Source organism: Arthrobacter sp. UYCu511 (genome assembly GCF_040547105.1).
In the GTDB taxonomy this organism is placed as follows: Bacteria; Actinomycetota; Actinomycetes; order Actinomycetales; family Micrococcaceae; genus Specibacter; species Specibacter psychrochitiniphilus.
In genome coordinates, this window is record NZ_JBEPPB010000017.1 from 1 (window position 1) to 56,327 (window position 56,327).

Below are 56,327 nucleotides of genomic sequence, written 5' to 3' on the forward strand. Positions count from 1 at the left end.
GAATCAACGCATCCAAAGACTCAAGCCACTCGGCAGTCTCCTCCGGATCACGATCAGGTAGCTGGTTAGTCAACCCGCTAAGGATATGGGAGTTCGTATCTCCTGCAGCCACGTCCAACCTCTCTTAAAAGCAGTGTGTGACGCCCAGTGCTGTGGCTCTGGGCGTGTACAGACACTCTAGACCGCAGTGGCGCCCTGTGCGTAGCCTTGACCGTTGCATGAACACGCCGGAAGGCACTTGAATCGTGGACTCTGGGGAACCGTGCACAAAGTGAGTAAGGTAAATCACAATATCCGTCAGGGTCTTTGAGTCCGCCGGCCGCTGGTACTGCGTTAAGTGGAGGCAATGCGGGCTCACCCCCTAGACTGGGGTTATTGACCAACAAACCAGCGTGCAAGCGCTGACCGCAGGAGGAAAAACGTGAGTGAGGCCGACGCCGGCACTGTTGCCAAGGTGGCAGGCAATTTAGGGTTCAAGGATGGAGATCTCATCCAAGAACTCGGATACGACGACGACGTTGATTTTGATCTACGCGAGAGCATTGAGGCCCTCATTGGGTCCGAAATGTTTGACGAGCATGATCATGACGTAGTGGATTCAGTCATTTTTTGGTGGCGAGAAGACGATGGTGACCTCGTGGATTCCCTCGTTGATTCACTGACAACCTTGGATGAAGGTGGGGTGGTGTGGATCATGACACCCAAGCAGGGGCGCGATGGTTACGTCCCTCCGTCGGACATTCAGGAAGCTGCTCCCACGGCAGGACTGCATGTCACCACCACTGCGGGGGTTTCTGCTGACTGGGCCGCAACGCGCCTAGCGCCGCGCAAACGCCAGTAAGGCTGGCTGGCCACAGATGGATGCCGCCAGGCAACCGTGCTTGAGCATTGGGGACCTTGCCCCAGATTTCACTCTGTCTAATCAGTTTGGTGAGCCTATTGCGCTTGCTGAATTGCGTGGCACCCCGGTGGCCTTAGTGTTCTACCCCTTCGCGCACTCCGGTATTTGTACGGGGGAGTTGGGCGTGCTGCGCGATAACCTCGGTGACTTCCAGGCCGCGGGGGTGCGCATCCTGGCGGTATCCGTGGATGCGAAGTACACGCTTCGCGCCTATGCCCAGGCTCAGGGTTACGCTTTTGACCTGCTGGCCGATTTCTGGCCGCACGGCGCAGTGGCGCAACGTTACGGGGTTTTTGATCCGGTGCATGGCATGGCAGGGCGAAGTACTTTTTTGATTACGGCCGGAGGCGTTATTGCCGATCTCTTTAGTACGCCTTCCGGGCAGGCGCGGCCGCTGGCCCGTTACCGGCAGGCGTTGGAGTTGTTGTAGCAATGGACAACGTGCGCCCTGGTATTGGGCAGACGGGTTTTGTGCAGCAAAGCTCGAGGCTGGGTGCGGCCAATAATGCTGCCTCGGTGCTGAACGATACGGAGCTAGACACCTTGGACGGTGTTGCTGCGTTGCTGGGTGAGAAGAAATTCGCGCTACTCACCGGGGCTGGAATAAGTACCGATTCCGGCATCCCGGACTATCGGGGACCGCAAGCTGTCCCGCGAACCCCGCTGACCTACCAGGAATTTATGGGCGATGTCCGGCTTCGCCAGCGTTATTGGGCCAGAAATCATGTGGGCTGGTCACATCTGCGCACCGCCAAGCCAAATACTGGGCACTTTGCCACGGTTGCTCTGGAGCGCAGCGGGATTCTGACGGGGATTGTGACGCAAAACGTCGACAGGCTCCATGAAGAAGCTGGGGCCGAAAATGTGGTGGATCTACATGGCAGGTTCGATCAGGTCCTCTGCATGGACTGCGGCAATCACTACTCACGGGCTTTTCTCGCCACTATCTTGAATGAACTCAATCCAGGATTCATTGATGCCATCTCGGCAGCTGGCGGGGCACCTCAGGCGCCAGACGCGGACGCTGACGTGGTGGCTGAGAGCCTCATATCCACCTTCAATGTTGCCAAGTGTCCGCTATGTGGTGGTCTCCTGAAGCCGGATTTCGTCTTCTTCGGTGAAAATGTTCCCAAGGACAGGGTTCTCCGATCCTTCGCTATGGTTGACGCGGGAGCAGCCCTTTTGGTGGCAGGGTCTTCGTTGACTGTCCTGTCCGGTCTGCGGTTCGTCAAAAAGGCCGCCAAGGATGGCAAGCCCGTCATCATCATTAACAAGGGCCAAACCCGCGGGGATTCCTTGGCAACCATCAAGGCCGAAATAGGAGTTGGGGAAGCTATGAGCTATCTCACACACGTATTGACTCCCCGATTGGCGCAATAGGCAAAACATCGTGTACAGTAGTTTCTCGTTGGTCAGCCCAACAAGCGCAATGCTTGAAGAGCTGGTTAGCGAATGGGTCTTTAGCTCAGCTGGTAGAGCGCCACGTTTACACCGTGGATGTCATCGGTTCGATCCCGGTAGGACCCACCATAGAAGAACCCCGCCATTCCGGCGCCAAACGGCTACGGACAGGCGGGGTTCTTTGCGTTGACGCATGGTTTGACGCCCACTTGCGCTCCCATCCTCGAATGCGCGCCGCTATGAAGTTTCTGCTGTGGTTTGAACCATAGCGAGAACGTCAAAGTACAGCTCAAGCGGCTCCGGATGGGAAGATGGTCCGATGCCTGGGGCGGCCTTGGGGTATGGAACTGCACCAGATGCACGCAATAACTTGCACAGAATAAGACGGGGACGCCATGGATGGTATTTCATTTACCGCGATCGATTTTGAAACAGCCAATAACTACCGCGCCTCCGCGTGCGCAGTGGGGTTGACCAAGGTCAAATCCGGTCAGGTGGTGGAGCAGGTTTCATGGCTCATGAAGCCGCTGCCAGGCTATGCGGACTTTCTTCCCATAAACGTGGGTATCCATGGCATTACGGCCGCGCACGTGCGCAACATGCCGGACTGGCGTGGCATTCACGGCCCCATGATGGACTTCATTGGCGGCGACGCCCTAGTGGGCCACAACGTCAGCTTTGAAAAATCAGTCATATCCAAGGCCAATGAGGCCAGTGGTTTGCCCGCCACCAACTTGGACTTTCACTGCACCTTGACCCTTGCCCGCAAGCACCTACAACTGGACCACTACACGCTTTCAGATGTGGTGGGTGCCTTGGAGTTGCCCGCGTTCAACCATCATGACGCCGGCGACGACGCCCGTGCCAGCGCCCTCATTGCGATTGAACTGGCCAGGCGCAGCGGAGCGGCCACACTTTCAGCCTTATGGCCCGAAGCGAAGAACGAAGCGGCTAAGCTGCCTAGCTACTACGCGGTAGGCTACACGCGTAAGCTGGCGGACCTGCCACCGCCCAACCCCCAGGCGAACCCCTATGGGCCCCTCTTTGGCCAGACAATCGTCTTTAGCGGGGATCTTGCCGCCATGCCCAGGGTTCAGGCACAGGATGCGGCTGCGGCCAAGGGTGCAACTATTGCCAACAGCACAACTAAGAAGGTGACCATGGTAGTCAGCGCAGAGGTCCTGGGAGGCGGGCGCCCTAGCGCCAAGGTCAAACGAGCTGCGGAACTGGCCTCGGCCGGTCAGGATATCCGAATCATCAGTGAGTTACAGTTCCTGCGGTTGCTGGCCTTCAAGTAACTCTGCGGCCACCTTCAAGCGTGGGGCTGTGCCGGGCTCAAAGGTGGGCAAACTAAAAAGGTTCCCCGCCACAGCTATTGGGGGACGCTGTGGTGGGGAACCAGTAATAAAAATATATCCTGCGACGGTGCAAGATGCAAACTGACACTGAACATTTTCAGATCGCTCCCCAGCCTGGCGCGGTAGCCACGGAAAGTAGTGCCGTGGCAGCCAATTTAGAGCCGGGGAGTTGGCGGGAAAGTCCTTAAAATGGATGATCCTCCACTGTGGCTATTGGGGGACGCCACAGTGGAGGATCTGGATTTAATATACAGTCTCTGCGCCCAAAGCACAATGGCGGGACGTTCTACCTCTCAATCTGGGGTACTTGGGGTTTGCGTTTGGCAATGCGGGCGCCAAGTTGCAAGTCATTTATGACAGGCTGCGAGTGCCCAAATCTTGGAAGCTGCTGCGGAACGGGTCCCAACACGGATAAGCTTGAGGAAACCCGATATTTTCTCTGGAGGTACTATGTCTGCACAAATTGGAACAGCACAGATTGGCGTCACCGGCCTGGCCGTCATGGGCGCAAACCTGGCCCGCAACCTGGCTCGCAACGGATACACCGTGGCGCTGCACAACCGCTCGGTCGAAAAGACTGACGCGCTGCTTAACGCACACGGCAGCGAGGGCGCTTTTGTTCGTACCGAGACCCTGGCCGAGCTCGTGGAGTCCTTGGAGAAGCCGCGCCGCGTGCTCATCATGGTCAAGGCTGGCGGTCCCGTTGACTCCGTTATCGATCAGCTCGTCCCGCTGATGGAAGCTGGCGATATCATCATCGACGGCGGTAACTCCAACTTTCAGGACACCCGACGCCGTGAAGCGGATCTGGCCAAGAAGGATCTGCACTTCGTAGGCGTCGGCGTCTCCGGTGGTGAGGAAGGTGCCCTGCTGGGTCCGTCCATCATGCCCGGTGGTTCCAAGGAATCCTACGATGCCCTTGGCCCGCTGTTGGAGAAAATTTCTGCCAAGGTCGACGGCGAGCCCTGCTGTGCATGGATCGGCACCGATGGCGCTGGTCACTTTGTGAAGATGGTCCATAACGGGATCGAATACGCCGACATGCAGGTCATCGGTGAGGCTTACGATCTCCTCCGCAGCGCTGCTGGCATTGAGCCGGCAGAGCAGGCAGAGATCTTCGGTAAGTGGAACGAAGGCCAGTTGGCCTCCTTCCTGATTGAAATCACCGCTGAAGTTCTTGGCCATGTCGACGCCAAGACCGGTAAGCCGCTGGTTGACGTCATTGTTGACTCGGCAGGCCAGAAGGGTACGGGCCGCTGGACCGTTCAGTCCGGTCTGGATCTGGGTTCACCCATCTCAGCCATCGCCGAGTCCGTGTTTGCGCGCGGCCTGTCCTCACAGCGCGATCAGCGTGCCATTGGCCAGGAAGTTCTGGCTGGCCACGAGGTTGCCGTTGAACTGGGCGCCGACTTCGTTGAGGACGTTCGCCAGGCGCTCTACGCATCCAAGCTCATCAGCTACGCGCAGGGCATCGACATGCTCACCAGCGCAGCCACCGAGTACAACTGGGATCTGAAGCTGGATGAGATCGCCTCGCTGTGGCGCGGCGGCTGCATCATCCGGGCCGAACTGCTCAAGGACATCACCAAGGCCTACGCCGCAGAGGACAAGCCGGCAAACCTGCTGTTCGCCCCGGCCTTTGCAGCGGAAATCGCCGAGGTCCTCCCGGCCTGGCGCCGCGTGGTCTCCACTGCAGTCCAGCTGGGAATCCCCGTACCCGTATTCTCCTCCTCGCTGGCCTACTATGACGGCCTGCGCCGCAAGCGTCTGCCCGCAGCCCTGACCCAGGGCCTGCGCGATCTCTTCGGCGCTCACACGTACAACCGTGTTGACGAAGAAGGCACCTTCCACACCCAGTGGAGCGGCGACAAGACTGAAATCTCAGCGGTAGACACGCACTAGTCCCCACCCGCTCCCACTGCTCGCAAGCTCGCAGCGGGTCCCTCGCGGGCGTGGGCCCATCCACCCGGACCACCGCAAGCTCGCAGCAGGTCCCTCGCGGGCGTGGGCCCATCCACCCGGACCACCGCAAGCTCGCAGCGGGTCCCTCGCGGGCGTGGGCCCATCCACCCGGACCACCGCAAGCTCGCAGCGGGTCCCTCGCGGGCGTGGGCCCATCCACCCGCACGCGTGGGTATGAAGCACTACGGCGGCCGGCAACTTTCCATAAGAAAGTTGCCGGCCGCCGTCGTTTCTTAACAGTGCTTGTGCCCTTGAGTAGGGTCAGGCTGTGAGGATCTCCGGGCCATTTTTGGTGATGGCCACCGTGTGCTCGGTATGGGCTGTGCGGGCCCCGGTGGCGCTGCGCAGGGTCCAGCCGTCGGGGTCCATGACAAGTTTGGCGGTGTCCACCATGGCCCAGGGTTCGATCGCGAGCAGCAGTCCAGCCTTGAGCTTGTAGCCTTGCCCAGCCTTGCCGTTGTTGGCGATATGGGGTTCCTGGTGCATGGTGGAGCCCACCCCATGCCCGCCAAAATCGGTGTTGACGCTGTATCCGGCGGCCTTGAGAACCTTGCCAATAGCAGCAGAAATATCACCCACCCGTGCACCGGGCTTTGCCGCAGCAATACCGGCCGCCAATGCGGCCCGGGTGGCATCGATAAGGCGCTGATCCTCGGGATCGCGCGGGGTGCCAACAATGAAACTGATGGCGGCGTCAGCCACAACACCGTTGAGGGACACGGCGAAGTCGAGGGTGAGCAAATCGCCGTCGGCAATAGTGTAATCGTGGGGGAGCCCGTGCAGCACGGCGTCGTTGACGGACGTGCAAATGACATGACCAAACGGGCCGCGGCCGAAGGCAGGCGCATAATCCACGTAGCAGGAGATAGCCCCTGCCTCGGCGATCATCTCTGCCGCCCAGGCATCAATTTCCAGCAGATTTGTGCCGACAACCACGCGTTCCTGAAGACTCTTAAGTACCTGGGCAACGAACGCCCCGCTCTTCTTCGCCAGTTCAAGCCGTGCAGGGGTGAGGATTTCGATCATGGGCTTCCTTTACATATTTCCAGTAACTGTCTCGGTATAACAATATCTTCGAGCCAGCCCCCTGGCGTGCGTCAAACAGGCCTAGATCCACATAGCGGGGTCAATATATTCGGCCGGATCCACAGCAGGAGCCATTTCCCGGCGCGCATCCCGGTGCCGAGATTTGGCGGGGATACCGGTGAGGATGGACTCGGCCGGCGCATCCTTAACCACGACCGCGTTGGCCCCTACCGCTGAATCGTCACCAATGTAGATGGGGCCCAGGATCTTTGCACCAGCGCCGATGGTGACCCGGTTGCCGATGGTGGGGTGGCGTTTGGTTTTTGCCAGCGAACGGCCGCCGAGCGTGACGCCGTGGTAAATCATGACGTCATCACCGATCTCGGCGGTTTCACCAATGACAACGCCCATGCCGTGGTCAATGAAAAACCGTCTGCCAATAGTGGCGCCTGGGTGTATCTCAATACCGGTGGCAAAACGGGTCAGTTGTGAAAGTACCCGGGCCGGGAAACGCAGGGCAGGCGTAGCCCACATCTTGTGTGTCAGCCGGTGCACCCAGATGGCGTGCAGGCCGGAGTACACAAAAAGATTCTCCATGGAACCCCGTGCTGCGGGGTCATGCGAGCGTGCCGATTCGAGGTCTTCACGTATTCTGCTGAAAAATCCCACAGACTTCTTTCAGTTGATCGCCACAAACGCATTGTGGCGCAGGTTTTAGGGTGCCGGTCCCACATACCAGAAGACCCGCACCACTGACACAGCGTCAGTGATGCGGGAAATATTCCGGTCTAACAGGTCCTCACATAGGGTATGGGCTTAGCCGCGGATATCGTCATAGAGCACAGTTGAAATGTAGCGCTCACCAAAATCGCAAACAATTGCGACGATGAGCTTGCCAGCGTTTTCCGGGCGCTTGGCCAATTCAAGGGCTGCCCAAACAATGGCGCCGGAGGAAATACCACCCAAAATTCCTTCGCGCATACCCAGATCGCGCGCTACACGGACAGAGTCCTCCAGCGTGGCATCCATGACTTCGTCGTAGATGTTCTGGTCAAGAATCTCGGGAATGAAGTTTGCCCCCAGGCCCTGAATCTTATGGGGGCCGGGGGCTCCACCGTTAAGAATGGCTGAATCAATGGGCTCGACGGCCACAATTTGTACCCCTGGTTTGCGATCCTTCAGGACCTGGCCCACGCCGGTGACCGTACCGCCGGTACCAACGCCGGCAACAAAAATATCCACGGCGCCGTCGGTGTCATTCCAAATTTCTTCGGCCGTGGTGAGTCGGTGGATGGCCGGGTTAGCCTCATTGGCGAACTGCTGGGCCCAGATGGCGTTCTCGGTGTTGGCCACAATTTCCTTGGCCTTCTCCACTGCCCCACGCATGCCCTCAGAACCCGGGGTCAGAATAATTTCAGCACCATAGGCGCGCAGCATGACACGGCGTTCGGTGGACATGGTCTCCGGCATGGTCAAGATGACCTTGTAACCGCGGGCGGCACCCACCATGGCCAAGGCGATGCCTGTGTTACCGGAGGTGCCTTCAACAATGGTTCCACCAGGCTTGAGTTCACCGGAGGCTTCGGCGGCATCAACAATGGCCACGCCAATCCGGTCCTTGACGCTGTTAGCCGGGTTGTAGAACTCCAACTTCACAGCGACGGTGGCGTTCAGGCCTTCAGTCAGGTGGTTCAGGCGCACCAAAGGGGTGCCGCCAACCAGCTGTGTGACATTGTCATAGATACGTGCCATGGGTGGTCCTTCGTCGTTCTAATGGGTGTTGGCAGCGGGAGTTCACGCAAGGGAACTTCATACTGTGCTTTGTGGCCAGCGTAGTCAGTACCAAGACGTGGTTCTAGGCGGTCAGCCACTTCGCGTAATGTTTTCTAACTTTCGCAATTTTTGGGTTGATAATGACCCGGCAGTAGCCCACCTCGGGACGCTGCGCATAGAAATCCTGGTGATAATTCTCTGCCTCATAGATGGTCCCTAGCCTGGTGACTTCCGTGACTATGGGGTCTTTCCACAGCGGCTGATTGCGCACAATTGCTGCACGGAATTCCGCTTCTTCACTCTCATCACGGTAGAACATGGAAGAGCGGTACTGGGTGCCGGTGTCATAACCCTGACGGTTCAAAGTAGTGGGATCGTGCTGAACAAAAAACATGTCCAAAATGGTCTCAGAAGGGATGATGTTCTCGTCAAAAGTGACTTGAACAATTTCTGCGTGACCTGTCATGCCCGTGCAAATTTGATCATAACTGGGGTTGGGTAGAGCGCCGCCGGTATAACCGGACACTACCGATTGAACGCCCCGGGTCATCTGATACACGGCGTCGAGGCACCAAAAGCAACCACCGCCCAATACAAAAGTCTTCATGTTCATTTATAAGTCATTTCTGAGCCGGATGATTCCCAACCCTCACAAAGTGTGCTCGGCACCTGCCGCCCGCAAGTAAGGTAGGAACATGAGCGAGGAACCAACTTTCCCCCCGTCAGAGCCCGGATCTGGCGAAGTTGCCCGGATGGGCGATACCCCGGAGCTGTCCGAGGATGCTAGCGATATGGCTGAAGCCGATGTGTTGGACAGCCAACAAAACGGCATCGCGGAAGAATCACCGGAGCATGACGGGGCCGGCAACGCTGAGGACACAGCGCACGATGCCCCTGAGCCCCCCGTCCTCTCTGATGTTCTGCTCGCTGCGGAAGAACTCTGGCCAGAATCTCTCGCCGAAGAATGGGACCGTGTGGGCTTGGTAGTGGGCCGCCCCGAAGCCGAGGTGGACAGGATCATGTTTGCCGTGGACCCTACCTTGGAAGTGATTGAGGAAGCCCTAGAGTGGGGCGCCCAATTACTGATCACCCACCACCCGCTGCTGTTGAAAGGGGTCAACTCTGTGGCCGCCACAACAGGGAAAGGGAGGGCCATCCACCGGCTCATTGAGGGTGGCTGCGCTCTCCTGACGGTTCACACCAATGGCGACAGCGCCGTTGGCGGTGTCTCAGACGTCTTGGCGGACATCTTAAAACTCGGTGACGTGCAGCCACTCATGCCAGCCGTCAACGGACTCGTGGAAGAAGGCATTGGGCGCGTAGGTTTCTTGCCAGCTCCGGAAAAACTTGGTGACCTGGCCGCAAAGGTGTTCCTCACCCTGCCCGCCGTAGCCGGGGGAGTGCGGGTCTCTGGTGAACGGGATGCTCTAGTGCGCAAGGTAGCTGTATGTGGCGGAGCTGGTGACTCTCTCTTTGACGCCGTACGGGCAAGCGACGCCGATGTGTTTATCACGGCAGACCTCCGCCACCACCCAGCCTCCGAAGCCCGCGAGGCGCGACTGGACGGGCGGCCCTACCTCATTGATCTTTCACACTTTGCCAGCGAATGGCTGTGGCTACCCAACGCCATGGTGGCTCTAGGAAACGTGCTTGCCGATCAGGGATTTGCCGCAGAATTGGCATTGAGCCAGACCAACACGGACCCGTGGGACTTTATTCTGACTCCCGGGAACTAGGCTTGTTCTAAGAACTATTTTCATCACGTGATGAAGCAGGAGGAGTTACATGGCTAAGGCAGCACCGGCCGAGCAAATGCGTTTGCTGGACATTGCGGTATTGGACGGAAAATTGCGCGGACTTGATGTCCAGGCAAAGGCGTTGAAGGAAGATCCCAGGCTGCCAGATCTGCATGCCGGGGTCACCGTGGCGAAGAGCGATCTGGTTGTCCTTGACACGGCTGTCAGCGATTGCCACCGGGCCTTGACCAAGGCAGAGGACGATGTTGCCGCCGTCGTAGCGCGGATTGAACGTGATGAGGCCAAGCTCAATAGTGGCACGGGGCTCTCTAAAGATCTCATGGCACTGCAGAGTGAAATTGAATCACTGACCAAGCGCCGTAGTGACCTTGAAGATACAGAACTTGAAGCCATGGAGGCGTTCGAGGCGGCAACATCTGACCAGGCTGCCCAGCAAGGGCTCGTAGCGCAGATGCAGTCAGTGCTGGATGAGGTCCTTGATGAGGTGCGGAGCAAGTTGGTCGGGTTGAAGCTTGAGCGCGATGCCACGCTAGGCGAGCGCACCGAACTGACGGCCACCTTCGATCCGGCACTGCTGGCCATCTACGACCGTTCGCTGGCTAAATATGGGGTGGGTGCGGCACGGCTCTTCCACGGCAAGTCAGAAGGTTCGGGCATGCAGCTTAGCGCCGGTGACTTGGTAGATATTAAAAAAGCTCCGGCTGACACCATTGTCTTCTGCCCGGACTCCGGCGCCATTTTGGTCCGCTCGGAGGAGTGGGGCTAAACCGCTCCCTGATCTCATTCCTCGAATGAGCCCCTTACGTGGGCCGCATTCGAGGAATGAAAAGTAAAAAGCTGGTGATCAGTCCGTCAGAATGATGTTCAGCGCGTGCGCCTTGCGAGCCGTTCCTGGGACCAGCTCCACAACCCACCGTTCCGCAGCAACGTGTGCCAGCTGGGCGGGTGTTTCGGGGGTTTTGCCTCGGCGGGTGAGCAAGTGCCTAGCCAGTTCCCCTCGAGTATGTTTGGCGAAGTGGGAGACAACCTTGCGGGCGCCGTCGCGCTCGGTGAAAACATTCACGGCCACAGTGCGTTCCGGGTCAGGCACCCAGGCAGCCGCGTAACTACTGGAGCGGCAATCCACCAGAAGGTGGCCCTCCGCATGCTCCGCCAGCACCTGCGCCAGTTGCGGTTTCCAGAAACTGGCCAGCTTTCCCAGTCCGGGCAGGCCCACCGACATGGAGAGCCGGTACGCGGGAATGCTGTCGGCGAATCCCACTGCACCCCATAGCCCGGATATAACCACGACGGCGGCATCGGCCTTGCGCTTCTGCATTGCCGTCATGCTGTTGTAGCCAAGGGCATCGAAGAGCACGCCCGTGTAAATACTGTGGGCGGGGGCTGCCGGCTCTTGGTCCAGGCGGGTGTTGCGGTGCACTTCATGCCCCAAGGAGGCACCCACACCCAATTGATTGAGGGCATCATCCTGGCCGGAGACTAAAGCCAAAGCGGTGGACACGGCCTGCCTTGCCGTGGTGAGTGAGGGGAAACTCAAGGTGGCCAGATCAACAGGGGATCCGGAATCGGCGGGGGTCTTGCCTTCAGAAGGCGGCAACAGAATCAGCACCCTAGGAGCTTATCGCCTCAAAGCTGCGCCGCTTTCAAGCGCACCGCATTCCAAAGTGCTGCTAAGGCACGTGCTTGGAGGACAGACAGCGGAATTAACTCTACGTTCGGCAGGAGAAGTAGGGGCGAGTAGCGGCCAGCTGACCAGGTACTAGACCGGTCTAGTGAAGTGGTTCACGTAACTCGCGGGTAAACACGGAGCGCTGTCACACTGGGAGCAGGCTTAAACCAAGGGTGTTTTGGGCCAGGAAAGGTAGTTTGACGTGACGATCAACCAGGCTCCGACACACACGGATGCCGCATTACAAACCTGGATCCAACGCGAGAGCATGGCCGAGGCCATGATTCCGCTGATCGGACGCCTGTACCGTGAGAACAATGTCATTGCTAATGTTCACGGGCGCTCACTGATCAACAAGTCCCCCTATGACATCCTCAAGGCCCACCGCTTTGCCCGGCACATTGACAACTGCGAACTGCCCCTAGAGCAGACGCTGCCCCTCATTGAAATCCTGGACAAGCTCCAGCTGGGTCCGTCATCCCTGGATGTTGCCCGCCTCAACGCTGCTTTCAAGGCCTCCGGCGAGGCTGATCTGGAAACGTTCCTGCGCACTGAGTTGGCCTCTATTGTTGGCCGCCGCGGCGAAGACGGACGCACCAGCACCGATGTGGTGTTGTACGGTTTTGGCCGGATTGGGCGCCTGCTGGCCCGCATCCTCATCGAACACAACGGCGGTGGCCACGGCTTGCGTCTGCGTGCCATTGTGGTCCGCAAGGGTGGCGAGACAGACCTGGCCAAGCGGGCCAGCCTGCTGCGCCGCGACTCCGTGCATGGCCCCTTCGACGGCACCATCACCATAGACACCGAAAATAACATCATCCAGGCCAATGGCACATCCATCCAGGTGATTTACTCGGATAGCCCCTCAACCATTGACTACACCGCGTTTGGTATTACGAACGCGATCATTGTGGATAACACGGGCCGCTGGCGCGATGAAGAAGGCCTGTCCCAACACCTGTTGTCCAAGGGTGCTGCCCGCGTCCTGCTGACAGCCCCGGGCAAGGGCGCCCTGAAGAACATTGTGTACGGTATCAACCACCACATGATCGAGGCCGGGGACAAGATTGTCACCGCTGCCTCCTGCACCACTAACGCCATCACGCCCGTGCTGAAGGTCCTCAACGACAAATACGGGATTGTGCACGGACATGTGGAGACGGTGCACTCGTTCACCAATGATCAGAACCTCACGGATAACTTCCACAAGGGTGACCGCCGCGGCCGTTCCGCCGCCCTGAACATGGTCATTGCCGAGACCGGTGCTGCCAAGGCCGTGGCCAAGGCGTTGCCCGAGTTGGAAGGCAAACTGACGGGCAACTCCATCCGCGTACCAACCCCCAACGTGTCCATGGCTATTTTGAACCTGACACTGGAAAACGGGACCACCAAGGATGAGGTCAACGCGTTTTTGCGGGACATGTCACTGAACTCTGACTTCCGTAAACAGATCGATTACATTGATTCACCCGAGGTGGTCTCCTCGGACTTCGTGGGCTACCGGCGCGCAGGGATTGTTGACGGCCTGGCAACCATCAGCACCGATAAAAACCTTGTCCTCTACGTCTGGTATGACAACGAGTTTGGCTACAGCTGCCAGGTAGTGCGTGTCATGGAGGAAATGGCCGGCGTGCACCCCCTCCAATTCCCGGCGCTCGAGTCAAGCGCCGCATTGATCAGCTAGGTACCCAAGGTGCGTACCGGCGTCGTGCTTAAACGTACGACGCCGCTACGCACCTTTGTGCACCCGGCCCTGTACACTTAGTAGCTGGATAGGGCAGTTGGGCAACCGCGCGTCACGTAAGTGGCTCGAGGAACGTCCGGGCTCCGCAGAACGGGGTGGTGGGTAACGCCCACTCGGGGTAACCCGCAGGAAAGTGCCACAGAAAGTAGACCGCCGGCACGGTTCGCAAGGACTGTTGCCGGTAAGGGTGAAACGGTGGTGTAAGAGACCACCAGTTCCCCAGGTGACTGGGGAAGCTCGGTAAACCCCACCCGGAGCAAGGCCAGACAGGGCATGATTGAGGGCTGTTCGCCCGAGTGCCTGGGTAGGCTGCTAGAGGGCGTCGGCAACGGCGTCCGTAGATGGATGGTTGCCTCTTCGCCGCAGGTAACTGCGGCGGACGACAAAACCCGGCGTACAGACTGCCCTATCCACTTTTTACATTTTTATGGTGCGTTTTGCCCGTTTTTTCAGGGGGAAACGTGCCATATTTATTTGGTTTGCGGGCACCGTCGGTGCATGCTCAGAGGTCTGGCCCCAACACCGCGGGCAGACTGGGCAAATACGGAATCTGGGCGAGATAGAAAACTGCCCAACAACCAGTGCGTACCGCACTACATCTTCTTCACTCCATCCGCATCTCCTACTGAACAGATCCTCGACGCAGAAGGGAAGCGCTGGCTAAGAAGAGGTGCGGGCATGAAAAAGGCCGGCCGCTTGAGGCGACCGGCCCAACTCTCGATTACTTGTTTAGCGCGTTACGCCGTACCCAACCAACCGCAGCCGTAACCACGAACAATACAACGCCAATAATGGCCAGCCACAATAGCCCCTTGACTACAAAGCCCAGGACAGCAAGGACTAGCCAGATGATAAGAAGAACAGCAATGATTTGTACCATTCATCAAATCTACGCTACCCACTTTGCTGAGTAAAATTCGGCACCATGATCACAGCCATAGAAATCCGGGCGGCACTTCTGAGGAGAATAATTGATGTGTAGTTGTTCGGGTTGCGGCAGCCACGCACGTTTCTTTGGATCGTGGTCCTACCCAAGGGCTCCCGGTGGGCGCTCTTCCTGTGGACAACCCCGCTGTGGACAACCCCGGGCGCGCTGGCAGCCAAACTCCTAGACTTAAGGCAACTGGTCAAAGGGGTTTTTATGGCACGGCATGCACGCCTGCTGCCGCGGCGCACACAGCTCCGGGGCCGGCAGCGCCTGGACACCCTGCACCCGGAGCCCCGAGCTCCCGCGCGCACCATGGCGGTGTTTGTGATCATTGTGCTGGCGCTGCTGACTGGGTGGCTGCACAGCTCCGGGAGGTGGCCCTTTGAGCCGGATCCGGGACCGCCACCGGCCGTTGCCACCCCGCCGGCTGCCTTGGGGCAACCCGTGCTGGTGGTGGGCTCTGCCTCCGCGCTGGCAATTCTTCAAACGCTGCCGGTCAAAGGTAAGGCGGCACGCAACGATTATGACCGCAGTGCCTTTGGAGAGGCGTGGATGGACGCGGACTCCAATGGCTGCGATACCCGCAACGACATCCTGCGCAGGGATATGACGGCTGTGAAATTCACGGCCGGGTCCCGGTGTCTTGTCGCATCGGGAACGCTCGCCGAGCATTACACCGGTAAGGAGGTTGCCTTCAAACGGGGCAAAGACACCAGCGGTGCGGTGCAGATCGATCATGTGGTGGCCCTCGGTAATGCCTGGCAGACAGGGGCCCAGGTGCTGACCACTGTCCAGCGCCAAAGCCTGGCCAATGATCCGTTGAACCTCCTTGCAGCAGACGGGCCCGCCAATCAAGAGAAGTCAGATGGCGATGCGGCCGCTTGGCTCCCACCAGATAAGAAGTTCCGTTGCCACTATGTGGCCCGCCAAATTTCTGTGAAGGCCGCCTACCGGTTGTGGGTCACCCCGGCAGAGAAGGCCGCCATGAAACGGGTGTTAGGGCTGTGCCCGAAACAACAAAGCCTGCCCTCCGGCTATCTCCCCTGAAGGGAAAATACCGGAAGGGCAGACTTTGTCTGCGGGCTGGCCAGACTACTTTTGCATCGAGGTGCCGATTTCACTCAACGGCAGATCCGGATGGTTCTTTTCCACGCGGCGCATGGCCCAAATATCGTTGAACAGAGCCAGGAACTCTCCGTCACTACGCTCGAGGACCTCAGCGCCATGAACGTTGGCCAAAACGGCCGTTGCATCAGCCGTGGTCAATCTGGCCAAGGAGTAGGGGAGTCGTTCTAAACGCATGGGCGCGTTGAAGTCGTGGTGCATGCGGTCCTCAACCACCTCAAATTGCATGGGGCCCACGGCGGCGAGCACAGGTGCCTGGTCGCCGCGCAGGTCAGAGCGCAGCACCTGGATGACGCCTTCGTGCTCGAGCTGCTCAATGCCACGGCGGAACTGCTTGTACTTACTGGGGTCCTTGGAGCGTGCCACCTGGAAGTGTTCAGGCGCGAACAGCGGGATGGCCGGGTACTCCACGGATTCTTCCACGAACAAGGAGTCGCCCACGCGTAAGGATGAGGCGTTGACCAAACCCACCACGTCACCCGGGAATGCGGTGTCAATGACTTCGCGTTCGCGGCCAAACACCTGCTGGGCGTACTTGGTGGCGAAGGACTTGCCCGTGCGTGATTGAGTGACCACCATTCCGCGCTCAAACATGCCCGAGCAAACCCGCACAAAGGCCACATGATCGCGGTGGGCCTGGTTCATACCGGCCTGGACCTTGAAGACGAAGCCGGAGAAGGGAGCGTCAACGGGGCGCTCGGTGCCTTCTATATCCGCACGGGGCGTGGCAGGAGGGGCAAAGTCCACCAGGGTGTCCAAGATCTGCTTCACACCGAAGTTCAAGGCGGCAGAGGAGAACAGCAGGGGAGTGGCCTTGCCCGCGTAGAAAGCGTCCAAGTCCAACGGGTTGGCCTCATCCACCACCAGGGAGGCCTCGTCGGTGGAATCCGTCCAGGCATCGCCTTCGGAGATGGCGGCCTGTTCCGGGGTGAGGTATTCAGTCAGCGCAATCTGGGCACCGGAACTATTGCGGGCAAACTTCGCGAACTCATTGCGGCGGATGTCCCACACTCCGCGGAAGTCTCCGGCAATGCCAATGGCCCACGTCAACGGCATAGGGGTCAGGCCCGTGCGCTCGGTGATCTCATCCATGAGTTCCAACGGATCAAGACCCGGACGGTCCCATTTGTTGATGACAGTGATGATGGGAAGGTTGCGCTGGCGGCACACTTCAAAGAGTTTCATGGTCTGGGTTTCCAGGCCCTTACCGGCGTCTACCAGCATGACGGCACAGTCCACGGCGGCCAGCACCCGGTAAGTGTCTTCGGAGAAGTCGGCGTGGCCGGGGGTGTCCAGCAAGTTGATGACAGTATCTCGGTAGGAGAACTGCAGCGCCGCAGAACTGATGGAAATACCGCGGTCCTTCTCCATCTGCTGCCAGTCAGAGATGGTGTCCCTGCGGTTGGATTTGCCGTTTGTAGCACCGGCAGTACCAATCACCTTTGCGTGCAAGGCCAACGCCTCGGTCAGCGTGGATTTTCCGGCATCGGGGTGTGAGATGACGGCGAAGGTTCGCCGACGCTCCGCCTGGCCGGAAATTTCGGTGGCGAGGGCGGGGGACTGAGCCGGAGAGGACACGAGACTACTTTCTAGCGGTAAAGACTTAGTTTATGCATGGGCAGGGCGCAACTATCAAGTTTAGCGCAGGGTGCAGGTGGGCGTTTCCGTGTGCTCCATCACTCGCGGCAGGGAAGAGATAGATATCCAAAACCCAGCTGCCAAGTACCTCCGGCATCGATCCGGTTCAAGACGGTCTGTTGCAACGCCGTGGTGCGGGGCAGTGCCCCCAGATTGTCCATGCTGCGGGTGCGGAAGGTGAAGTACACGGCGTCCGTGGGTTCGTTGCGCGGCTCACCATAGGGGGTGAAGAGTCCCGCGAAGGCAGCAATGTTGGACGCCGGGTCCAGATGTGTGCTCAGGTACGGGTCCAGAAGCCATGATTCACAATTGCCGGTGCGTACGGGCTTCTCCGGAAAATACTCGGCAAAGAATGCTGCTGCCAAGGCCAGGCTTTCCTGGACGGCCGCGGTACCCAGACCGCCGCCTTCGGGGATATGGATGCCCAGAATCCATTCCTCGGCTTCCACGCCTGGGATGCTGGCCACAGGTTGGTGGATCAGGTATTGCAACCGGCCCAGCTGGTAAATGCGGCCGGAGAAAACGTGATTGAGCCACTTGTAAGTATCCATACCGAAGCGGTTGTGGACGCGGCGGTTGATGAGCATATTGCGGCCAAAGTCTGCCAAGGTGGCATTGGAGACTGCCTCGGGGATGTTCTTGGCCCTGTGCCACTGAAGGAGTTCGGGGGAGAAGCGCAGCATGGCGCTGAGCCAGTCGAACTCGGTCACGGGGGCTTCGGCGGTGCTAAGTTCCGGGACGGAATCATCGGAACTGCCCAGCCGGGACCTCAGGTGGGCCAAGACTTTTTCAACGGCGGGAGTTGCCGGCCCTTCGAGTAGCGCAATAGATTCCGCACGGTCTTCGGGAGCAATGCCCAGGACGTCCAGGGTCTGTTCAGGGTTCAAGGCGGTGCGAGAGGTCATGGAACCAGTTTAGCGAATCAGTGGCTGCTGGTGATCCGGCGGTTATGCGCCTTGCCACGGTGCTGGCGGTGCGTATGGCGAAAGTGACACAACTTGTGCAACGCCCGTGGAGTTCAGCGTGGCACCAGTGCGTCAGTGGCGCCACGTTAGCCCCTGACGGGGCGCATACGGAAAGTCTGTGCGGAGGCAGATGGAATACCAGGCGCCGCAGCGGTCAGTGACCGAAAGGGTCCGGGTCCACGCCGGGCATCCAGGTCAGCCCGGGCACGCCCCAGCCATTGTTCTTGGCCGCACGCTTGGATTTCTTGGAGTAGCGGGCGTTGAGCCGGTCCACGTAAAGTTTTCCATCAAGGTGATCGAACTCGTGCTGCATGCAGCGGGCAAACCAGCCGGTTGCCTCAAAGTCCAGGGCGTTGCCGTCCACGTCGAAGCCACGCACCCGCACCCATTCGGCCCGTTTGAGCGGGAAGTCGATGCCAGGAACTGACAGGCACCCTTCCACCTCGTCATCCACGCTGGGAGGATTGCCGGAAATTTTCCCCACAGTCAGCGTGGGGTTGATGAGCACGCCCCGGGCGGGGACGTCGTCGTCGTTCTCCAGCTGGTAGGTGAAAATACGCAGACCCACCCCAATCTGAGGTGCTGCCAAGCCAACGCCGTGGGCGGCATCCATGGTCTGGTACATATCAGCCACTAGGTCCTTGAGGTCCTGATCAAAGGCAAGAACCTCATCGGCGCGGCGGTGAAGTACTGGCTCACCCAAGATGGTCACGGGACGGATGGTCATGACTGATTCCTTTTCAGGCTCGAAACAATGCCAAGTTTTAGCGCATTCAGGCAATGAAAAACACCCCGATCAATTGACCGGGGTGTTTAGTGATTCGTAATGAACCACACATGGGGTGAGATACGGGGGTTGAACCCGCGACCTCCTGGACCACAACCAGGCGCTCTGCCAACTGAGCTAATCCCACCATGTCCGCCGCTGCGTAGCATGGCATCTTGCGATGTCCTGCGCGCTTTTGGCAACGACAAATAGTCTACCCGAAATAAAAGGGGGTCAAGACCAAAGTGGTCTCTTTTGCCCTATTTGTGATTCAAGTCGCATTATTGCGGCGGTTCAAGTGCGTCAAGTCGCGGAAGTTATCCCGTATTTATCCGGGATTTATCCGGAATATTTGGCCGAAATCTTCTTGGCGGTGGCTGTGTCGGGCCCCGGAGCGGGCACAAAAACGGCCTCCCGGTAGTACTTAAGCTCATTGATGCTGTCAATGATGTCCCCCAGTGCGCGGTGGCCCCCGGTCTTGGCCGGCGACTGGAAGTAGGCGCGCGGGAACCAGCGCCGGGAAAGCTCCTTGATGGTGGAGACATCAATGACCCGGTAGTGCAGGTGCTCCACGAGCTCGGGCATGTCACGGGAGAGGAACACCTTGTCGGTGCCAATCGAGTTCCCAGCCAGGGGGGCCTTGTTAGCCACGGGCACATGCTTGCGAATGTAGGCCAGCACCTGCTCCTGGGCGTCCTCGATGGTGGTGCCACCGGCCAGCTCATCCAACAGTTTGGACGTGGTGTGCATGTTGCGCACAAAATCACTCATCTGCGCTAAGGCCTCGTCGCTGGGCTTGATCACCACATCAACGCCCTCACCCAGAATGTTCAATTCGGAGTCGGTTACCAGCGCCGCCACCTCAATCAAGGCGTCATTGACGGCATCCAAGCCGGTCATTTCACAGTCAATCCACACAATGCGTTCATTAGTAATAGCCACCGCTCCAATGTACCGTGAACCCTGCGCTCACCGCCGCCTGAGCTAAAATTGGGTCTTCGGGACCGTGGTGCGGTCCTGGGAACCTAAATGGACGACGACGGCCGGAGACTTTCAATGACAGCGTTGGAGCCCGCTGTGCCTCAGCATGGAACGGCCGACCGGCGCCCTTGGATTGCTGTGGTGCAGGGCTTTATTGGCTCAACCATGATCCTTTTTGGCTCCTTTGGCGTGGGCTGGATAGCCAATGGCTCGCCCATGGTCCGCAATCCGATGGTTATTGTACTGCGCACCGAGGGCGCAGGTGTGCTCATTTCAACTACCCTGCTGACCCTTGGCGCAATGCTCCTGCTGCGCTCCTGGCTGAGACTGGGCCAGCATCTCCGCAACTGGGAGGCCGGCTCCTTGGGCACCGTTGTGGCGGCGGTGGCTGCCTGGGGTGCGCCGCTTTTTGTTGCTGTACCCATCTTTTCCCGCGATGTTTACGCCTACGCTGGTCAAGGCCGGCTCATGGCTGAAGGGTTGAACCCTTACACCACGGGAATCTCGGCGTTGAGCAACTGGTTCATGCTTGGCACGGACCCGTCCTGGGCTGAAAACCGTACCCCGTATGGGCCGCTATTCCTCTGGCTGAGCCGCGGTGTTGTTGCCGTGACGGGAGGTCAACCCGATATTTCGGTGCTGTTTTTCCGGGGCCTTGCGTGCGTTGGTGTGGTGCTTTGCGTGATCTATGTACCCAAGCTGGCAGCCCTGCACGGCGTTGACGGCGCCCGGGCGCTCTGGATTTCCGTGGCAAATCCGCTGTTCCTCATCTCCTTCATTGCTAGCGCCCACAATGATGCGCTCATGCTGGGACTGGCCGTGGCGGGTACGTATTTTGCTGCGACCCGGCGGGGGTTGCTGGGTGTTGTACTGGTCACCGCATCCATCGCCGTCAAACCCATCACCATAGTGCTGCTGCCCTTTATTGGGCTTTTGTGGGCCGGCACGTCAGCTGGCTGGGGCCGGCGGTTCCTGTTCTGGGCTGGCACGGGATCCTTGAGCCTGCTGTTGTTGTGGCTCATGGGCATTGCGCACCAGCTGGGCCTTGGCTGGACGTGGGCGCTTACCGATACCACCCCGGGCTACACCGGCTATTCGCCTTCTGGGTTCGGTGGCCAGATGGTGGAGTTGGCGGCCAACGCCGTGGGCCTGGACGGTCTGGCGGTCAGCGAGGGATTCAGGACCGTGTTGACGGCAGTCAGCATACTGATAGCGGCCTGGTTGGTACTCTTCGGTGACCGCAGCAAGGTGGTGCGCCGGATGGGGTTGGCGTTTGCCGCCGTGGTGCTTCTGGCCCCCATCATCCAGCCCTGGTACATCCTGTGGTTCTTGCCCTTTTTGGCCGTGACGGGAATGCGCAACAACTGGCAGATTAAGGCCTGCTACGTAGCGGTTGCCTTCTTTGTGGTGTTCGGCGCCCAAGACCAGCTCTTTGTCTGGAACTTTGTGCAACTACCGGTTCAAACCCGGGTGCTGTCAACGGCCGTGGCGTTGGCCGGGGTGGTGTATTTGCTGGTGTTGGATGTGCACACCCGCAAGCTATTGAACAGCCGCGAGAGTGACTTTGCGCCTGTTACGTTGAGGTAGCGGCTCCGCACCGAGGCGGTGCCTACTTCGCAGAGCTAGCGGGGATGGCAGAGCGGCCCAGTTCAACTGTTCGGCGCACAGCCCACACCAGCAGTGTCACAAGGAGCACGTTCCGGGCGGTCAGCACGGCCGCCATGATCGGGTTCGCGTGAATCAGTGGCGTGTAGAACAGCGGATAGATGATGAAGGTCATGAAGGCGATCCCCATGAGCAAAGTTGCCGGTACCTTCCAACGGTTCCAGTCATGAACCAACCCGGCCACCACCACTGGCAGCAGCCAGATGATGAATTGCGGGGAGCCCACCTTGTTGAACACGATGAACGCGGTGGCCATCAGCAATGAGCCTTCTAGCAGGAGTTCCTGACGCTCTGCGCCGCGGCGCAGGGCCCACACCATCAGCAGTGCCCCCGCCAATGCGGCAACAATGAGCAGCGGCTGCATCAAGAAGGCTGCCACCTCGGCGCCGGGACCATAAACTTCGGTGGAGTTAATGGCCACGTTGTCTGCAATCTTGGAACCACCTATGTTGAACACGCTGAGCCAGACCCACGGGGTGGAGAAGGTGGCCTCAAGTTGCATGCCACGGTCACCCTGGTTGATGGCAAAATCAAGCAGGTGCGAGCCAGCCCCCGTCAATACCGCAAACGCGGCAACGCCAGCGCTGACCACCACGCCCGTGAGAAACACGTGGAAACGCCGCGCGCTGGCAATGAGCAGGGGAGCAATAACAGCGGCCGGCCAGACCTTGATCCACGTAGCCAAAGAGAGCAGCAGTCCCGCCACCACAGGGCGTTCGGAAGCGTAGAGCAGAGCCACCAATACGAATGAGGTGGTGATCCCTTCCACCCGGGCAAAGCTGAGGAAACCCATGAAAATGGTGAAAAAAAGCCAGAACCATGCCGGGGCAATACCCGTCTGGGACCGTGTGCCGCGCACCAGGAACGCCATGCCCACAGCATTCAAGGCCGTGATGATCAATGTCCAGCCCAGCAAATACAGGGATGGTCCAAACATATTGGCAGCGAAAATGGGCAGCTGTGCCAGCAAGGGGTAGACCCACGGGCTGATCGCATCGCCTAGAACTGCTGGGTTGTAGCCCAGTTGCGCCCATTGCCGGTATTGCTCGGTGTCACTGAAAGTCTCGCCGTGGATGATGAAGCTCATCATCCACGCCAGGAAAAAGCCGTGGACTGCGGCGAATCCCCACCACACGCTGGCAGGGGTCCGGAACCAGGCAATAGCCGAAGGAGACAGGAGGCGGCCGCGCACTGCCACCGCCCGTTCCAGAACTGTGTCAAACAAGGGAGCTGAAATCTTAGGACTCCTCGGTCACAGCGGCCGGGCCCGTGTGTGCGGCGCTATCCGGAGCAGCGCCACTATCCACGGCCGCGGCGGTGTCCGGGCCAGCCAGTGCGGTAGCTTCGGTGGCGGCGGGGGAGGTGACGGCGTCGTGCCTGGGAATAGCCTGGGGGTTGCGGCCCATGATGACCAACTGACGTACGCTCCACACAAACAGGATCACCAAGAGGGCATTGCGGGCCGTTAGGACACCTGCCATGAGGGGGTTGTTGTGGGAGAGGGCGTCGTAGAAGAGGGGGTAGACCAGGAACGTCAGGACGGCCACGCCAATGAGCATGGTGGCGGGGACTCGCCACGCCTTCCACTGATGGGCCAAACCGACGGCAACTGCCGGGGCAAGCCAGACCATGAACTGGGGGGAGCCCACCTTGTTGAAGACCACGAAGGCGGTGACCAGGGCGAGTGAGCCAAAGAGCAGCAGCGCCGTCCTGTCGGCACCGCCATTGCGCTTGCCCGTGTGAAGCGCCCAGAAAATGAGCGCCGCTACCAACAGTGCGGCGGCGATGAGTAGGGGTTGCATCAAAAAGCTCATGAACTCCGAGCCCGGACCGTCCACCTGCATGGAGTTGATATCCCGGTTCATGTACATGCGTGCCCCGCCAATGCCCAGCACGCTCATCCACAGCCACGGGGTGGTGAAGGTGGCCTCAAGCTGCATGCCGCGATCGCCCTGTTCTAGGAGGAAGTTCAGCAGCAGCGGCAAGGCGTTCATGCTCAACGCCAGAGCCACCACGAACGCCGTCACCAGCACACCGGCCAGAACCACCTGCACCCGCTTTTTCACCACGGTGAAGAGCGCCAGCACCACGGCAGCCGGCCACACCTTGGTCCAGGTGGCCACGCTCAGGATGAACGAGGTCAGGAACGGGCTGGCCACGCCCAGAGACAGTGCGATCAAAACCACGGGTGCGGTGAGCCCGTCAACGCGGGCAAAGCCCAGCCAGGCCAGCAAAGTGGTGAAGGTGATCCACCACAGTGCCGCCGGAATAGCCTTGGTGTTGCGGCCCCAGCTGGTGAGTTTGCCCACGGCCAAGGTGTTCAACCCGGCAATCATCAAAACCCACAGGAACAAGAACGGTGCCGGGCCAAAAATGTAGGCCACAGACATGGGAACCAGCGCCAGAATCGGATACACCCAGGGGCTGGGGCCCAGCACGCGGTCGCCGTCGAAGTCCACTGAAGCCCAGATGCGGTAAATGAACGTGTCGCTAAAAGCCTCCCCACGGAGCGAGAGCACGCCCGCCAAGACAAGGAAAACAAGGTGCACGCCAGCGAAGACCAGCCACATACCGCGAGGGGTTTTTAGCCAGTTCTGGGTCTTCGCGGGCAGCAACGCATCCCGGGTTCGGCTGAGAGCGGCAAAGAATTTATCCGTGGAGATGGTCCGGTCCTTCTCGAGAGTGGGGTGGTCCGGGCCGGGCCCGGGCCAGAGCAGCTGCAGCAAGATCACACCAATTCGATGGCGTTGCTCCTGCCGACTGCCCAGATGAAGTGGGTAGAATGCCAAGAACGGGGTCCGCAGCTGCTTATATGTTAGCGCAGCGCCACCAAATTGCCCGGGCTGGTCAGAGCGAGATCATGCCAGCCGCAGCCGCCACCACCGGCGGAAACGATCAGGAGTTAGTTGTTGACCAGCACGCACAGCGCCCGGCCGGAGGTGTCAAACAAGGTGTCAAGCAAATCCTTGAGGAAGCTTCCGTTCCGCACGGGAACAGCCGATTCGGCTCTCTGGCAAGGTTTCGCAGGATCCGTGATGCTGCTACTGGGCTCCTTCGGGGTGGGGTGGCTGGCCAGCAGTTCGGTGTTGATCCGGAATCCGTTGTTCATTCTGGCCAGAACCACGCCTGTGGCTGTTATCACCGCAACCGTGCTGCTGTGTGTTGGTGCGGTATTGATGTTGCGGGCCTGGTTGCGGCTGCGTCAACATTTGGCCGGTTGGGATGCCAGCAGCCGCCCTATCCTCATCAAGGCTTTGATCCTGTGGGTTGCGCCCATGATGCTGGCGCTGCCCTTGTTCAGCCGAGATTCCTACGCCTACATTGGGCAGGGCCGGCTCATGCTGGAGGGGTTGAACCCTTACACGGACGGCATCTCCTCACTCAATAACTACTACTTGCTGGGCCCGGACACGCTCTGGACCGAAGCGCCCACACCCTATGGCCCGCTGTGGTTATGGCTGGAGCAAATTGCCGTGCTGCTGCCTTCACACAGCCCCGAAATTGCTCTCATCCCGTTCCGGCTCGCCTGCCTGGCCGGGGTTATTCTCTTGGCCATCTACGTGCCCAAGCTTGCCGCCCGCCACGGATTCAACCCACAGCGGGCCCTGTGGCTGGTGGTGCTGAACCCTGTTGTTCTGATCAATTTCATTGCCAGCGTCCACAATGATGCGCTCATGCTGGGGCTGGTGGTGGCGGGTATTTATTACGCCTCGGCGAAACGTCCGGTACTGGGCATCTTGCTGGTCACGGCCTCGATTGCGATTAAACCCATCACCTTGATTGCCCTGCCGTTTGTGGGCTTGTTGTGGGCCGGCTCGCAAGCCGGCTGGGTGCGCAAGTTTGGTCTGTGGGCGGCCACCCTTGGCATCTCCACCGCCATCATGGCCTTCATGGGTGCCATCAACGGGCTTGGTTTCGGCTGGCTCGCGGCACTGCAGACGCCCGGCACGGTCTGGATTTGGTATGCCCCCGTGGGGTTGTTCTCCAACGTGGTGGGATTTGTGGTGGGATTCTTTGGCAGTGCCGGCCCTGCTGTCACCGATGTCATTCAAAACATGGGACAGATCGCCTCGATTCTGCTCGTCATGGCGTTGGCATTCCTGCCGGTCAAGGCCGCAGCGGCACCTTTTACTGAAAAGTTCGACGCCGGCACCCCCGTCCTGGAGGAATCGCAGCGTTACAGCCAAGCAGTTCTGCGACGCATGGCGTGGGCCTTCGCCGCCGTGGTTCTCATGGCTCCCATGATTCAGCCCTGGTACATGCTCTGGTTGTTGGCGTTCTTCGCCGTGACGGGGATTGCCGAAGGGTGGCAGTTGCGCACGGCGCTGTACCTCACGGCGTTCTTCACCATGATCGCCCTGACGGACCAGCTCAGCGTCTTCCCGTGGATTCCGGTGGTGCTGATCCGTGCCGTGGCCATTGTGGTGGGCTTGGCGGGCGTGCTCTACATCATGTTCTGGGACAAGAAGACGCGGGGGCTCTTTGTGCCCAGGCGCGGACTCGTCAGGGCCGGGGAAGCTCCCCAGAATTAGCCAGTGTTCCCACCCTTAGCCAAGGTGTTTGAGGGCCTCACGGCGGGAGAGCGGGCTAAGGTTTTCATGCGCCGCCACGTAGCCGCGCACCCAGTCCGGGTCGCTCCGTGCGTACTGGCGCAGCGCCCAGCCTATGGCTTTGCGGATGAAAAAATCCTTATCCGCAGTATTGACAGCGATGACGTCGCTGAGCAATTGCGTGTCCGTGGCGTTCTTTGCCGGAAGTTGGGAAATGATGGCGGCCCGGCGGAACCACAAGTTATTGTGCTGGCTCCACTGGCGCAGGAGCGGTTCCATGAGTGTGCGGTCCTTTTGCAAAAGCTCGAAGATGCGCGGGGCCACGGCGTCCACGAAATCCCACCATTGCCCCGTTTCAATGACCAGCGTGTAGAACGGCAGCAAGGCTTGTTCACCGCGGCCCAGCCGGGAGTCGGTGAGCATGATGGCGGCGTAGCGTTCTTCCCGATGTGCGGCGTCATTCCAAAGCGTCATGCAGGTGCCTGCCAGCTCGGCGAGACTGTTGAAGGGATGTGTTTTGGCCAGTTCCCGCACGCTCTGGCGAACCATGGGGGAGGGCACCCCCTTGAAGGGCATCGATGATTTCATGTAAGCGGCCATGCCCTCAGCCTTCTCCGGGATGGCGGCTAGATCCAGCGCCGGGCGCAGGGCAGCAAGAAAGCCCTCATTGGGTGGCATTGCTGAATTTCTCATGCCCATAGCGTAGTGGCAGGACTATCATGTGGTTGGTATGGGGCAAAGCACACGGCTGAAGAGGGCGGAGATTGTTGCTGCGCTGTGCGCCGCCGGATGTGTCTACGCTGAAGAAGAAGCCGCGATCTTGGATGTGAGTGCTGCCACGGCCCAGGAACTTGCTCACATGCTTGCCCGCAGGGTGGAGGGCTATCCCTTGGAACACATTGTGGGCTGGGCCCTGTTTTGCGGGCTGCACATTGCGGTGGACCCGGGGGTATTCGTCCCTCGGCGGCGCAGCGAGTATTTGGTGGAACGAGCCTTGGCGGTACTCGGTTCGCACAGCGGGGGAGGGACTCTGCCACGCATCCTTGACCTGTGCTGCGGAAGCGGCGCAGTGGGAACCGCAATCGCCACGGCTCTGGTGTTCGACGCCGGTGCCGCTCGCGTCATGGCTTGTGAGGTGCACGCGGCGGATGTAGACCGGGCCGCCGTGGTGTGTGCCACCAAAAACCTGGCACCATTTGGTTCTCACGTTTATTGGGGGGACTTATTTGCCCCCATTCCGGCCCTGTTGCGCACAAGATTCGATCTCATTGTGGCCAACGCCCCTTACGTTCCATCGGCTGCCATTGCGTTCATGCCGCCGGAAGCCCGGATCCATGAGCCGGACGCAGCCCTGAACGGAGGCCGCGACGGGTTGGAACTGCACCGGCGCATTGCTGCAACAGCCCCGGACTGGTTGCGGCCAGGAGGATCCCTGTTCCTTGAAAGCAGTCTCAGGCAGGCGCCCGTCAGCGCAGCGATTCTGGCGGCACACGGATTCAGCACCAGCATTTTTAGCAGTGCCGAACTTGCCGGCACCGTGGTGATCGGTACTCTGCCTTGATGCTCCGGATGTTGATGCTCCGGACGCTGAGCCGCCACGTGGCGAGCCTCTTCATTTTGGCTGCGGAACTGGCTAGCCTCGGTGTATCCGTACCATCCGCGGTTTAGCAGGGAGCAGCATGAGTTTGCACAGGCACCACAGTAATCGCGATGCAACAATCCAGGACGCAGCCTTCGATGGGGGTCTTGGCTCTATTCCCCGTCACAAACTGCCGCAGCGTACCTCCGATGCCCATGCGGCCCTGGAATTTGTGCGCGATGAGCTCATGCTCGACGGCAATGCGCGGCAGAACCTGGCCACCTTTGTCACCACGTGGATGGAGCCACAGGCTGTGGAGCTGATCCAGGAGTCGCTGGAGAAGAACATCATCGACAAGGATGAATACCCGCAATCGGCCGAGATTGAGCGGCGCTGCGTGAATATTCTGGCGAACCTGTGGCACGCCCCTGAGCCCACTGGGGGAGCCGACGCCGTGGGTTGTTCCACCACGGGTTCTTCCGAGGCTGCAATGCTGGCCGGGATGGCGTTGAAGTGGCGCTGGCGTGCACGCCGGGCGGCTGCCGGGCTGGATGCCACCAAACCCAATCTGGTCATGGGCGCCAATGTGCAGGTGTGTTGGGAAAAGTTTGCACGCTACTGGGATGTTGAGGCACGGCTTATCCCGCTCGACGGGGCAACTCACCTCACCCCGGCGCAGGCCGCTGCGGCGTGTGATGAGAACACCATTGGGGTGGTGGCCGTGCTGGGCTCAACATTTGATGGTTCCTATGAACCCGTGGCGCAGATCGCGGCAGCGCTTGATGCGCTCGCGGCCAGCACCGGTCTGGATGTGCCACTGCATGTGGATGCAGCCTCTGGCGGGTTCATTGCCCCCTTCCTTGACCAAGACTTGTTATGGGACTTCCGCCTCGATCGGGTGAAGTCCATCAACTCTTCAGGCCACAAATACGGGCTCGTGTATCCGGGCGTGGGCTGGGTGCTGTGGCGCAGCGCGGAGGACCTGCCGGAGGACTTGATCTTCAGCGTGGACTATCTGGGCGGCTCCATGCCCACCTTCGCCCTGAACTTCTCCCGCCCGGCGGCCCAGGTGATTGCCCAGTACTACACCCTGGTCAGATACGGGTTTGAGGGGTACCGCAGCATCCAGCAACGCTCGCGGGACATTGCCGGAGCCATCGCCAAGGGCGTCGCCGATCTTGGCCTGTTCACTTTGCTCAGCCGGGGAGAGGAGTTGCCGGTGCTTGCCTTTAGTGTGAGCGCCCCGAATGGCTGGAGCGTCTATGACCTCTCACACGAGCTGCGCAGCTTTGGCTGGATTGTGCCCGCCTACCCCATGCCCGAGGGCATGGCTGAGATAGACGTGCTGCGTGTGGTGGTGCGTAATGGCTTCACTTTTGATCTGGCAGGGATGTTCTTGGCGGACCTTGGGAAGTCAGTGGAAAGGCTCAACGGTAAGGTGCCGGACAAGGTGGCTTTCCACCACTGAGCTGGACCGGTATAGCTGTTGTGGGCCCTCTTAATGTCTGGGAGTCAGTCCCCAGGTAAGTGTGGTGGGCGCTAGGCGACCCGGACGCTGTTGGGGAGCCTCAGGTGCGGTCCGCACAGAAAAGGACCAGACTAAGGGTTATGGAGAATATTGTGCAACGCTGGCGCAGGGAGTTGCGCGGCACTTTCAGTAACAACTCGGCCACCATCCCCCAGTGGGAACTGGACCTGGAAAAGGGTGAAGACGGCGGCTACTTTGGGCCGGACTCGGCCGCATGGGCAGTGCACGGGTCAATGACAACCCTGGTTGCCGGCATCCAGTCCCTACTGATTCAGGCCCTGCACCCGGGTGCGCTGGCTGGCGTCCACGATCACTCCAGCTACCGCAGCGATCCCTTGGGCAGACTGGCAGGGACCATCCAATGGATCTTTACCATCAGTTATGGTGACACGCAGGCTGCCCGGACGGCCTCCAACAAGGTGCTGCGCATCCATGAGTACATCACCGGCAGCTACACCGCCAACAACGGAGAGGTGCGTCCCTATACGGCGAACGACCCCGATCTGTTGCGCTGGGTACATTTGGCCTTCACCCAGGCATTTTTGGCAACCCATGAAGCGTATGGGGCCCCCATTGCGGCAGGCGCAGATGCTTATGTAGCTGACTGGGCTGTGGCAGGAACCCTCATGAGGGTGGCGAGCCCGCCCACCACCGTGGCCGAACTGCAGGCGCAGCTGGCCGCGTTCAGCCCCGAGCTGCGCTATGACGAGCGTGTTGAAGAAATTGTTGCCTTCATCAAGAACCCACCGCTGCCGCGCTCGCAGCAGGCGGGGTACAAAGTTCTTTTCGCCGCCGCGGTGGCCTCCTTGCCGCCGGCCTACCAGGAGATGCTCAAACTGCGTGCGCCGGCACTTGGCCCGCTCCCGCTACCGGTGACGGTTCCCACCAAAGCCGTGCTCGCCGTCGTGGGGTGGAGTTTGGGTTCAACCGCGCCCAGCGAAGCCTCGGCGCGGGCCCGCAGGAAGCGGCTGGGTGTGCAGGATCCTCCCAGAAATCACCGCTAGTCTGGTCATGGCATTTTGCCGACACTCTGTCACCCACGATTCCTAGGACTGTATTCAGCCCATGTCTCCACGCACTTTTTACCGCACCCTTGCCATTGCCGAGGCCATCACCTGGACGCTGCTGATTGCCGCAATGATCATGAAATACGTGTTCAAAGTGGGCGATTGGCCCGTCACGGTGGGCGGTTTTGCGCACGGGCTGGTGTTCATCGCCTATGTGACTACGGCGGTTTTGGTGGGTCTGAACCAACGCTGGCCTGTGCGGCTGATCCTTGGCGCGGCAGCCACGGCCGTGGTCCCGTACCTGACTATCCCCTTTGATAGGTGGCTGGAGAAGAAGAACAGGCTCGACGGCGAATGGCGCACGCAAGCCACGGCGCACCCGCACGACGGGCATTGGGTTCAGGTGGTGCTGCGCTGGATGCTCAACCGCCCGGTGCTGTTGAGCGTGGTGTTTGTGGTGTTTGTTGGCGGCATCATGTCCACCATGATGTTCGTTGGTCCTCCCGGCGGCCGCGCCTAAGCTGATCCGGGCGCTTGTTTAGCCGTCCCGCCGGTTGTTCGCCTGTCCTCAGGGTTCAATCGTCCTCAGGGTACACAGCGTCGCTGAGCCGGACTGAGAAGATATCCAAATCCGGGTGGGCGAAGAGATCCTTCAGGCACGGCCCACTGACGCCCAGTAAAACGCTGCGGGCGTAAATGTCCTGCCCCATGCACCAGGCTCTGTCCTGCGGCCACCAATACAGTGGGCGCCGGCCCCCGTGTGCGCCGCTGGGGTGTTCCATGCCGGAGTTGACGGGAGTGCCGGAGTTGCCCGTGTTGCCGGAGTTGCGCGTGGGCTGTGCGCCGTCGCTGAGCGGGCCGGCTAGGATTTTCATCTCCCGATGCGGGGGAAATGTCACCACGCCGTTGTTGCCCGTAACCGGCGCATAGCCGTCCCACTGGGCAAAGAAGCACTCCTCCGGTGTCCTGGTATGTTGTTCCAACACTTCAGCGAGGGCACGGGCTCTCACCTGGTCCAGATCGCCCATGGCGGGAGATGTCCACTCCCGGGGGAGGGCGCCGTCGGCAGCAAGAACAGTCTCGTGCCACTGCATCCACGGGTAGACGGGCGCACCCACGCTCGCTGCCGCCTCGCTCCACGCCAGCCGCCGTGGCTCTGAGCCGAAGCCTTCAACCCCCACAGGGTTCAGAATCCGGGCATAAAACGGGTACCCGGCAGGGACGAATCCGGCAACGGTGTGGCCCTCTGGATCCAGCGCGTCGCGGAGCCAAAATCCAGGTGTTGCATCCGGGGTGGGCGTTGCCATGAGAGTCCTCTCGCAGTGTCTGCCCCAGCCTAGCGGGAGCCGCAACAGCGTAGTGGCACCCGCAACGCCTCGCTCGGAAAAAGGAGGCAGGACGTTCATCAGATTCCGGTTGCCCAACTATTAAGCGGATTCCCCTGTGCCCGCTTCAGTGTGCCTTTGTAGACTGGAGGAACACTGTCCAATTTGTTGGGCGCGGGATGGGAGTCAACGGTGGCCACTTTTCTAGAGCTGCACCACACGGGGGTGCCACTGCTGCTGCCCAACGCGTGGGACGTTGGCTCTGCACTGGCCTTTGCGGCGGCAGGTTTCCTCGCCGTGGGAACCACCAGTTTTGGTATCGCGGCAAGCGCTGGCATGCCCGACGGCGGTCGGGCCAGCAAGGCGGCAACCGCAGCACTCGCCTCGCAGCTGTGCCGCCTGCCAGTGCACATCACGGCGGACATTGAAGACGGCTACTGCGACGATCCCCCCGAGGTTGCACAGTTTGTGGCTCTGCTGGTGGCGGAGGGAGTTGCTGGCATCAATATTGAGGACAGCCGGGACGGGCGCCTGGTAGATCCAGCCTTAGCAGCCTCTAAGATTTCTGCCATTAAGGAAAGCAGCCCGGCCGTATTTATCAATGCCCGGGTGGACAACTTCTGGTTTGGCGAGGAAGCAACCGTGGATGCTGTTCTACGCCGTGCCCGCAGTTACGCAGAGGCCGGGGCTGATGGCATTTTTGTCCCCGGGCTTGTGGTCCCGGAAGATATCCGGAGCATCACTGCCGGGATTGAACTGCCTGTGAACGTGCTGGCACATCCCTCGCTGAGCGTTGCAGAGCTGGGCGAACTGGGGGTCCGGCGGGTGAGCTCCGGCTCCCTGCCGTACCGGGCAGCCGTGGACGCGGCGGTCAACGTTCTCAACGCCCTGCGCGAGGGGAAACCAGTTCCGCCGGCCACACCCTACGGGGAAATGCAGGAGCGTCTCCAGAGATTCAACCGAGGCGATGAAGGCTGAAGCGGACTAGAACAGCACGTTTCAACAAGCGTGCCGTACTGGTCTCTGCCAACGGCAGTTCCGGTGAAACGGCCTCGGATTTCCGCTATGAAAAGAAGCGCCAGATTCCCAAAATCGGTGCAGGGAATTTATCTGATCCCCACACCGAGGACGGACCCTCCCCGTAGGGAAGTCAAAGAGAAACATAGATCTGCGCGGATTGAACGAGCTTGATATGTCCCACAGGAACCACTTTCAGTTCAGTATTCTCCGGGTATTCAGACCTGCGGCAGGCTCGCCCACTACCTCACTCACACCCACATGGTGCCGTTTAGTCTTCGTCAGCAGCGTACGGGTTCACCGCGCGGCCGTTGAAGGGGGTGAACCACGCGGACAGGTTCAGATCTGCTATTCCAAGCGATTCGTTTAGGGGGCTGGAACTGATGCCGTCCATGGCCGGATCATACAGTAGCTCGTGGTCCAGATCCTCATAGAGGGTGTCCTCCGCCATGCCGCGCCAATCCTGGGCCAGTGCCATGTTTGGCAGCATGGATTCAAGTGCCTCTACCTGATCGAGAACTAGTTTCAACGCCAATTCCTGTGCCACGCAGGACGGTGCCGCAAACTCTGTTGCCAGGGCCGAGCCTAGTTCAATGGCAACGGTCAGGAACTGCTGGGCAAAAAGCGGTCCATAGCTGGCAGCGTGCAGGGGAGGGAGGTTGGCGATTTGCTGGGTCTCGGCTGCACTTTCGGTGCTCTCGCGCAGAAGTGAGAGGTCCTCAAAGAGCTCATCGATCAAGCTCACATAGGCCCAATTGATGGCGCCGCGCAACATGGTGGCTTCGCGAAGCTGGCTGCCACGCCTGTCCGGGTTGCTCTCTTCCGGGTCATAGCCCAGGCGCACCAGATCGAGTCCGGGCAGCTTGGCTCCATCGCTGAAAATCTTCTCCAGCCACTCATCTTCGCTGTCTTCATCCTCTTCGCCGTCTTCGCTCTGGAGGGCTCCGCTCCCGTGCGCGTGGGGCGTGCTGAGTGTGAAGTCGTCCTCGTCAGCCAATGTGCTATCTGTGCCCGCTGCGTCCTCGTCCTCTTCGCTCTCGTCCTCGGTTCCTTGCACCCACATGGTTGCGCCAAGGGCCTGAACACCAGGAATACCGGCCACAACCTCAGAGGGCTCCACCAGCATCATGAGGGCCGATTCGGCACCCTCGCCAACCTGCTCCACCATCCCGGCCAGGGTCTGCGCATTCTCTCCGGCGTTATCCCGAGCCCAGGCAAGGGCGTGAGCCTGTACCGCGCCGGGATTGGTGAATTCAAGGTCAAGTTCAAGGTGCAGCCGTGCTGTGTGAGAGGTTTCCATGCACGAAATCCTATCCCGGCACGGAGCCCCGCCCGTCCGTGGTGGGAGGGCCTGAACGTTATTCGTTCCAGACGGCGTGCAAGACCCGGACGGCGTCGTCAAGGCTCACGCCGGCGTGCTTGCCGGCCTGGGCCAGTTCAATGGCTGCCTTGAGGACATCCCGGGGTGTGGCACAAGCCTGGGCGCTGACTCGGGTGCCACTGCCGATCCGGGTGAGTAGAAAGCCTTCAGCCTCGAGAGACCTATAGGCTTTTGCTACCGTTCCGGGGGCCACGCCAAGGTCACCGGCCAGTTGGCGCACCGAGGGGAGCGGCTGATCGGCTGCAAGGAGGCCTGTAGTGATGAGTCCGCGAATCTGGTCCCCGATCTGCTTGACCAGCGGAGCTCCGGACTCGGTGAGTGTGATGATCATGCCGGCACTGACGGAATCAGCTGACGCGTACGGGCCGGCAGGGTCCGTAAAAGAACGGAAAACCACAGGGCCAGGCCGAGAATGAGCGTCAGGAGGGCAGCCAAGGAGAGGGCGGGGCCCAGCGCGGCGAAGGACGTGCCCTGATCCACCCAGCCGGCCGCTCCTGCAGTGAAGCCGGAGCGCAGAGAAGACGTGCTGGCCAATGATTTCAGGATGGCGCTGAGGTGGAGCAGGAGCCCACCAGTGGTTGCAGCCAAAATGTTGCGAACACGTGCTGCTCTCAGTGCGGTATCTGCGCCACCATCAAGGGCAAGTGCCGGGCGGGATATGACAGAGAGGCCCACAAACGTCAACGCGAGGAGCAAAACTAAGAAGAGCGACGGCGGCAAAGCCCACCCATCCTTGGGATGCGAAGGTCACAAGCGAGCGTGGAGCTAGAGCTGCGGTTCCGCCTGGCCCCGGTGACGGCGCCGGCAGGATCAGGAACACTAGCGCCACAATGCTCAGCGCTAGGGGTAGGCCGTACCGGATCAGCTGAATCACCAAGAAGCTATTGCTGTCAAAGGTTGGAAACCACTAGGGGGATATAGTCCAGCTCTGGTAGGTGATCATGGTGCCAAGAGCTAGAACCATGCCAATGGCCGTGAGGCTACGCTCACGTGGGGGCAGGCTTGGCCGGAGAGTTTCCCGCGCTCGCCGTCGGAGCAGGGGTGCGGCGGCGGCCAGGAGCAGTGCAAGCAACACCGGGACGGTCAGGTGAAGCAAAAAAATCATCGTCAAGAACGCCCATAATGTGTCAATGCAGTGGTACATAGTGTGCCATGGGTATGGAACACAGTGATGCCCTGAATCCGGCTCCACACAGTTCCCTACCTTGTGATGAGAATAAGTTTCCACATATTCCGAACAGACTTGGGGACTAGTCAGCGATCATCACCGGTAGGCCGTGACTAGCCAGGGACTGGGTGCTTACACTAGGCAAAGGAGAGGGGTACTCATGTCCAAGAAGTTCGCTGTAGGGGATCACGTTTCATGGAATTCTGAGGCAGGGCGGGTAGCAGGTCACATCACCAAGGTGCATACGTCTGATTTTGACTACAAGGGGCATACTCATAGAGCCTCGGAGGAAGATCCGCAGTACACAATAAAGAGCGATAAAACCGACCACATTGCCGCGCACAAGGGTGGTGTTCTACGCCTCATCAAAGAGAAGTCCGGCAAGTGACTTAGCCCTCCTAGGAAGCATGCCGCCGTTTTGTGGGCGGGGTGCAGGTCGGCGACCTTGGTGGCATGGACGAAGCCAGCGCAGACCGGGACGTACGTACAATCCGTGCCCCATACCTGGTTCGGTGTCGGTAGCTCTAAGTTGCGGTTGAGCAGGTTAGAACCTCGACGTGTATCTTCAAGGTGCGCAGGGCCGGCATTTAGCTGTGATTAGATCAGCCAGCGGCGCAGCGGTTCGAGCCAACTCCGAGCTTCTGAGCCACCAACCGAGAAGAGCCACATACACACTGCACGGCCACAAACTCTCGGGGGAGAATTCTTGGCCCTAATCACCACCCTTTTCAAAAAAAGACAGCTGCATCAAACTGGAACGGTTCAGTGTGGGGCGAGCTTTCCGTGAGAAGCAACCCAAGCCTTTGAGGCCGTGAAACACTGCAGCGAGCGGGACGCTCAAAAGTCGGCAAATACGCCTGTTTGACACAGTAAGGGCTTGGGAAGCAAAATAATTTGCCTCCCAAGCCCTTACCTTGAACGAACCTGATCTGAGGATCAGGCCCGCCATTTTCCTATGTCAAGAAGACGTACTAAATCGCTGAGACGATCCAGATGATCAAGGCGACTGCCAGGAGTACTCCGACTATTGTCCATACAAGACTGCTTCCGCGCATGTTGGTCATTTCCGTTCTCTCGAGTGGGAATTACTTATCGCTTTTTATGCGACAAGTGAATAACTATAGCGGAACATTCCTCATGCGTTTGCCAAGGAAATGCCAATGTGACGTCCAGTCGAATGTTAGAGTTTGGCCCCAGAGTAGGCAACAGTGCGCTACATTTGATACAAAACCGGGGCACGCCCAGCATGCACGGCAGTAGAAGTGGATAACTTTACCGTTGTGGGTGTCAGGGTTCGCCTCCCACACTTTGAGGAGATAAACATAATGAGTATTGGTTCTGGAATATTTCTGGTCGTCATCGGCGCGGTCTTGAGATTTGCGCTCAACATGGAGCTCAGCTGGATTGACCTTGACCTTGTTGGCAATATCCTTATGGGCGCGGGCGTGGTGGTGTTCGTCTTGGGTTTGGTGTTCATGTTCCGTAAACGCCGTTCGGTTTCAACACGGCGCACCGTTGTAAACCCTCAAGAAGGAGTAAACGAAGTTCGCCGCACCGACAGGATTGATGACACTCAGCTCTAAGGTTGTGTGCCGCGCCGGTTGTGTGCCGAGCCGGGCAAGACCCTCTGGTTCGGGTCCACCTGACTACGCTCCAGGGGCATCCATGGGGACGGTCTCGATGAGGATCATCGGGACCGTCCCCATCGCTTTCGCTCTGGCGCCGGATAGCAAGCGAAACCCATGACCGGCCTTACAGGTTGTGGCTGCTCAGTTTTCAGAGGACAGAAGCAGCTGCGGGCTGGTGTGGCTCTGGCGCCCGCTCACTTCGGATTCACTCTTTTTCTCTGATGAGGCACTCATCTTGATGGTCAGTGCCAATGGATCAACACTTACCAAGAGGTGAGATACCAAGCCCACAGGGTCGCCGTCGATCTGGAATTCTTGCGGGCTGCTCAGGGTGATCTCTGCTCTCTTGCCCGCAAGGGACCGTACCGCGCGGCTCTTTCCTCGGCCCAAGACCCCGGCCACTACGCCTAGCCACCCAAATTTTTGCTGCGGAGAGAATGTCATGAGATCCAGAATTCCATCTGTTGGAACCGCGCCCTGGAAAATTTCTAGGCCACCCATAACTTTTCCACAATTACCCACCATGACACCTCGAACCTTGTGATGCGTCTCTGACTTTCCGTCCATGGAAATATGGGCAGTGACAGGCTCCCCCCGCAGGTTCCGGATGCCCGATTCTACATAAGCGAGCCAGCCCACGCGGTCCTTGAGGCCTTCCATGGTGTTGGACATGATGGCCGCATCGTAACCGAGTCCGGCTGCGACCAAGAACGTCAGTTCTTTCGCACCATGGTCAAGCACTGCCACGATGACGTCGATCTTGCTCTCGGCCCCTTCCAACACTCCCAGCACTGCTTTCGCCGGGTCCTCGATATCAATCCCCAGGTTGCGCGCTAGTAGGTTCCCTGTCCCCAAGGGCAGCAATCCCATGGGGGTGTCCTGACCGGCAAGAACCTCGGCCACAGCGCGAATAGTGCCGTCCCCGCCGCCGGCAATTACGACGTCGACCCCGGCCTCCAGCGCTTCTGCGGCCTGGCCACGTCCTGGATCGTCCTGGGTAGTTTCCAGCCAGAGGGGTTCATCCCATCCTGCGTTGATGCACAGTTCTGTGATGGTTGCCTGGAAATGTTCGTCGGGGGCCTTCATGGGATTGATAACCACGGCGGCTCGCTTGCCCTGCTGGGGTTTGTTCTTTGTCATCGGGGCCTCATGTTTTCGGGGAATCGAGCGGTGAACTTAATTATTAGCCTAGCTGGAGCCCGGAGGTGTCCGCTTGACGGTCAGGAACAGGCGATGTGCCGTGATGACCATGACCAGCCACACGGTACCGAGAGTCCAAGCCACGAGAACATCCGTGAACCAGTGGTGCCCCAGATAGATGCGGCTCAATCCCACTGTGAAAGCAAAGGCTCCAGCCGCGAGCACTGCAACGATTCGGCCCCGACGGCTTTCTAAACGCAGGATGATCAGGTAGGCCACAACACCGGCGATCACAGTTGCATTCAACGTGTGTCCGCTCGGGAACGATGGCGAGTATTCGTAGGGCGGGATGGCGTCAGCTAGTGGCGGGCGGGCCCTACCAAAAAGGTGCTTGCCAACAATGGTCATCAGCAGCGATCCCGCGGCTGCTGTGAGAAGGAGAATCACCGGAGTCCACGAGCGGCGTTTGAGCGCTAATACAACCATGATGGTGGCAGCCACGATGGGCATACCGATGGTTCCGGCGATGTCGGTGTAACCCGTCGCGATCGCATCCATCCAGGGCGAGCGTACGCTCTTGGCGGCCTCCAGCAACGGATGATCCAGCGCTGCAACTCCATCTGCCTCAGCGACAGCCTCGTAAACTTCTGCGGAAACGTAAGTCAAAGCTGCCGCAATTACTGCGCCGGCGGTGAGCGTGAGAATCAGCGAGGCGTGTGGGCCTAGCCGGGCGCTGAGCCACCGCACAACACCGACGAGCCAGCGTCCCAGGGGTGCCCGCCAACTGGTGAGGTCAGTCTGCCCAACAAAACGGTCCCTATCCAGTTCACCGGAACTGCCGGACTGCGGGTCCTTGGATTCGGGGTGTGGTGGTTTCAACATGTTCATAGCTTTCTAGTTTCTGGTTGCACCTAAAAGAGTGCATTATGTGCGGCATTAGAGAAAACCAAGGTCCTGCAGCTGTTGGGCGAGTCCGGCCCCGTCAGGAGCAGATACCCATGCAGCCTCGCCGCGGAGGAACTCTGATCTGGGCTCGTGGGCACGGCCTCCAGCTAATAATGCTTCCCCGGGGGAGAGCTCTCGGATGGCAACCGCTGCTGTCTGTGCGGCGTGAGAACGTGCAAAGTCAGCATAGATTTCCGGGTCATGTTGACCGTCGTCGCCCACTAGCAGCCACTGGATGTTGGGGAATTCCTTGGCCAACCGTTTCAAATTATTGTTTTTGTGTTCTTGTCCGCTGCGGAACCAGCGTTGACGGGTGGGCCCCCAATCGGTGAGCAGCAGCACGCCTTTTGGATAGAGGTTCCGCTCCAGGAATCGCACCAGCGCCGGGGCTACGTTCCACGGTCCGGTCGAGAGATACAGGACAGGGGCGCAGGGGTGTTTATCTATGAGCCTATCCAGCAGAACGGCCATGCCCGGAGTGGGGGTGCGCGCCTTTTCGCTCAGAACAAGGGTGTTCCACAATGCGAGGAAGGGCCTGGGCAGTGCCGTGACCATGACGGTGTCATCGATGTCGGAGACAACCCCGAAGGTAGTCTCCGGAGCAACAATGAGGATATGCCCCTCCGCAGGGGGTGCCTCTTTACTGCGCAGGATGATGGTGTGCCATCCAGGATCCAAGGAAGCTTCTACTACTACGTCCACAAGCCCGCCGGAATCGGCGTGCACAGTGTGGATAGCGCCGTCGATCTCCACCTCTACTTGGCTGTTGCGGACGTGCACGCTGGTGAACGCCCGCCAACCCCGGAGCTTGCCGTTGGTTGCAGGGGGCTTAGATTTTAGCACCACGCGCGCTAGAACACGCACCCACGTTGTAGTGCCGTAGCCGGGGTAGGCGACGATGGTGGGAGTGAAACCAGTGGCGCGGGCCACCCGTGTTCGTAGTCCGTGGAGAACATCCGCCGTCTGCATCACCAGCCCGAGCACCGCTGGCGCTGCGGGGGTAGTGTCCTGATCCTGCTCTTGTTCGGAGGAAGTTTGTTGCGCTGATTGGTCTGAAGCTGAGGCCATGGTTCTACTTTGCCATGTAGTGGGCCAAGAGACGTACTAGCACGAGCCTAGGAGGGCGTGAAATTTTTTGCGCAGCTTACTTCTACAGACTGCTGGGCAGGATCTGGAATGTCCTAGGGCGCACGAACCTATGAAGAACACACGAGCGTGGCCGCTAGGCTGTCCAGCGCTCCGGGAACGAGTGAGTAGTAGGCCCAGACGCCACGCTTTTCGCGATTGAGCAGGCCTGCGTCCACCAGGATCTTCAGGTGGTGCGAGACAGTGGGCTGGCCCAGCCCCAGCGGTTCGGAAAGGTCACACACGCAGGTTTCCGCATCCGGGGATGAAGAAATAATAGAGAGGATGCGCAGCCGGTTGGGATCGGCCACGGCCTTGAAGCGGGTGGCGAGGGATTCGGCGTCGGAGACGGGCAATAATTCTTTTCTGAGGGAAGGGGTGCAGCACACAGCTTGCGATTCCGCGGCAGAAGCCGGCTCCTGTACCTTGTCTAGTACCGGGAGAACTTGTACCGGGACAACAGGTGAGCTCACGTGGTGTGCCTGGCTTTCTCAGCATTGAAGCTCGGGACATCTTGGGAGATTGACAATCATCGATGTACGTCACCATACTCGAGGTATTGATGTTCATCGATGTCTGATTTTTCTGCAGACCGTGCCGTGACGCTTGCCGCCGCACCTGTACAGACGGGGCAGCTCAGCGCCAAGCGTTCTCCCGTGGACCGCTACTTTGCGGTGTGGGTTTGGCTCCGTCTTTTATGGTGATGCTGGCCTATATTGCCCTCTGGTCTCGCAAGTACTTCACCACCGTCACCCCAGAGAAGGTCAGCGCATGAATACTTCACCCAAGCCGTCCGTCCTGTTTGTCTGCATTCACAACGCCGGACGCTCGCAAATGGCGGCTGCCTTCCTGCATCACCTCTCGGGCGGGCAAATTGAGGTCCGCTCCGCGGGTTCAGCCCCGGCTGACATGGTTAACCCCGCCGCAGTGGCGGCGATGAAAGAGGTAGGCATTGACATATCCGCCGAAACTCCCAAAATCCTGACCACTGAGGCTGCCAGGGAGTCCGACGTCGTCATCACCATGGGATGCGGGGACACCTGCCCCATCTTCCCGGGTAAACGCTACGAAGACTGGGAGCTCGAGGACCCCGCGGGACAAGGCGTGGATGCTGTGCGCCCCATCCGGGATGACATCCATGCGCGCATCGAAACCCTCATTTCAGAGCTTCTGCCCGCCACCAAATAACACCCCTGCCGCCCCAGGAGGAGACGAGAATGAAGCAGATATACCCCGTAGTCATCATCGGAGCAGGTGCTGCCATCCGGGAGTGGGGGCATATCAAGCTTTTCTCTACATGGCGGTATAACATCGATGCCGCGGCACGCAGGCTGCTGGAAACTTCTGCCGGGAACTATGCAGGTGGCTGGGAAACGCCGAGGGAAACCCGTCTGCCCACCGGTGCGGAACTGGTCACTGAATACCTCCAGCCTCTGGCCGACCACCCGATACTGGCTCCCGCGATCAGCTACGGCCACCGCGTCACCCACATCACCCGTGTCAGTCAGGACGGCTTGGGCGTGGACAAAACACGCACCCAAGGCAGGGAGGATTCGTTCTTCCTGATCCGCACGGAAACCGAAGCCAAGGATGCAGGATTCATCACCTCACCGTTGCCGGATCCACTGGGCGTGGACCGAGACCTGTTCGCAGGAAAGACCATCCTGGTACTGGGGGCGGCGCATTCGGCGGCGAACACGCTGATCAACCTCGGCCGGCTGCGGAGCGGTAGCCCAGTTGCCAGCCCGCGGGCAACTGGGCACGTCTCTGCGCGTCTTTGTTGACAACGGTGACATCACCATCGTGGAAAATGCCTCCGTAGCCTCCATGGAGACGGGGGAGAGGTTGAGAGTTAACCTCACCGATGGCCGCAGCCTCAAGGTTGACCTGCTGGTTCCTGCCACGGGGTTCCGCCCCAACCTGGCCGTGCTTTCCGAGCTCCGCCTGGACCTTGATCAGATTGTGGAAGCCCCCCGCGCCCTGGGGCCTCTCATTGACCCCGAATTCCATAGTTGCGGCACGGTCACAGCGCATGGCGAACGCGTCTTGGCGCACCCGGAAACCGATTTCTACATTGTGGGTATGAAGAGCTACGGGCGGGCACCTACTTTCCTCATGGCTACCGGATACGAGCAGGTCCGCTCCGTCTCAGCAGCCTTGTCCGGGGACCGTGAAGCCGCCAGCAGCAGCGTTGAATTACAGCTGCCCGAAACCGGTGTCTGCTCCACTGATCTGGGAAACACCTGCGATGCGCCGGCACCGAGCGGCTGCACACCAGAGCCGGAGGCCGATTCCTGCGCCGGATCTAGACGCACCATATGTGATTCAATTGCCGCTACCCACCAAGGAATGGTTTCCGTAAAGACTCGGACAACGTGATGAGTAGTCAACCGACTTTGAGCAGTACTTCACAACACGCACGTGCAATTCCATCATTACTGGCCGTACTGGCCGTACGGCCGTCTTGGCAGCTGTCTGCAGTTTGCTCAATCCGCGCAATGACGCGTTTTGCGTGCTGGGTCACTCGCTCGCATTGGTTCTGGCTCTTGCCGTGCCTTTGGAGTAAGGCTTGCTGAACCGCCACGCCGGCTCCGCAGCGCGCACGGGCGTTCACAGGTTCTTAGCTATTGGTCTCAGAGTCTTTGGGTTAATCTCGGCTTTGGTTAGAGGAGTGCTCCTGCCCTTCGGATCTCCAGATGGGGCTGCCGGAGACATCGGTGGAATCTTTACCTGGCTGGCATCATCCGCTGGTCTGCTTGTTCTCTCCATTGCCTCAGCCATCAGTTGGCCCAAAAATGCCGCCCGACCGGGAGTAGGCTGTGCTCCTTGAGCAGTTGCAAGCTTGGTCACCTATCATACAAAGTCATGCCCGCTTGGTCCGAGGACCACGCGGGCATGACTTACTAGCGGAGTGCTGCTTTCACTAGGCCGAGGGGTGTACTAACGCGGTGAGAGTGTAAGCCAGTTCGATTCCAGGGGACATGAACTAGGAAATAGAGCGCTACTTTACAGTAGAAATCCACGATCGATTCGTTAAAGGTGCGTACTTGTAAGCCATTGGGCCAGGGGTTCTGGCGGTGGATATATTGAAGAGATCTTCGCTATCCTCCTGTCCCGTTGGCCCAGTATGGTGATGCTAGCGCCTCGACGATTTCTGCCAAACAGGTCTCACATGGCTTAGTCTCGATCCTGAACCCACTCTCGAACAGCCTAGGGACAGGAGCCGCGAATACACCGTTGCATTCCCTTGCGTACCTGCTCTGCACGGCGTTCTTTTGGGCGCATACTCCACGATGTTGTTCAGCTCAACTCGAAACGATGGAAACAAACTGTCCGAGCCCTTCTCCTGCGTGCTCGATCTGGATTAGCCCGCGAACTGTAAAGCGCTCTTGCTCACCAGGACCGGTTTAATGTGCTCGCTCGCAAGGGCCACATGCGCAGGGTGGGCCGAGTACCCGCGCCAAGAAGACTCGTTAGCGAACGACATCCGAAAGAAAATTGACGCATTTCCTTCAACAAGTCCAAGATCTGAGTGGACGTCAATTTCCTCAAGGCCTTCAATTACTGCCGGCAAGCCCAGCAAACCGCTGACGATCGCATTTTTCTGCTCAGTGGTCGCGTCAGTGGTGAGGGTCAGCATGACATTGTGATGGATCATTGTTCTCCTTGGATTCAGTATCTATAGGGTTCTTCAGGCGAAGTTGTTGGGTGGAGAAGTTATTGGGTAGCACTGACATTACCCAACCAGTTAAGGATCTTCTCCGGGGTGACAGGCACCTCGTTTATGCGCACACCGTAGGGAGCTAGCGCATCTTCAATGGCGGAAACCACTGCGGCTGGCGCAGCCATTCTTCCGCCCTCACCGATACCTTTGACGCCTCGGTACGTGAACGGTGAGGGTGTTTCCATATGGCCCAACCGAATAGCAGGAACGTCCAAGAAGGTGGGTAGAAAGTAGCTTCTGAAATCAGTATTCTGTGGTCGAGCCTGTTCATCAAATGCCAACTCTTCGGTCAGCGCTGTGGCGATCCCTTGGACGGTGGCACCCACCACCTGACCGCGTACCGCGTCAGGGTTCACCACTGTTCCGCAATCGTGCATCACAAAGTAGTCCAGAAACGTTACGGCACCGGTCTGTAGATCCACTTCAACCACGGGAACATGAACAGTGTGACCAACGATCGGGGCGTAATTTCCCCAGTCCGAGCCATCAGCATGCGGCATGCTGGACATTGGATGGTCGTAGGTGTAGGTGCTCTCTAGGCCGCTACGGCATCCATCTGGAAGCCTGAGCGCATGTCCGTTGGCCAGGTGGGCGATGGCGGCCAGTGTTGCAGAGCTTTCGGGGACACCGACGATCGTGAAACAGGCTCGTGAGGGATCCCATATTAGATCCTCCGGGTTTGCTTCCAATAGATGCGCGGCCAGCGGACGCATCTTTTCGATGACTTCGCGGACGGCACCTGCCACCGCTCCCGAGAGCATGACCGTCATCCTGCTGGCCGAGGGGCCCATGGCGGGTCCTGCCATCGAGGTGTCAAGCCGTGAGACAGAGACAGAGTCAGCTGGTACTCCGAGTTCCTCGGCCACCACCGTAGCTGCGATGGTCTCCGTTGGCGTTCCCAGTGACGGTGAATGTAGGGCTACGCGTACTGACCCCTGCGAGTCGATGCGCACGGAAGCTGACTCCGCGGCCGTGGTATTGCGGCCGGGTTCCTGATCGAACATCAACCACAGGGCTGTCCCGCTCTGGACGCTTCGCTCTTGGCAGGAAACCAAACCAATGCCAATGGCACGGGTTGGATCCTTGACCTCGCGCGCCCTAGCCTGACGTTCCCGCCAGAGGTCATAAGACGACTCCTTGAGGGCTCTGTGAAGAGCGGTTGGATAGTCCCCAGAATCGTAAATGTTGCCCGTGGCGGTGCGGTACGGGAACTGTTCAGGTTGCAGCAGGTTCAGTTCCCGGATTGCTACAGCAGACAGACCCAACTCAACCGCGGCCGCATCTACCAGCCGTTCCAGCATGAAGTTGTGAGCCGCTCCGCCAAACCCCCGGTAGGCGGCTTGGGGCACCTTGTTGCTCAGTACAGCGGTGAAATCAAAAGCGAAGGCCGCAATGTCATAGGGACCAGTTGCTTGTGCCAAAGGCTCAGCGTTGTTGATCGGACCCAAGATGAACGCCGAACCGTAGTCTTCTACGACTGAGAACCGAAGCCCCAGCATCTTGCCAGAACTATCCAGAGCAAGTTCGGCATCGTAGGTGCGGTCCTCACCATGGTTATCGCCTCCTACAAGGTTCTCCACGCGACCCTCTACATAGCGCACCGGTCTAGTGGTCAATCGTGAGAATAGTGCACAAATTACCATTGCTCGAGGTTGCCAGAACTTGGCGCCAAAAGCGCCTCCAATGTCGCAGGCAATGCCCTTGATGCGATGCGGGGGCAATCCAAGGGTCGGTCCCAGCGTCCATAGCAGGACGTTACTCTGGTGATTACTCCAAAATGTGAGCTCGTCAACGCCTGGCTGCCATTGTGCAACACAGCCGAACGTCTCCAACGCAGCCCCCGTTTGCCGGGGCCATTTTAGTTTGCGCCGAACAACATGATCCGCGTTTTTGAATACACTTGCGGCGTCTCCGAAGTCGTGCTGTCTATGCATAATCAGGTTGCCAGCAATATTCTCATGAACGAGCGGCGCACCGGAGGCCAAGGCTGCATCTGCACCCGCCACCGGTGGTAGGTCCTCATATTTCACCCTTATGAGCCTGACTGCATCTTCTGCAATGGCGCGGGTTCTGGCGGCAACAGCCACCACGGGCTCGCCCACATGACGGACCTTGTCAGTGGCCAAGGCATGGAGGGGGATATCCAGTGGCGGTTTGTGCATCTGGGCCATGGTGTAGATGCTCGAGGTAGATTTCTGCACGTCTGCGCCGGTGAGAATCGCGTGCACCCCAAGAAGAGATCGTGCCTGTCTCACGTCTATCTCGACAATTCTGGCGTGAGCTTTCGTGCTACGCAGCAACGCTACGTGCAGCATGCCAGGTAGTTGGAGATCGGCGACGAATTTTCCCCCGCCGCGCACATGACGCGCTGACTCGATGGTCTCCCGTGGTTGACCAAATGCGTGAGACGTGTTTGTCTCACGTGGGCTCGGGATTGTTGAGTTCATGAGAGTTCTTCCTCTCGCGCTTGATCCTGTTTTATTAGCGTCGCGGCAAGCTGCACGGACTCGATGATCTGATCGAATCCGGTGCACCGGCATAGGTTTCCATGCATCCAGTCACGAATGACGGCGGGACTGGGGTCGGGGTCATGATCGAGCAGGGATTGGGCGGTTAGTAACATACCCGAAGTGCAGAATCCGCATTGAAGGCCGTGCGCCTGGCGAAACGCCTGTTGCACCGGAGCTAACACTGTGGGTGAGGCAGCGAGACCTTCAATGGTGCCAATGGTGTCTCCCTCGGCTTGTGTTGCGAGCACAAGACAACTTCGTTCCGGGCGGTTGTTGACCAATACCGTGCAGGCCCCGCACACTCCGTGCTCACAGCCAAGGCGCGTGCCGGTCAATCCGCAGTCATCACGCAGCGCATCAGCCAGGGAAGTCCGGTCCTCGAGAAAGACTTCGTGCACAATCCCATTTACCTCAAGTTTCACTGGTCTCATGTGTTACTCCCTATCGCTTCGTCCAAGGCACGGCCTGCGAGTATCGGTGCAACCTGCCCGCGGTAGCCAGCCCGAGCACGTTCGTCATCAAACGGCAGCATGCGACTGCTCAGCTGTGAGAGAAGCTTGGCTCGATCGGCGCCCACCAGCAGGATTGGGGTTGGCGCTGCCCCGAAGACCACAAGCCGCAACTGCCCGGAGGGCTCCCGTACCGCCACCGCACCCACCACAGGCCAGGTGATGTGTGTTTTTCGGATCAGATGGAATCCCGATCCCGTCAACTCGACCTCAGGTATTCGGATACTAACAATCAGCTCTCCTCGCCTCAGGACAGTTTGGTGCTGGCCAATTTGGAGATCCGCGGCATCAAGGATGCGCTCTGTTGTTTCTACTTGGGCATTCAGAACAATTAAAGTGCTGGGTAGTTGGGACGTGGAATCGGCCCAAGCTAAGCTGCCACCCAATGTGGCGCGGCTTCGGATCCCCACCGCTCCCACTGAACCGAGCACTCTGATTAGCAGGGGTGCCGAAGTGGCCACCTCAGGTGAATCGCAGACCTCCCACATGGGTACGCCAGCCCCAATCCTCAAAAATCCATCCGCTTGAGTGATTCCTTGTAGCTCTGCCAATCTGGAGATGTCTACCAGAGAGCTTTCGGACCGTTCCCCGAAGCGCAAAGCGGGAATTATGCTCTGCCCTCCAGCGAGAACTGCAGGCATAGACTCTGAACCAAGCATTCGAGAGGCTTCGCGCAGGTCTGTTGGTCGTTGATATGACAGGGGAGGGAGTTTCATGGCTGACCTAGCCTAGTGTTCACGAAGAAGCGCACCATGTCCGGACAGCTGGTCGGTGATCCCGTTCTCCCGGAGCGCCAGCCACCAGGTTGCAGCATTGATTGAGATCACCGGCTTGCCCAAAGTCTGTTCCATCTCGTCGGCCAAGCCGACCGCCGAGAGGTTCGTTCCCACTTGGACGATGGCATCCACACTATCGTCATCAACCTCATAAATGGCTTCGCGCAGGGTTTCTTTGGGTACCCGCGCAATCGAGACAGCTGTTGGACAGCGCAGCCCCTTGATGTTGGCAACGGGATGCCCAATTTCTTCGAAGAAGCGCACCACGTTTTTGTCCCCCACCTCTTGATAAGGGGAAATAACACCGATTTTTTTGGCACCGAACAATTCCAGTGCCTTTCGGCACGCATCTGCGCCGGTGGCCACGCGCAGTCCAGAAAATGACTCGATTTCCTTGGTGAATTTTATGTTTCCCTCGACCCCACCCCAGAAAGTTTCTGCACTCATCCCCATCACAAGGTAGTCGGGTTCTGCGGTCAGCACACGGGAGCAGGCGTGGTCAATCTCGCCTCGAATCTGCTCCAGCAACGCCTCAAAGGCTGAATCGCTGGTTATTTCTTGGTCCCTGATATGGATCCGACCAACGTGCGCCGTCACGCCCGGAACTGCCATGCGGTAATAGTCGGGCTCAACGACCGTATTCGTGGAGGGAGCAAGCACTCCGAATACTCCTCGCCAGCCAAGTACATCCGTCATGGGGGTTCCTTCCGTTAGGGATCAAATTTTCGATGATTGTATACGATCTAACACATAGTGAACGAAGCTTAGCAATCTGAGGAAAGGAAAATTTGGCACGTTAGTCCATACACTCGCGCTAAAGATTGCATTTCTACTGCGAATCTATCGAACCTTCATGGCCGAGTCAATTGGATTGCATACAATAATATTTTATTTAGCGAGTTTTTCTGTGTGTGGCGAACTTCTGCAACAGCTTCACCGATTCGGGGGTAGTGACTGCTCGAGCGATCGTACGAGCTTCTTCGGCACCTACCTGCGCCCGAGTGGATTCCCAGCCGCCGCGGATGAGCCGGCGAGTTTGCCCCAGCGCGAACTGCGGCCCAGCTGCAAGGTTCCGAGCTAGATCCAGAGCGCGTTCCTTCGCGGGAGAGTCTTCTGCAACTTCAGTGATCAAACCCCAAGCGAGAGCTTCCTCTGCACTCAAGGCCCTATTCATGAGCGCCATCGCTAGGGCCCTCTGTTGTCCGATGGCTCGCGGTAGGAGATACGATGTGCCACAGTCCGGTGTCAGGCCAACCCCTGCGTAGGCCAGCGCGAATTTGGTGGATGGATCTGCAATCACCAAATCGCAACTGAGCATCAGAGCTATTCCAGCCCCTGCCACGGCACCTTGCACGGCGGCGACTACAGGCTTATCCACCTGAGCTAGCTTTCTCAGAGCACTATCTAGTGTTTGTGCGAGCTCTTGTAGATAAGGTGCTTGCTCGTCTGCAGCGAGCACCGAGTGCAAATCTCCGCCGGCACAAAAGCGTGCCCCTGCGCCAGTGATCAAGATGACGCGTGCGTCGTCATTGTCGGAGGCCTTCTCGATTGCCAGTTCCAACTCTTGAGCCGTTGCTTGATCAATCGCGTTGGACTCGTTGGGTCGGTTGAGCTCGATGTGAGCAACGGCGCCCAAGTCCTCGTATCTAATGCGAGCAATGGCAGGGGGTGGATTGGTATTGGCCATGATGGGATCCTTTTCTTGGAAAAAACTGAAATTGTATGCAGTAGTCACCATAACGCCCTTCAATTGGCTATTGACAGACCAACACAGCTTCTGGTTGCATACAACATGTGACCCAGACCATAGCCCCTACCCAGTCCGCCAACTATGTTGGGACCTCCGAACGCAAACACAACGGAGAGAAATTCCTCCGCGGTGAAATGGTGTATATCGACGACATCAGAATCCCGGGAATGCACTTTGCCGGGATCGTACGCAGCCCCCATCCGCATGCCCGGATCAAGTCGGTGGACCTGAGCAAGGCTAGTGTGGCCGAGGGGGTCATCTTTGTCCTCTCCGGAGCGGAAGCAGCAAAACATACCGACCCGATTCCTCATTTCATTGATCCTGAAGCTTTTGGCGGTAAGACCACAGATGTGCGGTGCTTAGCGGTAGACAAAGTTGTGTATGTGGGTGAGCCGGTAGCTGCGATCGTGGCGAGAACCCGCCAGGATGCCGAGGCAGCTGTTGAGTTGGTGGACGTTGAGTATGAGATTCTCCCCTTTGTCATCGATGGCGAGGAGTCACTGCAACCTGACGCGCCACGGATTTACGAACATTGGGATGACAACAAGATCATCAGCATTCCGTTCATTAGCGGAGATACGGAAGCCGTATTCGCCCAGGCAGAGCACATTCTGGAGGATGAACTCAAAATCCAGCGATACTCCACTCAACCGATTGAGCCGCGCGGGTACGTCGCTGTTTACGACTCACGAGAATCAAGCTACACCTTCTATGGTGCCTGCCAGAACCCCCATCCGCTCCGCTGGGTTCTCTCACACACGCTGCGTGTTTCGGAGAATGACGTGCGGGTGATTGCACCAACAGTGGGTGGTGCTTTCGGTTTGAAGATGCACGGGCATCCCGAAGAACCATTGACCTGCATTCTCAGCAAGCTCAGCGGTAAGCCGGTCAAATGGATCGAGGATAGAACCGAGACGATGCTGGTTGGTGCTCGCGAGCAGATGCACCAGTTCAAAGTTTCCTTCACTTCTGCCGGTAAAATAACCGCGCTCAAGGACCATTTTGTTGCCAATGTGGGTGCTTTGGGTGCCCCTCCCGGTTGGGGAATGGTTTTCCTGAGCGGATTGGCCTTCCCCACTGGCTACAAGATCGCCGCCACCGATGTACTGGCTACGGTGGTAGCCAGTAATAAGAGTCCCTGGAATGCCGCACGGGGATATGGCAAAGAAGCAACTGCCTTGGTCATGGAACGCATCATCGATCTGGTGGCTCGCGATCTTGGGATGGATCCGTTGGAAGTCCGCCGCGTCAACCTCATCGAGTCCCATGAGTTCCCGTACAAGACCGCTGGAGGTCTGAACATAGATTCCGGCGACTACCACGCGGCCTTAGACAAGGCAGTGGAGATGATTGGGTTGCCGGCTCTGCGTGCGGAACAGGAAGAGCTGCGCAAAGACAATCGCTATCTCGGCATTGGCTTTGCCTTCGAGCTGACTCCGGAGTCGGGTGACATTCCTGGAACTCTAGTGGGCGGATTCGACACTTCCACGGTGAAGATGGACCCCTCTGGAAAAGTCACCGTCCTGACGGGTGTGACCACTCCCGGTGGCGGAAACGACACCTCCATCCTCCAGATAGTCTCGGACCAAGTTGGCATTGAGATATCCGATGCGAGGATCATTCAAGGCGATACTCTGCTGACGCCCTATGGGTTCGGCAACTATAGCGGGCGAAGTATGGTGACCGGAGGGAACGCCGCCTATTTGGCAGCCAAGGATATCCGCGCGAAGCTTTTGATAATTGCGTCTCGATTGCTCGAAACCGATGAGAGTGACATCGATCTACGGGCAGGCTGGGCCAGAAGTCTCAGCAATCCGGACAAAGCAATCAAGATCTCAGAAATCGCCTACACGGTCTACACTTTGGCTTTCGCCACTGCTACCGGAGTGGAGCCACCCCTTGAGTCAACGCGTGTTTACCAGCCTGAGAACATTCAACATACTCCTGACGCAGAGGGCAAAATAAACATCTACCCGACCTATTCCAATGCCGTGCATGTTGCGGTAGTGGAGGTGGACGCGGACACCGGCCACGTAAAGGTCCGTCGGTTCGGAACCGTTCATGACGCCGGGACTATCATCAACCCGCGTTTTGTGGAAGGTCAAATGGAGGGTGCCACCGCCATGGGAATCGGTGCTGCTTTGATGGAGCACTCGATTCATGACCCAGCGACAGGTCACCTCTCCACCAATCGGTTCAAGACTTACCTCATGCCCCGAGCAAGCGACGTACCCATGTTTGAGTCGGTGCATCAGGTGACCCCCAGTCCATACACAGCGCTAGGCACCAAGGGGGCAGGGGAGGCTGGTGTTGGCGGGGCGCAAGCTGCGGTAACGAACGCAGTGCATGACGCCCTGGCGCCGCTGGGGGTCACGATCCGTCAGATGCCGCTCAATCCACAGAATGTTCTTCACGCCATCATCACTCGGGAAACGGGGAAACAAGCATGATTGCACACCGATTCAAGTATTCATGTCCTCGATCCGCGGAGGAGGCTGCCGCTGAACTCGCGCAGATGGAGGGAGAAGAAACAGCCATTATCAGCGGTGGTACGTGGGTAGTGCCTGAAATGAGTCATCATCTGCGCAGACCCAAGCTGGTCATCGATTTGAAATTAGCTGGACTCGCCGGTGTAAGCGCAGAAGCAGATGCTGTTGTGATTGGTCCCGCTACAACGTACACTCAGCTGGCGCATTCTAAACACACCCCGAATTTTCTGAAAAAGGTTGTAGCTGGAATCACTGGAGGCTCACAGATCCGCAACCGTGGAACCATTGGTGGTTCAGCTTGCTACGCGAACCCTGCCTCGGACATCCCTGGGGCGTTGGTGACAATGAAGGCCTCCTTGCATCTTCGCGCCCATAGCTCCACCAGAATTGTCGAAGCCGCGGATTTCTTTCTCGATGCAAACGTAACGCTCTTAGAACCTGATGAAATATTAGAGTCAATCAGTATCCCCTCCACCAACGACGAAAACCTTTTTTCCTACGCAAAGTTTAAAACTGCCCAAGGAAGCTGGCCAATAGTCACTATCGGTTGCATTGCATCCGAGGACGGCGTGGCGCGGCGAGTAATCGTGGGCGGTGCTGGAGCCATTCCGTTTGCGGTGGACCTAGACGGGCAGGAGAGCGAGGACGAAGTCCTCCAGCGGGTACATGCTGCAATGCGCCAGCCTTGGAGTGACGTGTTCGCCACCGCTGATACCCGGCGTCATATTGCAGGAGTCATGACACAACGTGCCGTACGAGAAATTGCCGCAGCTAAAAATGGAGAAAAATCATGACCAACCCACAGCAAAACCTTCCCGTAAATGTGGTTGTCAACGGTGTTAGGCACCAGGTTGAGGTTGACCCACGCCTGGCGTTGGTCGACTTCTTGCGTGAGGATCTGGAATTGACCGGAACTAACGTAGGCTGCCGCACTGGTGATTGCGGTGCCTGCACTGTGACTGTTGACGGAGAGGTGGTTAAATCGTGCCTTTCTCTAGCGGTCAGTGCCGACGGCAGTGAGATTCGTACCATCGAAGGCTTCGCCGGAGAAGGGGAAGAGCTCTCTCCCATCCAGAGCGCATTCTGGAACGAGTTCGGTTTCCAGTGCGGGTATTGCCTTCCTGGGATGCTTTTTTGTACCGAGGAACTGCTAGGCGAAAACGCTGACCCCAGTGAAGCCGATATTAGACACGCTATTGATGGCAACTTGTGCCGCTGCACTGGATATCACGGAATAGTTCGGTCGGTACAGACCGCTGCTGCGGCCACCCGCACCTGCAACCGTAAACGAGTGAGTGAATAGAGCAAATCATCCACCCCGGCCACGCTAGGGGAGTCATTGGTAGCCACCCCGGCAGAATGGAAGCAATGCGAACCGTTGTCATAGAAAACCCTGGTAACGCCGATGACATGGTGGTTAGGGAGTCATTGCGCCCTGTCCCCGGTGCCGGAGAAATTTTAGTGCAAGTAGAAGCCGCGGGTGTCAATTTCATTGATATTTACCGACGCTCCGGCGCCTACCCGGTGGACTATCCCCATGTTCCCGGCCTTGAAGGTGCGGGAGTTGTCATTGAGCTTGGCGACGGCGTGAGGGATTTCGAGCTCGGTACCCGCGTTGCTTGGGTGTGGGTGCCGGGTTCTTACGCCGAGATGCTCGTTGTTCCTGTGGCAGCGGCGATACTCGTGGAAAGCTCAGTCGACAGCGTGACAGCGGCAGCCGGCCTTCTCCAAGGTATGACAGCTCAGTTTCTGACCGACTCAACTTTTGCAGTTTCCAGAGACCACACCCTATTGGTGCATGCCGCAGCGGGTGGAGTTGGGTTGATGCTGACCCAGCTGGCTGCCGCACGAGGCGCGCGCGTCATTGGGACGGTATCCAGCGACCACAAGAAGTCACTGGCGCACGCGGCAGGTGCCGAGCATGTCATTCGCTACGACTTGCTTGCCGATATAACACAGCAACTACCTACGTTGGTCCGCGATTTGACCGGTGGTGTGGGTGTTGACGTGGTCTACGACGGTGTCGGAGCGACAACGTTTGACGCATCGTTGGCTTCATTGAAGCCACACGGACTCCTTGTACTGTACGGGCAGGCCTCCGGCCCTGTCCCGCCTCTGGATCTGGGCCGGCTTAACACCGCCGGGTCGCTGTATGTGACCCGGCCAAACCTAAGGCACTTCATTTCCAACCGCAGTGACTTGGAACATCTGAGCGGTAAGGTCATGGATTCTATTGCGAACAAGGTCATTGATGTCCAAATTTCTCGTTCCTTCCCCCTGGACCAAGCTCCAGCAGCGCATCGTTTTCTGGAGAGTAGACAGAGCACAGGCAAGGTTGTTCTGACCACGGTTTCGAACCGTGAGCATGCGGTAAATGTAACGAGTCTGCGTTAGTGCTTGATTTTTTACACAGTGGCCGTGAACGTTCACACCACCTTCGGTGGAGTTCTAAAGAGTTATGGGAGGTGCTTTTAGATGCGTGATGTACTGGCCGAGCTTAAAACGGAGTGGGAACTCGGGAACACCACAGGGTTGGCAACAGTGGTCAGAACGTTCCAATCCGCTCCGCGTCCCGCTGGGGCTTCCATGCTCGTTACTGGCGACGGACGAGCTGTGGGATCGGTATCCGGCGGCTGCGTGGAAGGTGCGGTGTATGAGTTGGCCAGAGAAATGGAGCACACCGGCACTGCGGTCCTGCAACGCTACGGGGTGAGCGACGACGACGCGTTCTCTGTGGGGCTTACATGTGGCGGCATCCTAGATATCTTTATTGAACCTGTAAGCCCGGCAACGTTTCCCCGGTTGGAGGAGGTCTGGGCTGACATCGGTGCAGGAAGGCCGGTCGCCGTAGCTACAGTCATTAAGCACCCGTCGGATGGCTGGGTGGGCCGACGGATGGTGGTGCGCCCTGATGATATCGACGGTTCTCTTGGTCACCCACTCGCCGATCACGCCGTCGCCGAGGACGCGCGTGGACTGTTGGCCGCGGGCCGCACTACAACTTTAGGCTATGGCCCTCAAGGACAACGACGGGGTGAGGGAATGGAAGTCTTTGTGGCCAGCTATGCCCCGCGACCGCGAATGCTCATCTTCGGCGCCATTGACTTTGCCGCGGCTGTGGCGAGCCAAGGATCGCTCCTGGGTTACCATGTGACGGTCTGTGATGCACGTAGCATCTTCGCCACGGCTGCCCGGTTTCCGGGCGCGGACGAAGTGATCGTGGACTGGCCGCACAGGTACTTGAGCCACCAGCTAGAGGCTGGCCAGCTGGACGGACGCACTGTGATCTGCGTCCTGACCCACGACCCCAAGTTTGATGTCCCCTTGTTGGAGATTGCTCTTCGTATTCCGACGCTGGCTTATGTGGGGGCCATGGGGTCAAGGCGTACCCATGAGGACCGTATGGAACGGTTAGTGCAGGCGGGCCTACACGCGGAGGAACTCGCGCGACTGAGTAGTCCAATTGGCCTTAGCCTGGGGTCCCGTACGCCACAAGAAACGGCTGTCTCGATCGTTGCAGAGATAATAGCTAAACAGTGGGGTGGTACTGGAGCGCCGCTGAGCGCAATTTCCGGATCGATTCACAGTTCCGCCGCCGGGTCATAGTCACGTACCTGCCAGTAGCCATGGGTGCGATTCTCTGCACCATGGAGTGATGGAGTGATGGAGTTGCTTCGCCTGCGGGACTCCATGATGCTGCCTGCGTGTGGAGACAGAAAAATCTAAGGGTTGGAGTTCGCGGTGACTACGGCGTTCTTGGCGGCCAGAATGTGAACTCGCATAACAGCTTCGGCCCATTCCCCGTCGCGGGCTTTTGCAGCTGCGACGAGTTCGGCATGGTGTTGCATGCTTCGCTTGAGTTCCTCAGGGGTGTAGCTCATGAAGGTGTGTGCCACCATTGTTGGCCGGAGAATTGCCCGCAGAGCAATAGAAAGGTGTCTGTTTCCACACTGTTCTACGAATATGCCATGAAATGCACCATTGAGAGCGCTCAGCTCACTGTGCCGGCCAGCCTGCACGGCGTCTTCCATTTGTTGTGCCAGCAGCCCCAGTCGCTCAACGTCCTCCTCTGTGAGACGGGGCACTGAGAGAAGGGCGGCATGGGGTTCAAACCCAGCGCGAACGTCATAAAGGTCTGCGATGTCCCCGGCAGTGAAGGAGACAACCTGTGCTCCCTTGTTGCGGCTGATTTCGACCAGGCCTTCCGCTGCCAACCTGTTAAGCGCCTCGCGAATAGGTGTCCGGCTGACTCCGATGCGCTCTGCCAGGGTTTTTTCCCGCAGCCAAGCCCCTGGCTGCAAAATACCCGAAGCAAGCATGGAGCGCAGCTGAGCGTAAGCGCTCTCGTCGGCGTTCTGCCCGAAGTCGTTATCCGGTGGAGTGGAATCGGTGTTCATGACGGTTGCACCTCAATACTTGGCGATTGGTTCTAGTCACAGAAAGGCAAGGATGCCGTCGGGGACGTTACCGGAAATTGTGGTTGTATGCAATATTAAGGTGACAACTGGGCCTCAGCG

The 56,327-nt window shown here is 58.8% G+C and carries 55 protein-coding genes, 2 tRNA genes, 1 other RNA gene and 1 pseudogene; 28 read left to right on the top strand and 31 right to left on the bottom strand.

What is annotated here, in order from left to right:
- The coding region (locus tag ABIB48_RS18070) for a pyruvate dehydrogenase E1 component-related protein (protein ID WP_502914154.1) at window positions 1–112 on the bottom strand (112 nt) is incomplete at its 3' end.
- A gap of 309 nt (window positions 113–421) precedes the next feature.
- Here ABIB48_RS18070 and ABIB48_RS17240 point away from each other — a divergent pair.
- The 6 genes from ABIB48_RS17240 to gnd all read left to right on the top strand — a co-directional run bounded on the left by ABIB48_RS17240 (window position 422) and on the right by gnd (window position 5,562).
- Window positions 422–841: a DUF3052 domain-containing protein gene (locus ABIB48_RS17240; RefSeq protein ID WP_110107618.1), complete on the top strand. Its 420-nt coding sequence runs from the start codon at window positions 422–424 to the stop codon at window positions 839–841.
- A 16-nt stretch (window positions 842–857) separates the two neighbouring features.
- Window positions 858–1,331 carry a peroxiredoxin gene (locus ABIB48_RS17245; protein ID WP_110107616.1) on the top strand — a complete coding sequence of 158 codons (474 nt, stop codon included), beginning with the start codon at window positions 858–860 and terminating at the stop codon, window positions 1,329–1,331.
- 2 nt (window positions 1,332–1,333) lie between these two features.
- Window positions 1,334–2,281: an NAD-dependent protein deacetylase gene (locus tag ABIB48_RS17250; protein WP_354213741.1), complete on the top strand. Its 948-nt coding sequence runs from the start codon at window positions 1,334–1,336 to the stop codon at window positions 2,279–2,281.
- 74 nt (window positions 2,282–2,355) lie between these two features.
- Window positions 2,356–2,431 (top strand) — tRNA-Val (locus tag ABIB48_RS17255).
- Window positions 2,432–2,697: 266 nt separating this feature from the next.
- Window positions 2,698–3,600: an exonuclease domain-containing protein gene (locus ABIB48_RS17260; RefSeq protein WP_315913403.1), complete on the top strand. Its 903-nt coding sequence runs from the start codon at window positions 2,698–2,700 to the stop codon at window positions 3,598–3,600.
- A 510-nt stretch (window positions 3,601–4,110) separates the two neighbouring features.
- The gene (gnd, locus tag ABIB48_RS17265) at window positions 4,111–5,562 is read left to right on the top strand and encodes an NADP-dependent phosphogluconate dehydrogenase (RefSeq protein ID WP_110107610.1); all 1,452 of its coding nucleotides are present in this window, start codon (window positions 4,111–4,113) and stop codon (window positions 5,560–5,562) included.
- A gap of 321 nt (window positions 5,563–5,883) precedes the next feature.
- Here the strand turns inward: gnd and map are convergent, their stop codons facing one another.
- The 4 genes from map to msrA form a co-directional block, all read right to left on the bottom strand.
- Window positions 5,884–6,648, bottom strand: a complete 765-nt coding sequence (map, locus tag ABIB48_RS17270; protein WP_110107608.1) for a type I methionyl aminopeptidase — start codon at window positions 6,646–6,648, stop codon at window positions 5,884–5,886.
- A gap of 81 nt (window positions 6,649–6,729) precedes the next feature.
- Entirely contained in the window at window positions 6,730–7,317 is a 588-nt protein-coding gene (gene epsC / locus ABIB48_RS17275; RefSeq protein ID WP_110107606.1) for a serine O-acetyltransferase EpsC, read from the bottom strand.
- A 147-nt stretch (window positions 7,318–7,464) separates the two neighbouring features.
- Window positions 7,465–8,400, bottom strand: a complete 936-nt coding sequence (gene cysK / locus ABIB48_RS17280) for a cysteine synthase A (protein ID WP_354213742.1) — start codon at window positions 8,398–8,400, stop codon at window positions 7,465–7,467.
- Window positions 8,401–8,503: 103 nt separating this feature from the next.
- Window positions 8,504–9,028: a peptide-methionine (S)-S-oxide reductase MsrA gene (gene msrA / locus ABIB48_RS17285; RefSeq protein ID WP_315913804.1), complete on the bottom strand. Its 525-nt coding sequence runs from the start codon at window positions 9,026–9,028 to the stop codon at window positions 8,504–8,506.
- Between the two features lie 88 nt (window positions 9,029–9,116).
- Between msrA and ABIB48_RS17290 the strand changes: the two genes are divergently transcribed.
- Window positions 9,117–10,157 carry a Nif3-like dinuclear metal center hexameric protein gene (locus tag ABIB48_RS17290; RefSeq protein WP_502914150.1) on the top strand — a complete coding sequence of 347 codons (1,041 nt, stop codon included), beginning with the start codon at window positions 9,117–9,119 and terminating at the stop codon, window positions 10,155–10,157.
- A 49-nt stretch (window positions 10,158–10,206) separates the two neighbouring features.
- On the top strand, window positions 10,207–10,944 hold the full coding sequence (locus tag ABIB48_RS17295) for a zinc ribbon domain-containing protein (protein ID WP_110107602.1): 738 nt from the start codon (window positions 10,207–10,209) through the stop codon (window positions 10,942–10,944).
- Window positions 10,945–11,022: 78 nt separating this feature from the next.
- On the opposite strand, the gene ABIB48_RS17300 is transcribed toward ABIB48_RS17295, so the two are convergent.
- Window positions 11,023–11,787 (bottom strand): YaaA family protein, encoded by a 765-nt coding sequence (locus ABIB48_RS17300; RefSeq protein ID WP_354213743.1) that lies wholly within the window; start codon window positions 11,785–11,787, stop codon window positions 11,023–11,025.
- A gap of 262 nt (window positions 11,788–12,049) precedes the next feature.
- On the opposite strand from ABIB48_RS17300, the gene ABIB48_RS17305 reads away from it, so the two are divergent.
- Together ABIB48_RS17305 and rnpB are read left to right on the top strand one after the other, a co-directional pair.
- Entirely contained in the window at window positions 12,050–13,531 is a 1,482-nt protein-coding gene (locus tag ABIB48_RS17305; RefSeq protein WP_354213744.1) for a glyceraldehyde-3-phosphate dehydrogenase, read from the top strand.
- An 89-nt stretch (window positions 13,532–13,620) separates the two neighbouring features.
- An RNA gene (gene rnpB / locus ABIB48_RS17310) (RNase P RNA component class A) lies at window positions 13,621–14,004 on the top strand.
- Window positions 14,005–14,312: 308 nt separating this feature from the next.
- Here the strand turns inward: rnpB and ABIB48_RS17315 are convergent.
- Complete coding sequence (locus tag ABIB48_RS17315; protein ID WP_170121021.1) at window positions 14,313–14,471, bottom strand: hypothetical protein; 159 nt, start codon at window positions 14,469–14,471, stop codon at window positions 14,313–14,315.
- 261 nt (window positions 14,472–14,732) lie between these two features.
- Here ABIB48_RS17315 and ABIB48_RS17320 point away from each other — a divergent pair, with 261 nt between their 5' ends.
- Window positions 14,733–15,566 (top strand): HNH endonuclease family protein, encoded by an 834-nt coding sequence (locus ABIB48_RS17320; RefSeq protein ID WP_354213745.1) that lies wholly within the window; start codon window positions 14,733–14,735, stop codon window positions 15,564–15,566.
- A 45-nt stretch (window positions 15,567–15,611) separates the two neighbouring features.
- On the opposite strand, the gene ABIB48_RS17325 is transcribed toward ABIB48_RS17320, so the two are convergent.
- The 5 genes from ABIB48_RS17325 to orn form a co-directional block, all read right to left on the bottom strand.
- Entirely contained in the window at window positions 15,612–17,222 is a 1,611-nt protein-coding gene (locus tag ABIB48_RS17325) for a peptide chain release factor 3 (protein ID WP_110107599.1), read from the bottom strand.
- A 98-nt stretch (window positions 17,223–17,320) separates the two neighbouring features.
- Window positions 17,321–18,187, bottom strand: a complete 867-nt coding sequence (locus ABIB48_RS17330; RefSeq protein ID WP_354213746.1) for an acyltransferase domain-containing protein — start codon at window positions 18,185–18,187, stop codon at window positions 17,321–17,323.
- Between the two features lie 214 nt (window positions 18,188–18,401).
- Window positions 18,402–18,974, bottom strand: a complete 573-nt coding sequence (gene def, locus ABIB48_RS17335) for a peptide deformylase (RefSeq protein ID WP_110107595.1) — start codon at window positions 18,972–18,974, stop codon at window positions 18,402–18,404.
- 111 nt (window positions 18,975–19,085) lie between these two features.
- Window positions 19,086–19,161, bottom strand: a tRNA-His gene (locus ABIB48_RS17340).
- Window positions 19,162–19,352: 191 nt separating this feature from the next.
- Entirely contained in the window at window positions 19,353–19,955 is a 603-nt protein-coding gene (gene orn / locus ABIB48_RS17345; RefSeq protein ID WP_354213747.1) for an oligoribonuclease, read from the bottom strand.
- Between the two features lie 87 nt (window positions 19,956–20,042).
- Here orn and mptB (ABIB48_RS17350) point away from each other — a divergent pair, with 87 nt between their 5' ends.
- Window positions 20,043–21,581: a polyprenol phosphomannose-dependent alpha 1,6 mannosyltransferase MptB gene (gene mptB, locus ABIB48_RS17350; protein WP_502914151.1), complete on the top strand. Its 1,539-nt coding sequence runs from the start codon at window positions 20,043–20,045 to the stop codon at window positions 21,579–21,581.
- A gap of 22 nt (window positions 21,582–21,603) precedes the next feature.
- On the opposite strand, the gene ABIB48_RS17355 is transcribed toward mptB (ABIB48_RS17350), so the two are convergent.
- Window positions 21,604–22,857: a glycosyltransferase 87 family protein gene (locus ABIB48_RS17355; RefSeq protein ID WP_354213768.1), complete on the bottom strand. Its 1,254-nt coding sequence runs from the start codon at window positions 22,855–22,857 to the stop codon at window positions 21,604–21,606.
- A gap of 40 nt (window positions 22,858–22,897) precedes the next feature.
- A complete protein-coding gene (locus tag ABIB48_RS17360; RefSeq protein ID WP_502914152.1) occupies window positions 22,898–24,391 on the bottom strand; it encodes a hypothetical protein in 1,494 nt (497 codons plus the stop codon).
- 219 nt (window positions 24,392–24,610) lie between these two features.
- On the opposite strand from ABIB48_RS17360, the gene mptB (ABIB48_RS17365) reads away from it, so the two are divergent.
- Complete coding sequence (mptB, locus tag ABIB48_RS17365; protein ID WP_354213749.1) at window positions 24,611–26,191, top strand: polyprenol phosphomannose-dependent alpha 1,6 mannosyltransferase MptB; 1,581 nt, start codon at window positions 24,611–24,613, stop codon at window positions 26,189–26,191.
- Between the two features lie 15 nt (window positions 26,192–26,206).
- Here mptB (ABIB48_RS17365) and ABIB48_RS17370 read toward each other — a convergent pair whose 3' ends face one another.
- A complete protein-coding gene (locus ABIB48_RS17370) occupies window positions 26,207–26,902 on the bottom strand; it encodes a DNA alkylation repair protein (RefSeq protein WP_315913426.1) in 696 nt (231 codons plus the stop codon).
- Window positions 26,903–26,939: 37 nt separating this feature from the next.
- Here ABIB48_RS17370 and ABIB48_RS17375 point away from each other — a divergent pair, with 37 nt between their 5' ends.
- From ABIB48_RS17375 to ABIB48_RS17390, 4 genes are all read left to right on the top strand, one after another.
- Window positions 26,940–27,770 (top strand): putative protein N(5)-glutamine methyltransferase, encoded by an 831-nt coding sequence (locus ABIB48_RS17375; protein ID WP_354213750.1) that lies wholly within the window; start codon window positions 26,940–26,942, stop codon window positions 27,768–27,770.
- 118 nt (window positions 27,771–27,888) lie between these two features.
- Window positions 27,889–29,256 carry a glutamate decarboxylase gene (gene gad / locus ABIB48_RS17380; protein ID WP_110107586.1) on the top strand — a complete coding sequence of 456 codons (1,368 nt, stop codon included), beginning with the start codon at window positions 27,889–27,891 and terminating at the stop codon, window positions 29,254–29,256.
- Window positions 29,257–29,396: 140 nt separating this feature from the next.
- Window positions 29,397–30,320: an oxygenase MpaB family protein gene (locus ABIB48_RS17385; protein WP_315913432.1), complete on the top strand. Its 924-nt coding sequence runs from the start codon at window positions 29,397–29,399 to the stop codon at window positions 30,318–30,320.
- Window positions 30,321–30,381: 61 nt separating this feature from the next.
- Window positions 30,382–30,843 (top strand): DUF3817 domain-containing protein, encoded by a 462-nt coding sequence (locus ABIB48_RS17390; RefSeq protein ID WP_315913434.1) that lies wholly within the window; start codon window positions 30,382–30,384, stop codon window positions 30,841–30,843.
- Window positions 30,844–30,898: 55 nt separating this feature from the next.
- Here the strand turns inward: ABIB48_RS17390 and ABIB48_RS17395 are convergent, their stop codons facing one another.
- A complete protein-coding gene (locus ABIB48_RS17395; protein WP_354213751.1) occupies window positions 30,899–31,630 on the bottom strand; it encodes a hypothetical protein in 732 nt (243 codons plus the stop codon).
- 210 nt (window positions 31,631–31,840) lie between these two features.
- Here ABIB48_RS17395 and ABIB48_RS17400 point away from each other — a divergent pair, with 210 nt between their 5' ends.
- Window positions 31,841–32,626, top strand: coding sequence for an isocitrate lyase/PEP mutase family protein (locus tag ABIB48_RS17400; RefSeq protein WP_315913438.1), 786 nt, complete (start codon window positions 31,841–31,843; stop codon window positions 32,624–32,626).
- Window positions 32,627–32,936: 310 nt separating this feature from the next.
- Here the strand turns inward: ABIB48_RS17400 and ABIB48_RS17405 are convergent, their stop codons facing one another.
- The 4 genes from ABIB48_RS17405 to ABIB48_RS17420 all read right to left on the bottom strand — a co-directional run bounded on the left by ABIB48_RS17405 (window position 32,937) and on the right by ABIB48_RS17420 (window position 35,151).
- Window positions 32,937–33,965, bottom strand: coding sequence for a hypothetical protein (locus ABIB48_RS17405; RefSeq protein WP_354213752.1), 1,029 nt, complete (start codon window positions 33,963–33,965; stop codon window positions 32,937–32,939).
- A gap of 58 nt (window positions 33,966–34,023) precedes the next feature.
- Window positions 34,024–34,377: a GntR family transcriptional regulator gene (locus ABIB48_RS17410; RefSeq protein WP_354213753.1), complete on the bottom strand. Its 354-nt coding sequence runs from the start codon at window positions 34,375–34,377 to the stop codon at window positions 34,024–34,026.
- On the bottom strand, window positions 34,374–34,766 hold the full coding sequence (locus ABIB48_RS17415; protein WP_354213754.1) for a hypothetical protein: 393 nt from the start codon (window positions 34,764–34,766) through the stop codon (window positions 34,374–34,376). Before ABIB48_RS17415 ends, ABIB48_RS17410 begins: the two co-directional genes overlap by 4 nt.
- Window positions 34,767–34,953: 187 nt before the next feature.
- Complete coding sequence (locus tag ABIB48_RS17420; RefSeq protein ID WP_146213094.1) at window positions 34,954–35,151, bottom strand: hypothetical protein; 198 nt, start codon at window positions 35,149–35,151, stop codon at window positions 34,954–34,956.
- 223 nt (window positions 35,152–35,374) lie between these two features.
- Between ABIB48_RS17420 and ABIB48_RS17425 the strand changes: the two genes are divergently transcribed.
- Window positions 35,375–35,602 (top strand): hypervirulence associated TUDOR domain-containing protein, encoded by a 228-nt coding sequence (locus ABIB48_RS17425; protein WP_110107570.1) that lies wholly within the window; start codon window positions 35,375–35,377, stop codon window positions 35,600–35,602.
- Between the two features lie 937 nt (window positions 35,603–36,539).
- The gene (locus ABIB48_RS17430) at window positions 36,540–36,797 is read left to right on the top strand and encodes a DUF6458 family protein (RefSeq protein WP_110107568.1); all 258 of its coding nucleotides are present in this window, start codon (window positions 36,540–36,542) and stop codon (window positions 36,795–36,797) included.
- Window positions 36,798–36,983: 186 nt separating this feature from the next.
- Here the strand turns inward: ABIB48_RS17430 and ABIB48_RS17435 are convergent, their stop codons facing one another.
- The 4 genes from ABIB48_RS17435 to ABIB48_RS17450 all read right to left on the bottom strand — a co-directional run bounded on the left by ABIB48_RS17435 (window position 36,984) and on the right by ABIB48_RS17450 (window position 40,525).
- Complete coding sequence (locus ABIB48_RS17435) at window positions 36,984–37,982, bottom strand: diacylglycerol/lipid kinase family protein (protein ID WP_354213755.1); 999 nt, start codon at window positions 37,980–37,982, stop codon at window positions 36,984–36,986.
- Window positions 37,983–38,030: 48 nt separating this feature from the next.
- Window positions 38,031–38,864, bottom strand: coding sequence for a phosphatase PAP2 family protein (locus ABIB48_RS17440; protein WP_354213756.1), 834 nt, complete (start codon window positions 38,862–38,864; stop codon window positions 38,031–38,033).
- Window positions 38,865–38,918: 54 nt separating this feature from the next.
- Entirely contained in the window at window positions 38,919–39,995 is a 1,077-nt protein-coding gene (locus ABIB48_RS17445; RefSeq protein ID WP_354213757.1) for an App1 family protein phosphatidate phosphatase, read from the bottom strand.
- A gap of 128 nt (window positions 39,996–40,123) precedes the next feature.
- A complete protein-coding gene (locus ABIB48_RS17450; protein WP_502914153.1) occupies window positions 40,124–40,525 on the bottom strand; it encodes an ArsR/SmtB family transcription factor in 402 nt (133 codons plus the stop codon).
- A 99-nt stretch (window positions 40,526–40,624) separates the two neighbouring features.
- Between ABIB48_RS17450 and ABIB48_RS17455 the strand changes: the two genes are divergently transcribed.
- The 3 genes and pseudogenes from ABIB48_RS17455 (at window position 40,625) to ABIB48_RS17465 (ending at window position 42,431) form a co-directional block, all read left to right on the top strand.
- A complete protein-coding gene (locus ABIB48_RS17455; RefSeq protein ID WP_354213758.1) occupies window positions 40,625–40,756 on the top strand; it encodes a hypothetical protein in 132 nt (43 codons plus the stop codon).
- Window positions 40,757–40,823: 67 nt separating this feature from the next.
- Entirely contained in the window at window positions 40,824–41,240 is a 417-nt protein-coding gene (locus tag ABIB48_RS17460; protein WP_354213759.1) for an arsenate reductase ArsC, read from the top strand.
- Window positions 41,241–41,269: 29 nt separating this feature from the next.
- Window positions 41,270–42,431 (top strand): annotated as a pseudogene (locus tag ABIB48_RS17465) (NAD(P)/FAD-dependent oxidoreductase).
- A gap of 985 nt (window positions 42,432–43,416) precedes the next feature.
- On the opposite strand, the gene ABIB48_RS17470 reads toward ABIB48_RS17465, so the two are convergent.
- From ABIB48_RS17470 to ABIB48_RS17495, 6 genes are all read right to left on the bottom strand, one after another.
- Window positions 43,417–43,710 carry a Dabb family protein gene (locus ABIB48_RS17470; RefSeq protein ID WP_354213760.1) on the bottom strand — a complete coding sequence of 98 codons (294 nt, stop codon included), beginning with the start codon at window positions 43,708–43,710 and terminating at the stop codon, window positions 43,417–43,419.
- A 59-nt stretch (window positions 43,711–43,769) separates the two neighbouring features.
- On the bottom strand, window positions 43,770–46,316 hold the full coding sequence (locus ABIB48_RS17475; protein WP_354213761.1) for a xanthine dehydrogenase family protein molybdopterin-binding subunit: 2,547 nt from the start codon (window positions 46,314–46,316) through the stop codon (window positions 43,770–43,772).
- Entirely contained in the window at window positions 46,220–46,717 is a 498-nt protein-coding gene (locus ABIB48_RS17480; protein ID WP_354213762.1) for a (2Fe-2S)-binding protein, read from the bottom strand. Before ABIB48_RS17480 ends, ABIB48_RS17475 begins: the two co-directional genes overlap by 97 nt.
- Window positions 46,714–47,511: an FAD binding domain-containing protein gene (locus ABIB48_RS17485; protein ID WP_354213763.1), complete on the bottom strand. Its 798-nt coding sequence runs from the start codon at window positions 47,509–47,511 to the stop codon at window positions 46,714–46,716. Before ABIB48_RS17485 ends, ABIB48_RS17480 begins: the two co-directional genes overlap by 4 nt.
- Window positions 47,512–47,523: 12 nt before the next feature.
- Complete coding sequence (locus ABIB48_RS17490; RefSeq protein ID WP_110107553.1) at window positions 47,524–48,267, bottom strand: maleate cis-trans isomerase family protein; 744 nt, start codon at window positions 48,265–48,267, stop codon at window positions 47,524–47,526.
- Window positions 48,268–48,463: 196 nt separating this feature from the next.
- Window positions 48,464–49,258 carry an enoyl-CoA hydratase/isomerase family protein gene (locus ABIB48_RS17495; protein ID WP_354213764.1) on the bottom strand — a complete coding sequence of 265 codons (795 nt, stop codon included), beginning with the start codon at window positions 49,256–49,258 and terminating at the stop codon, window positions 48,464–48,466.
- A gap of 107 nt (window positions 49,259–49,365) precedes the next feature.
- On the opposite strand from ABIB48_RS17495, the gene ABIB48_RS17500 reads away from it, so the two are divergent.
- From ABIB48_RS17500 to ABIB48_RS17520, 5 genes are all read left to right on the top strand, one after another.
- Window positions 49,366–51,771 (top strand): xanthine dehydrogenase family protein molybdopterin-binding subunit, encoded by a 2,406-nt coding sequence (locus ABIB48_RS17500; protein ID WP_354213765.1) that lies wholly within the window; start codon window positions 49,366–49,368, stop codon window positions 51,769–51,771.
- Window positions 51,768–52,604, top strand: coding sequence for an FAD binding domain-containing protein (locus ABIB48_RS17505; protein WP_110107549.1), 837 nt, complete (start codon window positions 51,768–51,770; stop codon window positions 52,602–52,604). The genes ABIB48_RS17500 and ABIB48_RS17505 overlap by 4 nt, the downstream gene beginning before the upstream one ends.
- On the top strand, window positions 52,601–53,113 hold the full coding sequence (locus ABIB48_RS17510) for a (2Fe-2S)-binding protein (protein WP_110107547.1): 513 nt from the start codon (window positions 52,601–52,603) through the stop codon (window positions 53,111–53,113). The genes ABIB48_RS17505 and ABIB48_RS17510 overlap by 4 nt, the downstream gene beginning before the upstream one ends.
- 65 nt (window positions 53,114–53,178) lie before the next feature.
- Window positions 53,179–54,204: a quinone oxidoreductase family protein gene (locus ABIB48_RS17515; protein WP_110107545.1), complete on the top strand. Its 1,026-nt coding sequence runs from the start codon at window positions 53,179–53,181 to the stop codon at window positions 54,202–54,204.
- A gap of 81 nt (window positions 54,205–54,285) precedes the next feature.
- Window positions 54,286–55,416 carry an XdhC family protein gene (locus ABIB48_RS17520; protein ID WP_110107543.1) on the top strand — a complete coding sequence of 377 codons (1,131 nt, stop codon included), beginning with the start codon at window positions 54,286–54,288 and terminating at the stop codon, window positions 55,414–55,416.
- Between the two features lie 116 nt (window positions 55,417–55,532).
- On the opposite strand, the gene ABIB48_RS17525 is transcribed toward ABIB48_RS17520, so the two are convergent.
- On the bottom strand, window positions 55,533–56,207 hold the full coding sequence (locus tag ABIB48_RS17525) for a GntR family transcriptional regulator (protein WP_110107541.1): 675 nt from the start codon (window positions 56,205–56,207) through the stop codon (window positions 55,533–55,535).
- Between the last annotated feature and the right edge of the window lie 120 nt (window positions 56,208–56,327).

Excerpts from the sequence above, each read along its gene's own strand:
- ABIB48_RS17245 (WP_110107616.1), top strand. The coding sequence starts at position 858 with ATGGATGCCGCCAGGCAACCGTGCTTGAGCATTGGGGACCTTGCCCCA.
- ABIB48_RS17250 (WP_354213741.1), top strand. The coding sequence starts at position 1,334 with ATGGACAACGTGCGCCCTGGTATTGGGCAGACGGGTTTTGTGCAGCAA.
- ABIB48_RS17260 (WP_315913403.1), top strand. The coding sequence starts at position 2,698 with ATGGATGGTATTTCATTTACCGCGATCGATTTTGAAACAGCCAATAAC.
- gnd (WP_110107610.1), top strand. The coding sequence starts at position 4,111 with ATGTCTGCACAAATTGGAACAGCACAGATTGGCGTCACCGGCCTGGCC.
- map (WP_110107608.1), bottom strand. The coding sequence starts at position 6,648 with ATGATCGAAATCCTCACCCCTGCACGGCTTGAACTGGCGAAGAAGAGC.
- cysK (WP_354213742.1), bottom strand. The coding sequence starts at position 8,400 with ATGGCACGTATCTATGACAATGTCACACAGCTGGTTGGCGGCACCCCT.
- msrA (WP_315913804.1), bottom strand. The coding sequence starts at position 9,028 with ATGAAGACTTTTGTATTGGGCGGTGGTTGCTTTTGGTGCCTCGACGCC.
- ABIB48_RS17290 (WP_502914150.1), top strand. The coding sequence starts at position 9,117 with ATGAGCGAGGAACCAACTTTCCCCCCGTCAGAGCCCGGATCTGGCGAA.
- ABIB48_RS17295 (WP_110107602.1), top strand. The coding sequence starts at position 10,207 with ATGGCTAAGGCAGCACCGGCCGAGCAAATGCGTTTGCTGGACATTGCG.
- ABIB48_RS17315 (WP_170121021.1), bottom strand. The coding sequence starts at position 14,471 with ATGGTACAAATCATTGCTGTTCTTCTTATCATCTGGCTAGTCCTTGCT.
- ABIB48_RS17320 (WP_354213745.1), top strand. The coding sequence starts at position 14,733 with ATGGCACGGCATGCACGCCTGCTGCCGCGGCGCACACAGCTCCGGGGC.
- ABIB48_RS17330 (WP_354213746.1), bottom strand. The coding sequence starts at position 18,187 with ATGACCTCTCGCACCGCCTTGAACCCTGAACAGACCCTGGACGTCCTG.
- def (WP_110107595.1), bottom strand. The coding sequence starts at position 18,974 with ATGACCATCCGTCCCGTGACCATCTTGGGTGAGCCAGTACTTCACCGC.
- mptB (WP_502914151.1), top strand. The coding sequence starts at position 20,043 with ATGGACGACGACGGCCGGAGACTTTCAATGACAGCGTTGGAGCCCGCT.
- ABIB48_RS17370 (WP_315913426.1), bottom strand. The coding sequence starts at position 26,902 with ATGAGAAATTCAGCAATGCCACCCAATGAGGGCTTTCTTGCTGCCCTG.
- ABIB48_RS17375 (WP_354213750.1), top strand. The coding sequence starts at position 26,940 with ATGGGGCAAAGCACACGGCTGAAGAGGGCGGAGATTGTTGCTGCGCTG.
- gad (WP_110107586.1), top strand. The coding sequence starts at position 27,889 with ATGAGTTTGCACAGGCACCACAGTAATCGCGATGCAACAATCCAGGAC.
- ABIB48_RS17385 (WP_315913432.1), top strand. The coding sequence starts at position 29,397 with ATGGAGAATATTGTGCAACGCTGGCGCAGGGAGTTGCGCGGCACTTTC.
- ABIB48_RS17390 (WP_315913434.1), top strand. The coding sequence starts at position 30,382 with ATGTCTCCACGCACTTTTTACCGCACCCTTGCCATTGCCGAGGCCATC.
- ABIB48_RS17395 (WP_354213751.1), bottom strand. The coding sequence starts at position 31,630 with ATGGCAACGCCCACCCCGGATGCAACACCTGGATTTTGGCTCCGCGAC.
- ABIB48_RS17405 (WP_354213752.1), bottom strand. The coding sequence starts at position 33,965 with ATGGAAACCTCTCACACAGCACGGCTGCACCTTGAACTTGACCTTGAA.
- ABIB48_RS17410 (WP_354213753.1), bottom strand. The coding sequence starts at position 34,377 with ATGATCATCACACTCACCGAGTCCGGAGCTCCGCTGGTCAAGCAGATC.
- ABIB48_RS17420 (WP_146213094.1), bottom strand. The coding sequence starts at position 35,151 with ATGATTTTTTTGCTTCACCTGACCGTCCCGGTGTTGCTTGCACTGCTC.
- ABIB48_RS17425 (WP_110107570.1), top strand. The coding sequence starts at position 35,375 with ATGTCCAAGAAGTTCGCTGTAGGGGATCACGTTTCATGGAATTCTGAG.
- ABIB48_RS17430 (WP_110107568.1), top strand. The coding sequence starts at position 36,540 with ATGAGTATTGGTTCTGGAATATTTCTGGTCGTCATCGGCGCGGTCTTG.
- ABIB48_RS17435 (WP_354213755.1), bottom strand. The coding sequence starts at position 37,982 with ATGACAAAGAACAAACCCCAGCAGGGCAAGCGAGCCGCCGTGGTTATC.
- ABIB48_RS17440 (WP_354213756.1), bottom strand. The coding sequence starts at position 38,864 with ATGTTGAAACCACCACACCCCGAATCCAAGGACCCGCAGTCCGGCAGT.
- ABIB48_RS17445 (WP_354213757.1), bottom strand. The coding sequence starts at position 39,995 with ATGGCCTCAGCTTCAGACCAATCAGCGCAACAAACTTCCTCCGAACAA.
- ABIB48_RS17455 (WP_354213758.1), top strand. The coding sequence starts at position 40,625 with ATGTCTGATTTTTCTGCAGACCGTGCCGTGACGCTTGCCGCCGCACCT.
- ABIB48_RS17460 (WP_354213759.1), top strand. The coding sequence starts at position 40,824 with ATGAATACTTCACCCAAGCCGTCCGTCCTGTTTGTCTGCATTCACAAC.
- ABIB48_RS17470 (WP_354213760.1), bottom strand. The coding sequence starts at position 43,710 with ATGATCCATCACAATGTCATGCTGACCCTCACCACTGACGCGACCACT.
- ABIB48_RS17475 (WP_354213761.1), bottom strand. The coding sequence starts at position 46,316 with ATGCCGGTGCACCGGATTCGATCAGATCATCGAGTCCGTGCAGCTTGC.
- ABIB48_RS17480 (WP_354213762.1), bottom strand. The coding sequence starts at position 46,717 with ATGAGACCAGTGAAACTTGAGGTAAATGGGATTGTGCACGAAGTCTTT.
- ABIB48_RS17485 (WP_354213763.1), bottom strand. The coding sequence starts at position 47,511 with ATGAAACTCCCTCCCCTGTCATATCAACGACCAACAGACCTGCGCGAA.
- ABIB48_RS17490 (WP_110107553.1), bottom strand. The coding sequence starts at position 48,267 with ATGACGGATGTACTTGGCTGGCGAGGAGTATTCGGAGTGCTTGCTCCC.
- ABIB48_RS17495 (WP_354213764.1), bottom strand. The coding sequence starts at position 49,258 with ATGGCCAATACCAATCCACCCCCTGCCATTGCTCGCATTAGATACGAG.
- ABIB48_RS17505 (WP_110107549.1), top strand. The coding sequence starts at position 51,768 with ATGATTGCACACCGATTCAAGTATTCATGTCCTCGATCCGCGGAGGAG.
- ABIB48_RS17510 (WP_110107547.1), top strand. The coding sequence starts at position 52,601 with ATGACCAACCCACAGCAAAACCTTCCCGTAAATGTGGTTGTCAACGGT.
- ABIB48_RS17515 (WP_110107545.1), top strand. The coding sequence starts at position 53,179 with ATGCGAACCGTTGTCATAGAAAACCCTGGTAACGCCGATGACATGGTG.
- ABIB48_RS17520 (WP_110107543.1), top strand. The coding sequence starts at position 54,286 with ATGCGTGATGTACTGGCCGAGCTTAAAACGGAGTGGGAACTCGGGAAC.
- ABIB48_RS17525 (WP_110107541.1), bottom strand. The coding sequence starts at position 56,207 with ATGAACACCGATTCCACTCCACCGGATAACGACTTCGGGCAGAACGCC.